The 57,671-nt window shown below is 34.3% G+C and carries 54 protein-coding genes (1 of these 54 running past the window's edge); 17 read left to right on the top strand and 37 right to left on the bottom strand.

The window, feature by feature from the left end:
- From murG to mraZ, 10 genes are all read right to left on the bottom strand, one after another.
- Nucleotides 1–446: the start of an undecaprenyldiphospho-muramoylpentapeptide beta-N-acetylglucosaminyltransferase gene (gene murG, locus ABD745_RS17395; protein WP_344833044.1), read on the bottom strand. Its footprint begins 661 nt before the window's first position; only the first 446 of its 1,107 coding nucleotides appear in the window; it begins with the start codon at nt 444–446; its stop codon lies beyond the left edge, outside the window.
- Nucleotides 447–456: 10 nt separating this feature from the next.
- A complete protein-coding gene (locus tag ABD745_RS17390) occupies nt 457–699 on the bottom strand; it encodes a hypothetical protein (RefSeq protein ID WP_344833042.1) in 243 nt (80 codons plus the stop codon).
- A 13-nt stretch (nt 700–712) separates the two neighbouring features.
- A complete protein-coding gene (locus ABD745_RS17385; protein WP_344833040.1) occupies nt 713–1,951 on the bottom strand; it encodes an FtsW/RodA/SpoVE family cell cycle protein in 1,239 nt (412 codons plus the stop codon).
- A 71-nt stretch (nt 1,952–2,022) separates the two neighbouring features.
- Nucleotides 2,023–3,354 (bottom strand): UDP-N-acetylmuramoyl-L-alanine--D-glutamate ligase, encoded by a 1,332-nt coding sequence (gene murD / locus ABD745_RS17380; RefSeq protein WP_344833038.1) that lies wholly within the window; start codon nt 3,352–3,354, stop codon nt 2,023–2,025.
- A gap of 63 nt (nt 3,355–3,417) precedes the next feature.
- A complete protein-coding gene (mraY, locus tag ABD745_RS17375; protein WP_047399020.1) occupies nt 3,418–4,659 on the bottom strand; it encodes a phospho-N-acetylmuramoyl-pentapeptide-transferase in 1,242 nt (413 codons plus the stop codon).
- 91 nt (nt 4,660–4,750) lie between these two features.
- A complete protein-coding gene (locus ABD745_RS17370) occupies nt 4,751–6,211 on the bottom strand; it encodes a UDP-N-acetylmuramoyl-L-alanyl-D-glutamate--2,6-diaminopimelate ligase (protein WP_344834047.1) in 1,461 nt (486 codons plus the stop codon).
- 87 nt (nt 6,212–6,298) lie between these two features.
- A complete protein-coding gene (locus ABD745_RS17365) occupies nt 6,299–8,290 on the bottom strand; it encodes a penicillin-binding transpeptidase domain-containing protein (RefSeq protein WP_344833031.1) in 1,992 nt (663 codons plus the stop codon).
- The gene (locus tag ABD745_RS17360; protein WP_344833029.1) at nt 8,274–8,642 is read right to left on the bottom strand and encodes an FtsL-like putative cell division protein; all 369 of its coding nucleotides are present in this window, start codon (nt 8,640–8,642) and stop codon (nt 8,274–8,276) included. The genes ABD745_RS17365 and ABD745_RS17360 overlap by 17 nt, the downstream gene beginning before the upstream one ends.
- A gap of 36 nt (nt 8,643–8,678) precedes the next feature.
- Nucleotides 8,679–9,575: a 16S rRNA (cytosine(1402)-N(4))-methyltransferase RsmH gene (gene rsmH / locus ABD745_RS17355; protein ID WP_344834045.1), complete on the bottom strand. Its 897-nt coding sequence runs from the start codon at nt 9,573–9,575 to the stop codon at nt 8,679–8,681.
- A 43-nt stretch (nt 9,576–9,618) separates the two neighbouring features.
- Nucleotides 9,619–10,077, bottom strand: a complete 459-nt coding sequence (gene mraZ, locus ABD745_RS17350) for a division/cell wall cluster transcriptional repressor MraZ (protein ID WP_344833026.1) — start codon at nt 10,075–10,077, stop codon at nt 9,619–9,621.
- Between the two features lie 272 nt (nt 10,078–10,349).
- Between mraZ and ABD745_RS17345 the strand changes: the two genes are divergently transcribed.
- From ABD745_RS17345 to ABD745_RS17335, 3 genes are all read left to right on the top strand, one after another.
- The gene (locus ABD745_RS17345) at nt 10,350–11,111 is read left to right on the top strand and encodes an alpha/beta fold hydrolase (protein ID WP_344833023.1); all 762 of its coding nucleotides are present in this window, start codon (nt 10,350–10,352) and stop codon (nt 11,109–11,111) included.
- Between the two features lie 67 nt (nt 11,112–11,178).
- Nucleotides 11,179–11,802, top strand: a complete 624-nt coding sequence (yihA, locus tag ABD745_RS17340) for a ribosome biogenesis GTP-binding protein YihA/YsxC (protein WP_344833020.1) — start codon at nt 11,179–11,181, stop codon at nt 11,800–11,802.
- The gene (locus tag ABD745_RS17335; protein WP_344833017.1) at nt 11,795–12,244 is read left to right on the top strand and encodes a GNAT family N-acetyltransferase; all 450 of its coding nucleotides are present in this window, start codon (nt 11,795–11,797) and stop codon (nt 12,242–12,244) included. Before yihA ends, ABD745_RS17335 begins: the two co-directional genes overlap by 8 nt.
- 53 nt (nt 12,245–12,297) lie before the next feature.
- Here ABD745_RS17335 and ABD745_RS17330 read toward each other — a convergent pair whose 3' ends face one another.
- The 12 genes from ABD745_RS17330 to ABD745_RS17275 all read right to left on the bottom strand — a co-directional run bounded on the left by ABD745_RS17330 (nt 12,298) and on the right by ABD745_RS17275 (nt 20,948).
- On the bottom strand, nt 12,298–13,188 hold the full coding sequence (locus ABD745_RS17330; RefSeq protein WP_344833014.1) for a hypothetical protein: 891 nt from the start codon (nt 13,186–13,188) through the stop codon (nt 12,298–12,300).
- Between the two features lie 10 nt (nt 13,189–13,198).
- Entirely contained in the window at nt 13,199–14,539 is a 1,341-nt protein-coding gene (locus tag ABD745_RS17325; RefSeq protein ID WP_344833011.1) for a beta-carotene 15,15'-monooxygenase, read from the bottom strand.
- Nucleotides 14,540–14,545: 6 nt separating this feature from the next.
- Nucleotides 14,546–14,953, bottom strand: a complete 408-nt coding sequence (locus ABD745_RS17320; RefSeq protein ID WP_344833008.1) for a hypothetical protein — start codon at nt 14,951–14,953, stop codon at nt 14,546–14,548.
- Nucleotides 14,954–14,962: 9 nt separating this feature from the next.
- Complete coding sequence (locus tag ABD745_RS17315) at nt 14,963–15,364, bottom strand: DUF6804 family protein (protein ID WP_344833005.1); 402 nt, start codon at nt 15,362–15,364, stop codon at nt 14,963–14,965.
- An 11-nt stretch (nt 15,365–15,375) separates the two neighbouring features.
- Nucleotides 15,376–15,591 (bottom strand): TM2 domain-containing protein, encoded by a 216-nt coding sequence (locus ABD745_RS17310; RefSeq protein ID WP_344833002.1) that lies wholly within the window; start codon nt 15,589–15,591, stop codon nt 15,376–15,378.
- Between the two features lie 4 nt (nt 15,592–15,595).
- Entirely contained in the window at nt 15,596–16,222 is a 627-nt protein-coding gene (locus ABD745_RS17305) for a PH domain-containing protein (RefSeq protein WP_344832999.1), read from the bottom strand.
- 16 nt (nt 16,223–16,238) lie between these two features.
- Nucleotides 16,239–16,766, bottom strand: coding sequence for an SH3 domain-containing protein (locus ABD745_RS17300; RefSeq protein ID WP_344832996.1), 528 nt, complete (start codon nt 16,764–16,766; stop codon nt 16,239–16,241).
- Nucleotide 16,767: 1 nt separating this feature from the next.
- The gene (locus ABD745_RS17295) at nt 16,768–17,838 is read right to left on the bottom strand and encodes a type I restriction endonuclease (RefSeq protein ID WP_344832992.1); all 1,071 of its coding nucleotides are present in this window, start codon (nt 17,836–17,838) and stop codon (nt 16,768–16,770) included.
- A gap of 4 nt (nt 17,839–17,842) precedes the next feature.
- Nucleotides 17,843–18,181: a YegP family protein gene (locus tag ABD745_RS17290; protein ID WP_344832989.1), complete on the bottom strand. Its 339-nt coding sequence runs from the start codon at nt 18,179–18,181 to the stop codon at nt 17,843–17,845.
- 138 nt (nt 18,182–18,319) lie between these two features.
- A complete protein-coding gene (locus ABD745_RS17285; RefSeq protein ID WP_344832986.1) occupies nt 18,320–18,982 on the bottom strand; it encodes a response regulator in 663 nt (220 codons plus the stop codon).
- A gap of 12 nt (nt 18,983–18,994) precedes the next feature.
- Nucleotides 18,995–20,653, bottom strand: a complete 1,659-nt coding sequence (locus ABD745_RS17280) for a tetratricopeptide repeat-containing sensor histidine kinase (protein WP_344832983.1) — start codon at nt 20,651–20,653, stop codon at nt 18,995–18,997.
- Nucleotides 20,654–20,726: 73 nt separating this feature from the next.
- Nucleotides 20,727–20,948, bottom strand: a complete 222-nt coding sequence (locus tag ABD745_RS17275; RefSeq protein ID WP_344832980.1) for a hypothetical protein — start codon at nt 20,946–20,948, stop codon at nt 20,727–20,729.
- Between the two features lie 377 nt (nt 20,949–21,325).
- Between ABD745_RS17275 and ABD745_RS17270 the strand changes: the two genes are divergently transcribed.
- Both ABD745_RS17270 and ABD745_RS17265 read left to right on the top strand, forming a co-directional pair.
- Nucleotides 21,326–22,123 carry a hypothetical protein gene (locus tag ABD745_RS17270; RefSeq protein ID WP_344832977.1) on the top strand — a complete coding sequence of 266 codons (798 nt, stop codon included), beginning with the start codon at nt 21,326–21,328 and terminating at the stop codon, nt 22,121–22,123.
- A gap of 72 nt (nt 22,124–22,195) precedes the next feature.
- Nucleotides 22,196–23,986, top strand: coding sequence for a metallophosphoesterase (locus ABD745_RS17265; RefSeq protein ID WP_344832973.1), 1,791 nt, complete (start codon nt 22,196–22,198; stop codon nt 23,984–23,986).
- A gap of 178 nt (nt 23,987–24,164) precedes the next feature.
- On the opposite strand, the gene ABD745_RS17260 is transcribed toward ABD745_RS17265, so the two are convergent.
- Nucleotides 24,165–25,232 (bottom strand): phosphatidylinositol-specific phospholipase C1-like protein, encoded by a 1,068-nt coding sequence (locus ABD745_RS17260; RefSeq protein WP_344832971.1) that lies wholly within the window; start codon nt 25,230–25,232, stop codon nt 24,165–24,167.
- Between the two features lie 328 nt (nt 25,233–25,560).
- On the opposite strand from ABD745_RS17260, the gene ABD745_RS17255 reads away from it, so the two are divergent.
- On the top strand, nt 25,561–28,602 hold the full coding sequence (locus ABD745_RS17255; protein WP_344832968.1) for a SusC/RagA family TonB-linked outer membrane protein: 3,042 nt from the start codon (nt 25,561–25,563) through the stop codon (nt 28,600–28,602).
- 18 nt (nt 28,603–28,620) lie between these two features.
- Nucleotides 28,621–30,387 (top strand): RagB/SusD family nutrient uptake outer membrane protein, encoded by a 1,767-nt coding sequence (locus ABD745_RS17250; RefSeq protein WP_344832965.1) that lies wholly within the window; start codon nt 28,621–28,623, stop codon nt 30,385–30,387.
- A gap of 245 nt (nt 30,388–30,632) precedes the next feature.
- Here ABD745_RS17250 and msrA read toward each other — a convergent pair whose 3' ends face one another.
- The 9 genes from msrA to ABD745_RS17205 all read right to left on the bottom strand — a co-directional run bounded on the left by msrA (nt 30,633) and on the right by ABD745_RS17205 (nt 44,144).
- On the bottom strand, nt 30,633–31,187 hold the full coding sequence (gene msrA, locus ABD745_RS17245) for a peptide-methionine (S)-S-oxide reductase MsrA (RefSeq protein ID WP_344832963.1): 555 nt from the start codon (nt 31,185–31,187) through the stop codon (nt 30,633–30,635).
- 338 nt (nt 31,188–31,525) lie between these two features.
- A complete protein-coding gene (locus ABD745_RS17240) occupies nt 31,526–32,494 on the bottom strand; it encodes an ROK family protein (RefSeq protein WP_344832961.1) in 969 nt (322 codons plus the stop codon).
- Between the two features lie 85 nt (nt 32,495–32,579).
- Nucleotides 32,580–33,788, bottom strand: coding sequence for a PepSY-associated TM helix domain-containing protein (locus ABD745_RS17235; RefSeq protein WP_344832957.1), 1,209 nt, complete (start codon nt 33,786–33,788; stop codon nt 32,580–32,582).
- 105 nt (nt 33,789–33,893) lie between these two features.
- Nucleotides 33,894–36,011 (bottom strand): TonB-dependent receptor, encoded by a 2,118-nt coding sequence (locus ABD745_RS17230; RefSeq protein WP_344832954.1) that lies wholly within the window; start codon nt 36,009–36,011, stop codon nt 33,894–33,896.
- Entirely contained in the window at nt 36,008–37,207 is a 1,200-nt protein-coding gene (locus ABD745_RS17225) for a PepSY-associated TM helix domain-containing protein (RefSeq protein ID WP_344832950.1), read from the bottom strand. Before ABD745_RS17225 ends, ABD745_RS17230 begins: the two co-directional genes overlap by 4 nt.
- Nucleotides 37,208–37,248: 41 nt before the next feature.
- Entirely contained in the window at nt 37,249–39,405 is a 2,157-nt protein-coding gene (locus ABD745_RS17220) for a TonB-dependent siderophore receptor (RefSeq protein ID WP_344832947.1), read from the bottom strand.
- Between the two features lie 152 nt (nt 39,406–39,557).
- On the bottom strand, nt 39,558–42,632 hold the full coding sequence (gene secA / locus ABD745_RS17215) for a preprotein translocase subunit SecA (RefSeq protein WP_344832942.1): 3,075 nt from the start codon (nt 42,630–42,632) through the stop codon (nt 39,558–39,560).
- A gap of 127 nt (nt 42,633–42,759) precedes the next feature.
- Nucleotides 42,760–42,981: a DUF2795 domain-containing protein gene (locus ABD745_RS17210; RefSeq protein ID WP_047399050.1), complete on the bottom strand. Its 222-nt coding sequence runs from the start codon at nt 42,979–42,981 to the stop codon at nt 42,760–42,762.
- Between the two features lie 140 nt (nt 42,982–43,121).
- Nucleotides 43,122–44,144, bottom strand: coding sequence for a GDP-mannose 4,6-dehydratase (locus tag ABD745_RS17205; protein ID WP_344832939.1), 1,023 nt, complete (start codon nt 44,142–44,144; stop codon nt 43,122–43,124).
- A gap of 91 nt (nt 44,145–44,235) precedes the next feature.
- On the opposite strand from ABD745_RS17205, the gene ABD745_RS17200 reads away from it, so the two are divergent.
- Together ABD745_RS17200 and ABD745_RS17195 are read left to right on the top strand one after the other, a co-directional pair.
- Nucleotides 44,236–45,033 (top strand): DUF2797 domain-containing protein, encoded by a 798-nt coding sequence (locus ABD745_RS17200; RefSeq protein WP_344832933.1) that lies wholly within the window; start codon nt 44,236–44,238, stop codon nt 45,031–45,033.
- A 38-nt stretch (nt 45,034–45,071) separates the two neighbouring features.
- Nucleotides 45,072–47,741: a hypothetical protein gene (locus tag ABD745_RS17195; RefSeq protein ID WP_344832931.1), complete on the top strand. Its 2,670-nt coding sequence runs from the start codon at nt 45,072–45,074 to the stop codon at nt 47,739–47,741.
- Between the two features lie 18 nt (nt 47,742–47,759).
- On the opposite strand, the gene ABD745_RS17190 is transcribed toward ABD745_RS17195, so the two are convergent.
- Nucleotides 47,760–48,101, bottom strand: coding sequence for a hypothetical protein (locus ABD745_RS17190; RefSeq protein WP_344832926.1), 342 nt, complete (start codon nt 48,099–48,101; stop codon nt 47,760–47,762).
- 173 nt (nt 48,102–48,274) lie between these two features.
- Between ABD745_RS17190 and ABD745_RS17185 the strand changes: the two genes are divergently transcribed.
- Together ABD745_RS17185 and ABD745_RS17180 are read left to right on the top strand one after the other, a co-directional pair.
- Nucleotides 48,275–48,469 carry a hypothetical protein gene (locus ABD745_RS17185; RefSeq protein ID WP_047399055.1) on the top strand — a complete coding sequence of 65 codons (195 nt, stop codon included), beginning with the start codon at nt 48,275–48,277 and terminating at the stop codon, nt 48,467–48,469.
- A 122-nt stretch (nt 48,470–48,591) separates the two neighbouring features.
- Nucleotides 48,592–49,638, top strand: a complete 1,047-nt coding sequence (locus tag ABD745_RS17180) for a PA0069 family radical SAM protein (RefSeq protein ID WP_344832918.1) — start codon at nt 48,592–48,594, stop codon at nt 49,636–49,638.
- Between the two features lie 71 nt (nt 49,639–49,709).
- On the opposite strand, the gene ABD745_RS17175 is transcribed toward ABD745_RS17180, so the two are convergent.
- A complete protein-coding gene (locus tag ABD745_RS17175; RefSeq protein ID WP_344832913.1) occupies nt 49,710–49,874 on the bottom strand; it encodes a bacteriocin-like protein in 165 nt (54 codons plus the stop codon).
- 233 nt (nt 49,875–50,107) lie between these two features.
- On the opposite strand from ABD745_RS17175, the gene ABD745_RS17170 reads away from it, so the two are divergent.
- The gene (locus ABD745_RS17170; RefSeq protein WP_344832910.1) at nt 50,108–50,374 is read left to right on the top strand and encodes a bacteriocin-like protein; all 267 of its coding nucleotides are present in this window, start codon (nt 50,108–50,110) and stop codon (nt 50,372–50,374) included.
- Between the two features lie 62 nt (nt 50,375–50,436).
- Here ABD745_RS17170 and ABD745_RS17165 read toward each other — a convergent pair whose 3' ends face one another.
- Entirely contained in the window at nt 50,437–51,387 is a 951-nt protein-coding gene (locus ABD745_RS17165; protein WP_344832905.1) for an isopenicillin N synthase family dioxygenase, read from the bottom strand.
- An 85-nt stretch (nt 51,388–51,472) separates the two neighbouring features.
- Here ABD745_RS17165 and menD point away from each other — a divergent pair, with 85 nt between their 5' ends.
- Nucleotides 51,473–53,149, top strand: a complete 1,677-nt coding sequence (gene menD, locus ABD745_RS17160) for a 2-succinyl-5-enolpyruvyl-6-hydroxy-3-cyclohexene-1-carboxylic-acid synthase (RefSeq protein ID WP_344832902.1) — start codon at nt 51,473–51,475, stop codon at nt 53,147–53,149.
- On the opposite strand, the gene ABD745_RS17155 is transcribed toward menD, so the two are convergent.
- A complete protein-coding gene (locus tag ABD745_RS17155; protein ID WP_344832900.1) occupies nt 53,146–53,772 on the bottom strand; it encodes an aminotransferase class IV in 627 nt (208 codons plus the stop codon). The genes menD and ABD745_RS17155 overlap by 4 nt on opposite strands.
- Nucleotides 53,756–54,733: an aminodeoxychorismate synthase component I gene (locus tag ABD745_RS17150; RefSeq protein WP_344832898.1), complete on the bottom strand. Its 978-nt coding sequence runs from the start codon at nt 54,731–54,733 to the stop codon at nt 53,756–53,758. Before ABD745_RS17150 ends, ABD745_RS17155 begins: the two co-directional genes overlap by 17 nt.
- Before the next feature lie 47 nt (nt 54,734–54,780).
- Here ABD745_RS17150 and ABD745_RS17145 point away from each other — a divergent pair, with 47 nt between their 5' ends.
- The 4 genes from ABD745_RS17145 to ABD745_RS17130 form a co-directional block, all read left to right on the top strand.
- The gene (locus ABD745_RS17145; RefSeq protein WP_344832895.1) at nt 54,781–55,503 is read left to right on the top strand and encodes a hypothetical protein; all 723 of its coding nucleotides are present in this window, start codon (nt 54,781–54,783) and stop codon (nt 55,501–55,503) included.
- 75 nt (nt 55,504–55,578) lie between these two features.
- On the top strand, nt 55,579–56,316 hold the full coding sequence (locus tag ABD745_RS17140) for a beta-carotene 15,15'-monooxygenase (RefSeq protein WP_344832893.1): 738 nt from the start codon (nt 55,579–55,581) through the stop codon (nt 56,314–56,316).
- Between the two features lie 2 nt (nt 56,317–56,318).
- Nucleotides 56,319–57,404 (top strand): AI-2E family transporter, encoded by a 1,086-nt coding sequence (locus ABD745_RS17135; RefSeq protein ID WP_344832891.1) that lies wholly within the window; start codon nt 56,319–56,321, stop codon nt 57,402–57,404.
- Nucleotides 57,405–57,417: 13 nt separating this feature from the next.
- The coding region (locus ABD745_RS17130; RefSeq protein ID WP_344834043.1) for a DUF3820 family protein at nt 57,418–57,671 on the top strand (254 nt) is incomplete at its 3' end.

Here is a 57,671-nt window from a genome sequence, read left to right as displayed (position 1 = left end):
TAGGCTGTAAATACGGCTTGTGCTTTTTTACTTAAAATTTTATTCGTTACTCCTGCATGTGCATTCTGTTCCTGGATAAAAATAGGAATTCCCAATTTGCTTGCTTCATACAAAGCCGGTCCGCTTGCAAAACCACCTGTTCCCACTGCAAAATCAGGAGAAAAAGCTCTAATAACTCTTTTAGATTTAGATAAACTTTTCAAAATTTTGAAAGGCAAACCCAAATTTGACAATATATTTCCTCTATCTATTCCGGCGATATCAATTCCTTCAATTTTATAACCAGCCTGCGGAACTTTTTCCATTTCCATTTTTCCGTTGGCTCCGATGAACAAAAACTCTGCATCAGGAAATCTTTTTCTGATTTCGTCTGCAATAGCGATGGCAGGAAAGATGTGACCTCCTGTACCGCCTCCTGATAATAATATTTTTAGTTTTTTGCTCATTTTATCAATATTATGCTGTGGGTAGATTCTCAATTAAGTCAATAAAATCAACAGATACCCAGATCTCAATTTTATCTTCAATTAGTTTTATCGAGATTTCTCCAACATTATAAATAGAATCATTAAGTTCAATAATTTCGGTAAATTCTAAATTATAAGATTTCAAAAAACTGATGATTTGTTCATCGGTATCATAAACCGATAAATCTTCTGTGTTTTTGTTATCAATAAATCTTATTAATCTTATTTCCATTTTTATTCTGTTTTTAAGCGATGTCGTTTATTTCTGCAACGCTTTGTTTTTTGCCCATTCCTTCTTCATCGTAAATCTGTATTCTGGAGCTGATATTTAAAATAATTCCCAACTGCAAATATGTTACCAACATTGAGGTTCCTCCATAACTTATCAACGGCAGCGGTTGCCCTGTAACAGGGATTAAATTCACAGCAACGGCAATATTTACAGAGAGTTGTATGAAAATCATCACGCCGAGACTGAGAACAAGCAAAGACCCGAAAAAAGCAGGCATCTTGCTGGCTATCATTACAATACGGATAATCATGATTAAATATAAACTTACCAAAAAAGCAGCGCCGATTACTCCGTATTCTTCAACTATTACTGCGAAAATAAAGTCGGATGCAGACTGTGGAAGCATTTGTTTCAAGGCACTTTTTCCAGGTCCCATTCCTGTAACTCCACCATGCACAATAGCAGCTTTTGCCATCATTACCTGATAATTTTTTGCCTTTACACTTTCATCGTCAACATCAGCTGTTTTTGCTTTACTTGATGTAAATGTTTCAATACGGCTCATCCAGGTATGAACACGGTTTCCGCCAATTAAATTAGTATTTAAAGCAATTACTAAAAACAGAACAATAGCAATAAATGATGAGGAAATGAATCCTGCAATGTATTTCCAATGTAACTGACCGATAACTAATACAATGACAGAAACCATTAAAATCATTAACGCCGTAGACCCGTTATCTTTTGCAACCAATACAAAAACTAATAAAATAGGTCCGAAGATGTACATAATGTTCTCAATCGGAAGCCTTTCTCGGGTGATTTTCTTGGTTAAATATCTGCACAGATAAATAATCAACATTAAAAAAGCAAATGAAGAAGGCTGAAATGAAATCGGCGTTCCCGGAATTTTTAACCATCGGGAAGCGCTCGCTCCATCAATGGTTTGTCCTGTAAACATGGTGACAATCAAAAGAATAACCATTAAACCGAGCATTATACTGCTTAGTTTTCCGATATACTCATATTTTACCATTCCGACAACCCGCATGATTCCCAAACCTAAAACCACAAAGAACATATGCTTAATAACGTGACCCGTTGTAGTCCCGTTATTTACAATATATTCCAGATTCGAACTTGCAGAATATACAGGGAAAATCGAGAAAATGGAGATCACAAGAATGACCATCCAAAGTACTTTATCGCCCTTTAGGAATTCAAATCTGTTTTCTGTGTCTTGTTCGTTCATAGCTTTAATGAATAATGAAAAACTAACAATGAAGAATATTACCTTCACTTTTAATTATTCATTTTTAATTCTTAATTATTCTTTAACACTTGCTCTTTAAACTGACGGCCTCTGTCTTCATAGCTTTTAAATAAATCAAAACTTGCACAACAAGGAGAAAGTAAAACCGTATCTCCTTTTTTAGCCAAAGATTTTGAGATCTCTACTGCTTTTTCCATGCTTGAAGTGTCATAAATAAACTCTTTTTTATCTTTAAAGAAGTTTATGATCTTTTCATTATCAATTCCTAAGCAAACAATTGCTTTTACTTTTCTTTTAACTAAATCCTCAATTTCAGTATAGTCATTTCCTTTATCTAAACCTCCAACAATCCAAACAGTCGGGGTTTTCATGCTTTCTAAGGCGTAATACGTTGCATTGACATTGGTTGCCTTACTGTCGTTGATGTATTTTACACCTTCGATTTCGGTTACAAATTCTAATCTGTGTTCAACTGCCTGAAAAGTCATTAATGAATTTCTGATGCTTTCATTGTTGATTTCCAATATTTTACCTGCAATTGAAGCGGCTAAGCTGTTCGCAACGTTATGATTTCCAATCAATGACAATTCTTCAACTTTCATTGAGAATTCATCCTGCAGTTTTACTACAATTTTATCTTCGTCGATAAAACCTCCTTCAGACAACTTTTCTTTTGTTGAAAAAGGAATCATTTTCGCTTTTATCTCTAATTTTTCAAGGAGATTTTTACTCATTTCATCATCTTTATTGTAGATGAAAAAATTATCATTCTCCTGATTTTCAGTGATTCTGAATTTTGCTAATGCATATTCTTCATAGTTGTAATTGTACTGATCCAAATGGTCCTGAGACAAATTCAACAATAAAGAAATATATGGCCTAAAATTCTGAATATCATCTAATTGGAAAGAACTTACCTCCAAAACATAATATTCATGATTTTCATCGGCAACCTGTTTTGCAAAACTATAACCGATGTTTCCGCCTAAACCTACATTCAATCCGTCATTTTTCAGAATGTAATAGATCAAAGATGTTGTAGTTGTTTTTCCGTTGCTTCCTGTAATGGCAATGATTTTGGCATTGGTAAACTCCGAAGCAAATTCAATTTCAGAGGAAAGTCTGATTCCTTTCTCATGAATATGTTGAATGATTCCTGCTTTTTTCGGGATTCCCGGACTTTTTACGATCCAGTCAGCACTTAAAATTCTTTCTTCATCATGGCTGCCTTCTTCAAATTCAATTTCATTTTCGGTAAGAAACTGCTTATAGTTATCCTTAATGGCTCCTTTGTCTGAAAGAAAAACTTCCATACCCTGTTTTTTTGCCAAATATGCAGCTCCACAACCGCTTTCTCCTCCTCCTAAAACAACTATTTTCATATTTTTTGATTTAATGATTGAAGAATTTTAATCTGTATAAATTCTTCAATTTTTAAATTATTCTTATCTCATTTTTAATGTAATAAGACATACAATTGCCAACATAACACCTATGATTATCATTCTGTTAACGATCTTACTTTCGTGAAATCCTCCTTTCTGATAATGGTGATGCAAAGGTGACATCCTAAATAATCTATTGTTTTGGGCATATTCCAGCCCGAATTTTCTTTTTCTGTATTTGAAAACTACTACCTGAAGCATGACAGATATATTTTCAATTAAGAAGATTCCGCACAATACAGGAATCATTAATTCTTTTCTTAAAATAATCGCTAAAACAGCAATTACACCACCCAACATCAAACTTCCGGTATCGCCCATAAAAACCTGGGCAGGATAGGTGTTGTACCAGAAAAATCCGATTACTGCCCCTACCATGGCAACCACAAAAATGGTGGTTTCCCCCATATTCGGGAGGAACATAATATTGAGATAATCGGCGAAAATGATATTCCCGGAAACATAGGTGAAGAATGCTAAAGCAAGCAGTATCACTGTACTTGTTCCGGCGGCGAGACCATCAATTCCGTCGGTAATATTGGCTCCGTTTGAAACAGCCGTTACAATGAAAATAACAATCGGGATGAAAACAATCCATGCCCATTCGTGAGCATCTTTATCATTCATCCAGAATAACATTCCGCTGTAGTCGAACTCATTATTTTTAGCAAAAGGAACGGTGGAAACGGCGATTTTTTCTGTAGGCATAAAATTCTGCTCTACATTGTTTCTGTTGACAACTTTTGCATCTGCATACTTTCTTTTAACCGTAATATCCGGGTGAAAATACATTGTAACTCCGACAATTAGCCCTAAACCAACTTGTCCTACAATTTTGAATTTCCCACTTAAACCGTCTTTATTTTTCTTAACCTTTTTTAAATAATCATCTACGAAACCAATGGTACCCATCCAAATAACTGATACAATTAGCAGCACGATATAGACATTCGTGATTCTTGTAAACAGCAAAACAGGGATAAGTGTAGCCAGAATGATGATAAGTCCACCCATTGTAGGTGTTCCTTCTTTTTGTTTCTGACCATCCAGTCCAAGATCACGCACCAATTCTCCCATCTGTTTTGCTCTCAGATAATTAATGATTCTTTTTCCATAAACAAGAGCTATAGTTAAAGACAGCAAAACCGCCATTCCTGCACGGAAAGAAATGTATTTTAACAATCCTAATCCGGGAACGTGGATTCCGTGGTTGGTAAGATATTCGTATAGATAGTATAACATGTTTCTATTTAATTTAAAGATTAAGAGATTAGGATATTTAGAAATTCACGTTGTCTTAATCTCTGAATTTCTAAATCTTTTAATTTAAATTTTATTTACTCATTAACTTCCAAAGCTCAGTAATTACTTCTTTGTCATCAAAATGATGTTTTACACCATTAATCTCCTGATAGTTTTCGTGACCTTTTCCGGCTACGAGAACAATATCTTTTGGTTCTGCAAACTTTATCGCCATTTTTATGGCTTCTCTTCTGTCCGGAATTGAAGTGTATTTGCTGAAATATTGAGGTTCAACGCCTGCTTCAATTTCTTTTATAATTGCTGTTGGGTCTTCTGTTCTCGGATTATCTGAAGTGATGATCGCCAATGTTGATTTTTTCGTGGCAATATTTCCCATTTCAGGTCTTTTTGAATGGTCTCTGTCGCCTCCGCAGCCGAAAACAGTAATCAGTCTTTCGTTTTTTGTTCTGATATCATTAATGCTGTCCAGAATGTTTTCCAGGGCATCCGGAGTGTGTGCATAATCTACGATGAAGAAAATCCCACCATCTGATTTGAAAGTTTCAAATCTTCCGGAAACTCTTTTTAACTTGCTGATTGCCTGTAAAATTTCGTCTTGTTCAAAACCAAGTTCAGAAGCTATTCCGAAAACCAATAATAAATTATAGACATTGAATTTTCCTGTCAAGGTTGTCCAGAATTCTTTTCCATTGAAATTCAACAACATTCCGTTGAAATCAACTTCCAGTAATTTTCCGTGAAAGTCTGCCATTGTCTTTAAGGCATAAGACTTTTTCGTTGCCTTTGTATTTTGAAGCATGACATTTCCGTTTTTGTCATCAACATTTGTGATGGCGATGGCTGTGTCTTCTAATTGATCAAAAAATCTTTTTTTTGTTTTTAAATATTCGTCAAACGTTTTATGATAATCTAAATGATCATGGGTAAGATTGGTAAAACCTGCAATTTTAAAATGAAGTCCTTCAATTCTGTTTTGAGAAATTCCGTGAGAACTTACTTCCATGAAAGCGAAATCACAGCCTTCTTCAACCGCCTGAGCTAAAATTTTATTGATTGTAATAACATCCGGAGTCGTGTGCGTTGCCGGAATTATTTTATCTCCAATTCTGATCTCAACGGTAGAAAGTAATGCTGATTCGTAACCTAAATTTTTAAAAACATCAAAAAGAAGAGTAGAAACAGACGTTTTTCCGTTTGTTCCTGTAACACCAATTAATTTTAATTTTTCAGAAGGATTTCCGTAGAAATTAGAAGCTAATTGTCCCAAAGTTTTAGAAGAATCTTTTACTTTAACATAAGTAATATTTTCGTCTAAGTTTTCAGGAAATTCTTCGCAAACAATTGCTTTTGCTCCTTTTTCAAGTGAAGATGCAATAAATGAATGTCCGTCTACAACCGTTCCTCTCATTGCGATGTACAAAGAGTTTTCCGTAATCTTTCTGCTGTCGAAAACCAATTCGGAAACCTCACGGGTATCGTCACCGTGAATTTCTAATACTGGAATTCTTTTTAATAATTCAATTAATTGCATTTCTTTGATGCTTTTGTTTTCAAATATTTTCATTTAATAGGACTTCATCCTATTCTATTTTAAATCGTCCCTTCAGGATTCTTTATTTTAATTCTGCAGAGACAAATAAATTCTCTGATTTTTACTGATCGTCGTGCCTTCTAGCGGGAATTGTTCTGTAATTCTTCCAACTCCTTTGAAATCGACTCTATATCCTAAATTTTCCAATTGCGGGATTACGTTTTTACCGATTAATCCGACTACGCTTGGCATTTGTTTATTATTAACTGCTACTTTCACATTAGGCTCAACCATTTTATTTAGGTTTACCTTTTTGTCTACAAGCATTTCTTTTTCAATATTTTGTGGCGTTTTCAGGAATGTTTTTCCTGCAATTTCTTTAAATACCGGTGCTGAAACTGTCCCTCCGTAAAACCCTTTTGCGGTATTCGGCTCACTGATCATCACGTAACAGGTATATTTCGGATTATCAGCTGGATAGAAACCTGCAAAAGATGCACGATATTTCATCGGACCAGGCAACCAATATTCAAATCTTGCGGTTCCCGTTTTCCCTGCCATCTTTAAATTTGGTGTGAAAATACTTTTCCCTGTTCCTTTTTCAACGGCTTTTGTTAAAGCACTGGTCATCATTTTAATTGCTTTTTCAGAAGCCATTTTATCAACCATTACTTCCGGTTTGGCACTATACATTACCTTTCCGTCTTTCATGATTTTATCAATGAATAGAGGTTTTAGCATTTTGCCACCATTAGCAACTCCGTTATAGAAAGTTGCTAACTGTAATAAATTGATGTTCGATGAATATCCGTATGCAATTGACGCTAATGTTGCGGCATTCCATCTTTTGCTTTCCGGAGTTACAATTCTTGGTTTTGTAATTCCCGGAAGCTCAATATTCATTTTGTCGAATAATTTCCAGCGTCTTAAATGATCAAGGAAAATTTGTGGTTTCTCGGCGTAATATTTTGTAATTAATTTCGCTGAACCTACGTTACTCGATTTTGCCAAAACATCACTGATATCGTATGTTCCGCCACCGTGACCGTCTGAAATTCTCTGTTTTGCATATACCCAAACTCCATTTCCTACGTCTACCGTTGTATTTTCATCGATGAAACCATCGTCCATTGCCGCTAACAAAGAAATGGTTTTGAAAGTAGAACCGGGTTCGATATTGTCTTTTAAAGCGTAATTGTAAGAATCGACATAATTTCCGTCATCATCTCTTCTTAAATTAACCAGAGCGCGAACTTTTCCGGTTGCAACTTCCATAACAACTACGGTTCCGTGTTTTGCTTCGAAATTGATGAGCTGTTTCTGAAGTGCAGAATGTGCAATATCCTGAATCCTAAGGTCTAAAGTTGTATAAACATCTTCACCATCAATTGGTTCCTGAACTTTCCAGAAGTCGATTGGTTTCCATTGGGATGAATTAATTCTTTGCTCTAATCTCTTTCCGTCAGTTCCTTTTAAATATTTTGAAAAAGCTCCTTCCAATCCTGCTTTATGTTCGCCATCGTCCATTCCGATAGTTCCTGCCCCGATTTCTGAAGTTGCCAATTCTCTTTTGTAGTTTCTGTCAACAATGAAACCTCCTTTATTTTTGCCTCTTTTGAAGATCGGGAATTGTCTGATTCTGTCGTATTGATCAAAATCTAATCCTCTCGCCAAAGTATAGTATTGGTTTTTTTTCCTTCTTTGTTCGTCGAATTTTTTTCTGAACTCGGCTCTTGGTTTTCCGAACATTTTGCTTAAAGAATCTGTCAAAGCACCGATATTGTTGGTGTAGACGGAGTCTTTCATTGTTTTAAAATCAAGAAAAATGTCATAACGCATCACCGTTGTTGCTAAAATTGACCCGTCTGAAGCGAATAAATTTCCACGGGCTGCCTTTAAAGTGGCTGTACGGTAATTTTTATTAATGTAATCATCTTTAATCTCCTGAACATTGGTGTTTTGAAGAATTACAATTCTCGCCAGGAACATTACAAACACGCACAAAGCCACCACTGCGAAGAGGTAGCCCCATCTTAACGTATTCTTACGTTTGTTATCATATTCACTTGGCTTTTGCATCTGTACTGTCCAGTTTTATTAGCAATTTATGAGGATGATTTTCCAAAGTCATTAAAGAGTCCTTTGCAACTTCTTTCCCCAATTCTGATTCCATTTTTACTTTGATCAGCTTACTTTGGGCGTAAGCATTTCTTGATTTGTATTCTTCTGTTTCTTCTTTTAAAGCGTTGACAATTTTAATTTTCTTGTTGACGAGATGATTACTGTAAATCATTGCCATCATTAATATAAACAACAGTAAAAAATACTTGTAATGTACTTTTATCTCATCACGGTTCAGGAAATTTCCTTTTATAATATCTATAAAAGTTAATCTCTTCTGAGGACGATTTGTTGTTGCTCTTTTTGCCACAGACTTTGTCTGATTTATTATTTATTTAATTTGTAGTTATCCTACCTTAATTCCTGTTCTCATTTTTGCACTTCTGGCTCTTGAGTTTTCTTCGATTTCCTTGTTATCCGGGATGATCGCTTTGCTCTTTACCAATTCAAATGCCTTTTGATAATTTCCGTAAATGTCTCTTTGGGGTTCTCCCTCAAACATTCCGTTCTTCAAAAATCTTTTTACCAATCTGTCTTCCAGAGAATGATAAGAGATGACAACTAATCTTCCTTCCGGCTTTAAAATATTGTATGCCTGAACAAGCATTTCTTTTAAAACTTCCAGTTCCTGGTTTACTTCAATTCTTATCGCCTGAAATAATTGGGCGTAAAACTTATTAACCTTATGCGGAGGAAGATAACTGAATAATTTCTTCAGATCTTCTGTCGTATTGATGGCTTTAACTTTTCTGTGATGAACAATATCTCTTGCTAATTTTCTTGCTTCTCTCAGTTCACCGTAATAATAAAAAATATCTGCAAGCTGCTCTTCTTCATAATCATTGATGACTCTTTTGGCATCAAGACCCTGCATTACATTCATTCTCATATCCAGAGGAGCATTGCTTCTGGTAGAAAAACCTCTGTCTGCTTCGTCAAACTGATGAGAAGAAACTCCCAAATCTGCCAAAACTCCGTCAACCTTTGGAACTCCGTACATTAATAAAGAGTTTTCCAGAAATCTGAAATTCTGATTGATTAATGTAAATCTTGAGTCATCAATCGTATTTTTAAGAGCATCTAAGTCCTGATCAAAACTGAACAGTTTTCCTTTATCCGAAAGTCTGTTCAATATCTCTCTTGAATGACCTCCGCCACCAAAAGTACAGTCTACATATATTCCGTCTGGATTCGTCACCAAATCATCAACACTCTGCTTCAGTAAAACGGGGTTATGATACATGTCTAAGTTGTGTTTTTTTACGCCTTTTTTATAATCAGCGTGGTTATTCTTCATCGAAAGCTCCCATTACATCTTCGGCAAGGCTTGCAAAATCAACTTCATTGGTAGAAATTACTTTCTCATAAGCTTCTTTGTCCCAGATTTCAAATAATTCTCCTGCACTTGTGATCACAATATCCTTCTGAAGGGTTGCGAAATGCGTCAGATCTTTCGAAATCTGTAATCTTCCTGCATTGTCCAATTCTACAGTTTTTACACCTGCCGTAAACATTCTAATGAAATCAGCATTCTTTTTAATGAATCTGTTCAGTTTATTAATCTTGCCCATCACTTTATCCCACGCATTCATAGGGTAAACTTCCAGACAAGGTTGGAACACAGATCTTTTGACTACAAATGCCTTGTCTTCGAAGTCTTCCATCTGTTTGATAAGAGATGAAGGAACTTTTAAACGGCCTTTGTCGTCAATTTTACACTCATATGTTCCAATGAAACTTTTCATTTGGAGCAAATTTATATAATAATTTCCAAAATTGCCCACTTTTTCCCACTTTTTGACTTAATGTTAATAAGTTTTATTAAAGATTGAGATTTTGCCATGTAAGTATTTGATATTTTGGTGTTTGAAAAAGGTATTATTTACGCTATAATAAAGAGATTTTCAAAAAAAAAGTTAAAAAACGGGTTATTATATTATTTTTATTTTAAATTAGGGTAATCAAAATATTTTTGAGGTTTAATTTGTATTTTTGCAAGGCTTTATTAAGGCATTTTATGATATTTAGTACAAAAAAAGAAAAGAAATATACTTTTGTTGAGGCGGGAGAAGGACATCCATTGGTGCTGTTGCACGGTTTAATGGGTGGTTTGAGTAATTTCGATAAGATGGTGGATTTTTTTTCAGACAGAGGTTTCAAAGTATATGTTCCTCAGTTGCCGATCTACGATTTGCCGGTACTCAATACGAATCTTACCACAATTGCAAAATATATTGTCAAGTTTATAGAAAGTAACATTTCCGAACCAGTAACTATTGTTGGAAACTCAATGGGAGGTCATATCGGATTGATTTTAACGCTGGCAAGACCGGATTTGGTTAAAAATCTTGTCCTTACAGGAAGTTCAGGTTTATACGAAAGAACTTTCGGGGATAGTTTTCCGAGAAAGAATGACCGTTCTTATATAAGAAAGAAAACGGAAGAGGTTTTTTATGATCCGTCTGTTGCAACCGAAGATTTGGTAGATGAAGTTTTTGGTGTTGTGAACGACAGGATGAAAGGAATCAAAACCGTGATGTTGGCAAGAAGCGCAATTAAACACAATATGCTGAACGACCTTCCTAAAATTTTGACACCAACTTGTCTTATTTGGGGAAAGCAGGATAATGTAACACCTCCTGAAGTTGCGGAAGACATGCACAAATTTATCCCGAATTCAGAGCTTTTCTGGATCGACAAATGCGGTCATGCAGCGATGATGGAAAAACCAGATGAATTCAATGAAATTCTCTACAGCTGGATAAAAGATAAAGTTTAAAAATAAATATAAATGACCATTAAGAGCTTTTCTTAATGGTTTATTTTTCTAAAAAAGATTCTAAAAAATGGTTATTAAAACAGCAACATTTGTAAAAAGCAGTGGAAAATGGCAGGATTGTCCGGAACCTAATATGGCGGAATATGCTTTTATCGGAAGATCTAATGTTGGAAAATCATCGTTGATTAATGCAATGATGAATCATAAAGATTTGGCTAAAACTTCCGGAACTCCAGGAAAGACACAGCTTATTAATCATTTTTTAGTTAATGACAGTTGGTATCTGACGGATTTACCGGGTTACGGATATGCGAAGGTTTCCAAATCGATCAGAAAAGATTTTGAAAAGCTGATCACAAATTATATTTTAAACAGAAAGAATTTAGTTAATCTTTTTGTATTAGTGGATTCCAGACATACTCCGCAGCAAATTGATTTGGAATTTATACAGTGGTGTGGAGAAAGTGGAGTGCCGTTTTCAATTGTTTTTACAAAAGTTGACAAGCTGAAACCGAATATCGCCATTAAAAATGTAGAAAATTATAAAGCTGAACTTCACAAAACATGGGAAGACCTACCGGAAATCTATGTGACCTCGGCAGAAAAGAAAACAGGAGGCGACGAAATTCTGAATTTCATCCAAAAGACCAACGAATTTTTAACAAATAATCATGTAAGTTTCGATGAGTAATGTTATCTGGAAAATCAAAACTTTTGATGAGTTTACGGTTCCCGAATTGTATGCGGTTTTAAAAGCGAGAATCGATGTTTTTGTGATCGAGCAGAACTGCCCTTATCCTGATCTGGATAATTATGACCAGAAAGCCATTCATATTTGGGCGGAAGAAGATGGCGAAGTTTTAGCCAATTGCAGGATTTTTGATAAAGGAATAAAATATGAAGAAACATCGATCGGAAGGGTTTTAACGACGGAAAAGGCAAGAGGAAAAAACCTTGGAAGACAGTTGATAAAATATGCTGTTGAAATTATTGAAAACCGTTTTCATACTTCTGAGATCAGGATTTCTGCGCAGGATTATTTATTGAAATTTTATTCCGATTTTGGATTTGCAGATACAGGAAAAAAATACATGGAAGACGATATTCCGCATACGGAAATGTTGAGAAAATAAAAAAGCGAGGATAGTAATCTTCGCTTTTTTTGATAATTAAATATAGAGTGTTTTTAGTTTTTATTTGAAATTGCTTTTAAAATGATCGGTTCAAGATTAGATGGAAGATCAGCCGATTTTATATGATAATTTTTGATTTTCATTTCTTTGAACCATTTTTCCCAGTATTCTTTGATAACTGCTTCTTCAAACGGATTTCCTTTTTCCGGGTTGACTCCTAAAACGATTACTTCAAGATTACTAAGATTATCGCTGGCTTTCACAAAACCGAATTTGTTTTTCTCAATCGTATTTTTAAAATCAGAAGTGGTAAGATTGTTGGCTTTTATCAACTTGGTTGTCAGATAAGATGTTTTATTTTCTTCTGCAAATTTTGTGTTTTCATGATACATATATCCGTCTGTCAATATGAACAAAATATTTCTTTTATCACTTTTTATACAATAATCATTGACCTTATTTTTAAAAAACTCCCAAATATCAGAACCTACATAATTTCCATCATGAATGGCTGATTGATAAATATTTAAAGGCAGTTCGGAATATTTTTTTTCAACAGCAGTAAAATAATCTTTACTTGTATTTTTATTGAAAGCTACTTTAAGTTCTTTTGTAAATTCATTCATTTTCGGATCCAGAGGTTCAGGATTAAAGAAAACCTGCATCTGATCGTCGTAAGTAATAATCTTTTTTGATTTAATATGATCTAAAAATCCTTTTTCAATGGCTTTGATATATTCGGTATCTCTTTGGAAATACTGCATTGTGGGATTTGGATTGGTTTGAGGATCGATCCTGTCTGATAAGTCAATTAAAATGCTGACATTGATATTGTTTGGATCAGCTACAATTGAATATTTACCGTTTTCTACTTCCGTTATCGGAGGTTTTTTACAACACGAAACCAAAGAAATTATCATTAATACATAAAATATTTTTTTCATAATCTGTGATTTATAAAGATGATAAATAAACTAAGTTTTGATTGTCGGAGTTCGCTCCTACAGTTTCCAGACTTGTGGTGTAGGATGAAATACAATCATCAATCATCGTTTGTTTTTCTGTTTTTGAGACGGCTATTTTCTCACCAATAAAAGTTATCCAACCCTGAACGTATTCCGAAGCATACAGTTTGTAATCTTTAGTTGGAATAATGACGCCATCGATGATATTTTGTAATTCTTCAATTCTTCCTCGTGTTTTGATTATTAATTCTTTTGTGTTGCCGATGTTGGCAAGAATTTCCTCGATTTCATTTTTCAGAATATTGATCTTTTCTGTAAGTGAAAGCACGGCTTTCTGTCTGATTTCCTGCTCACTTTTGATCTTATCTTTTTCTCTGTGTTCTTTCATTACAAAATCGAAAACAACACCCCAAATAATGTAAACAATGAATCCGGCAAAAATAATTCCCCAAAACTGAATCTTGGTAAAAGCTATTTTAAGATCAAATGGAGGGGAATCAAAAGTTTTATTTAATTCATATAATTTTGATTCAATTTCATACGCTAAAATGGAATCGAAGACAAAGGTTACAATAAATAATAAACCTAATTTAACATAATTGGCTTTGGTTTTATTTTCTCCAAACATGTGAATCAAAAAGCCCAACCCAAGAAATACAAACGGGATTAAAGTAACAAATGCAACTTCAATAAAGCCATCATTCCAAGCTTTTTCCCAAGCATTTGCATCTAAAACACTTTGTATTATGGTGCTTTTTGCATCAAAAGTTTTAAAAAAAGCAGAATAAGAAGTTGAAATGTAAAACGTAGCTAAATATAAAGTTATCGGTACCAAAAGAATTACGCCAATCAAGAATTTTGCCGAAGCTCCTCTTGTTGCTTTTACATTATATTTCTCTGGATTTCTGGGTAAATCTAAGATTTCAGATTTTAAGGTTTCAATCGTATTTTGATGATTTTCAATCTCCTTATTTTTTGTTTTTAGAAGTTCTTCTTTGGTTTCCTGTGAAACGGTTAATGCTTTTATCTCTGTATCCCGATTTTTTTGTTCGTTAACATAAGATTCTTTGAGTTTTTGCTGTTTTTCAACCATTTCTTTTTCTTCATTTTGAAATTTTGAGTAAACGGCATCAAGACAAATTGATAGAGTAGAGTGGTTTCCGCTTGTTCTGGAACTGTCTCTGTATCCCGATTCATGATAGGTTCTTTTTCTGCTTTCTTCGGGAGATTCTTCGGTGGGATCAATTTCTGGTTTGATAGGTTCTTCTTTCGGAGTTTCAATCGGAATTGATTTTAATTTAAATAAATTTTTTATACTGGTAGTATCCATGGTGTATTAGTTTTTTAATTCATATAAAATTTCACTTTTATTCTTTCCGATTTTCACGGCTTCAATCAGATAATCAACGATTGCGGTGACGTTTTCTTCCAAAAAACCGAACATCAGAACGTATTTTTCCATTGCAGAATATTCGTTTGGGGAAACAATTCCGTCTGCCCATATCATTACGGTAAGATCATACAGATAATCTACTTTTTCTTCGATAGTCTGCGGAACAAGAGATTTCAGATTAATCGGATTTAAAAGAATTTCATCTAAATTTTTCGACGAAATACCTCTTTCTTCGGCACATTTATAAAGCATTTTCAGCTCTAAGGCACTGAAATCATCATCGCAAATTGCCATTTGGTAAAGTCTTAAAAAGTGAGCTTTAAGATTTTCAGTAATTTGATTGTTTTCCATGTCGTTTTTTTAGTCTTTTTTTGGTTTTTTAGGATTGATGATTCTGTCTCTTGAAACGGTTCTTTGATGTATTGGTGTCGAATGTTCAGAAGTTTCTTCGGTAATTTCTTCTTCCTTTTTCTGCTCTAATTTTTCTATAAAATTGATCAATAGAAATAAAATTCCTGTTATGGTATCAATCGGAATCCAAACACTTTTCCGATACAGATAAATCGGGAAAACGGGGTTGAAAAGAATTAAAATAACAAGAAAAATTATACTGAAATAATGTTGTTTAAAGCTTAGCGTATTGTATAAAACTAATAGAGCTCCTATGGAAACAAGAATTCTGAGAAAAGTATAATATTCTATGGGAAGCCTGAAAATACCGATGAAACAACACAGCGCACAGAAAGTGAGAAATGGTTTCATTTTTTAAGTTTTTAAAATCCTGTTTTGAGATTGTATTTGTAATTGAAATTATCTTCAGACATAAAAATGAAAATGAAGAAATCAATCAGAGAGATCAATGCAGGAATGAATGTCCAACAAAACAAAAGGTATAATAATCCCAATTTATTTTGACCTAAATAAAATCTGTGAATGCCTAGTCCTCCGAGGAAAAAAGCAAGTAACGCGGTAGTAAATTTTGATCTCATAATTTTAAACTCTTGATAAAATTTGGTTCTTTTTTTCTTCAAATTCTTCCGGAGAAATAATCCCGTTTTCCATTAAGCCTTTTAGTTTTTGCAAAAGGGCAAAAGGATCTTCATTTTCTATTAGTAAAGGTTTTTGGTGTTGCTGAAATTGTTGAGGATGTGTAATAATAGGAGTTGCATTATTTACTGTAACACCACCAGCTGAAGCTCTTCTTGTTTCCAAATCCTTCTCTCTTCTAACGCTTCTCATTTGTTCTTCAATTTCCTGGGCATATTGATAAAGTTTCCTGGCTTGGTTTTTTGGAAGATAATCCATTATATTGGTGAAATTTCTTGTGGTTTTCATCATGAAAGTTGAGCCGACGATTCCTTCCTTAATATGACAGTCTGCAACATCTACCCAGCTATAATCCTGAAAATCCATAGAAAATCCGAAATTTTTAGGTCTGCAGAAAATAATTCTTCTGTTGGTAAGTGCAATGCAATCCGGGGATAAATTGAGAACAGGCTTTTTCTGAACCGCAATATATTCTACAGACTCCTGGGAAGTGAGAAGGCTGTTGATTCTCCCCAAAAGCTTTTCTACGGCTTTTGGATCTTGTTCTTCATTTAAAAATTTCTTTAAGTTCATGTTATTTTGTTTTTAGTTATTTTACATCTTTATAAAAAACGTATCCTGTTTTGTTGGTTGATTTTACTTTCACTTTGTACCAAGAATCTTTTTTTGAAAGCCGAATCAGCTTTTCATTTTTGGAAACCTTAGCTATTACTTTAGATTTAACAGAAGGCTTTTCGTAAATATTTGTCGTTGCAATTCCGGCAATATATCTGTTGTTGGAATTGACGTTCACATTCACCTCATCAATAAAAACTTTTGGAGGTTTGTTGGATTTTATCTTTGAAGATTTGTGGGATTCTGAAGCTTTGTGCTTTTTAGATTTACTTCTTTTTGAAGAGCTTTCCGAAGAAGAACTTCTTCCTGAAGATCCTCCGCTGCAAACTCCACAAGTTCCGCCACTGTTGCAATGTCCGCATCCTGAGCAATTTTTACACGCAGAGCAATAGGCGGAACCTGTGCATCTTCCGTCGTGTCCGATGTTGTCGTTGGCTTTTACACAAGAATTTAAAAGAAATAAAGTAAAGGTAATTATGATGAATGGTATTAGTTTTTTCATGCTAATTGTAATTTTCTAATGTCTGATGAAGCTGGTTTCTGAAATTGTAGATTTCATCCAGACTGTTTAACAAAACTTTTTCTCCCGCTTCTTTTCCGTTGTGAAAAGTCTCCAGATATTTATTAGCGGTATTAAAATGCAGTCTACAAAGCGGTTTTCTGTTGTTATCATCCAATAAAATCCCGAAATAGGACAAAGTATCTCTGTAGGCAATTCTTGCAGACGGAATTTTTTCTCTCAGAATGGCTTTTACAATCTGGAATCCTTCCAATTCTTCTTCCGTGGTTACGATTTTAGAATCATTGTTTTCATCAATTGGCTGAGCGGGTTTTACGTCATCTTCCTGTTTTTCAATTCGTTCGTTGATGCTCAATGCAGATTTAAGCCTGAAACTGATGGATTCATTGATAGAAGTTGTTAATGCTTTCTTCGCATATTCTTTAAAAGAAACCATTCTGTTGGCTGTTAATGGTTTTTCAAAAAAGCGGTTGACCAAAAGTTTGACCAGTTCATCAGATGGATTTTCGATTTCTTTTTCAAATTCTTTTCTGATGGCTTTGATGTATTTTAAGGCTTCCGCAGAATCCAGAATACTTTCCAGATTGTAATCTTTCTTAGTAAAACTTTCCAGAATTTTAATCGAACTGTCTTTTAAATCTTCAATATTGATCGTGAAAAATGGCTTTTCATCCATAATATTTGGTTTCTCAAGATCTGTATAGAAATTATAAACGATTCCGTTGGTAAGAACGCCGAACCTCGTTTTAGAAACATGATAATATCTGTGAAGCTGAGAATTATGTGCATCTGCACTTTCCTTCCAGTGTTTACATTCTATGATGAAAATAGGCTCGTCATTGTTTTTGATGACATAATCTACCTTTTCTCCTTTCTTTGTTCCGATATCGCAAACATGTTCCGGAACAACTTCTGTCGGATTGAAAATATCATATCCTAAAATTTGAATAAAAGGCATGACGAAGGCATTTTTTGTAGCTTCTTCTGTTCCGATCTGTTCTTTTAAGCCAATAACTTTTTGATGCAGTTGCTCAAGTTTTATTTTAAGATCCATTGTTTTAGTTTTTAAGAGTTTCATCAACGATTTCTGCGGTTGGAGCATTGGATTTTACAGAATGAATTCCGTTTTCCATCGCTGTTTTCGAAGCGTAAAATTGGCTTTTCCCAATAATTTCTCCATTTCTGGCTTTTAAGACAAAGTAATCTTTGCCATTTACCGCGACTCTTTTGTCATATCGAGAGTCTTCCTGAGAATTGATTTTCACAGATTCTATTCCTTTTTGACAAGATGCTTTCTGAACATAACCTTCGCTGGTTAAAATAATTTCTCCGTTTCCGGCTTTTAGATTAAATTGATACTCGTTGTTGATTCTTTGAGTGATTACAAATTTTCCCATGATTGTTTTTATTTAACACTCCAAAAGTATAACCCTTTAAATTCCAATCCTTACGGGAATCCGTAAAACCAGCAAAAAACAAAAAAAACCTTCCAAAAAAATGAAAGGTTTCTGTTAAATATGCTTAGAAAATTTGTTTTAAATAATCCCGATATCCTTACAAAAAGCAACCAATTGTTCATTGCTGGTCACTTCAAGATCTTCTTTTAAACTATTTAATTTTTTCTCAACACTGCTTAAGCTGTATTTTATACCTTTTTCCAGAAGATGAACGGGAATGTTTTTCTGTAAAACTCCTTTTGAAAGAAGAGTAACTACTGTAATATCATAAGCTGAAAACTCATAACTGTTGAATTTTTTTACGTCCTGCTTCATGTCAAGAGATAAATAATTTTCGTTGATATAGACAGATGCGATGGATTTTTTCAGTTCTTTAGAATCGTTTCTGGCTTTTCGGACATAACCGTTGATTTCATATTCCTTAAAAAGCGAATTAATAACTCCCGATTTATGTTCGGCAGAAAAAACGATGATCTTCAAAGAAGGCTGAATTTCTCTTATTTTCTGAATTAATTCTTTTCCGTCTTTAATTTCCTGCTCCCGATGGTCTTCTTCGTAATATAAATCGGTGATCAGAAGGTCATAAGGTTCATTTTCGCGAATTGATTTCTGGATTTTTGCCAATGCATCATCACAATAATATACATAATCAACATTCGGAATGTTGAGATCTTCCAATGTTTTCTGTACAGACAAATTGATGCTTTCGTGGTCTTCGGCGATTAAAATTTTTTTGAACATTGTTTTTAGTTTTTAATGAGCGGGAAATGAAATGTTGATTTTCAGTCCCTTTTCTATTTTGGTGTCAAAAATAATTTCTCCGGCGATATTTTCTATACGGGAAACCGTAGAAGATAAGCCATTCTTGTAAATGACATCTTCGGAAATCCCGATTCCGTTGTCTGTATAAAAGATTTTGATGAGGTTATTTTCTCTTTCGAATCTGAAAACTACGCGATCCGCTTCGCTGTGTTTTTTCATGTTGACAAGCAATTCACGAACGATTTGATAAACTTCTTCCTGTGTAGATTCCTTTACGTTTTCCCAAATCTCTTTTTCGTTTCCGGCGGTATAAGTATTCACCGTTTCATTTTTAAAAGAGCCAACTAATTCTGATATTTTTTCGCTAAAATCTTTCTCATCATTTTTCGAATCTATTTTCTCGTAAGAAATATCTCTCGATTTTTCGTAGACAAATTCCAGTTCGTCAAGCGCTTCATCTTTATCAAAATGTTCCTGATTTTCAATCTTCGTCATTACCTGATAAATTCCGTTAGCAACGACATCATGAACTTTTTTCGACATTTTGAGTTGTGTGTTTTTGACTTCGAGCTCTTTTTCTTGTTTTAATTTTAATTGCCTTCTTCTGTACCAAATTGTAATAAAAATAATGGCAATGATTAGACTTGCAACAAGAAGATATTGTCTGAAAATTTGAACTTCATTTTTGGCGTCTTGAAGTTTTAAATTTTGATTTTCCTCATTTTTTTTGTCCACATCATATCTTACAACAGCAAATTGATTTTTTGTTTTTGTTCGTAATATCTGCAGGCTGTCATTTAATACTTGAAATCTTCTAAAATAACTTAAATAATTTCTAGTATCTAAGTTGACTATTTTTTGTAAAGCTTGTAGCTGATCTTCCTTACTGTTATTTTGGATTGATATTTCTAACATTCTTTTTGCGTAATCAAGAGATTTTGCTTTGTCTTTATCAAAAAAATAATCAGATAATGTGGCATAACTTGAATTCTGAGAGAAAGGATCATTTTGTTCTTTCCTAATTTTTAAAGCTTCAAAAAATTCAGGAAGAGGATTATAGTTTTTATTTTCAAAATATTTAGCTTTTGCTAAATTATTCAACGTCCTTGCATAATTAATTTTAAATTTTGTCTTAAGGGCTATTTTAAAATTTTCTTGTGCTTGTTTATATTTTCCTAAAGTTGTTAAAACATCACCAAAATTATTATGATAAAGATATTTACTTTCAGGATCATTTACATATTTCAATGCTTCAGTGTAAAACTTTACAGAATTATCGAATTCGTATAAATAAGATGAACAAATCCCCATGTTATTATAACTGGATGCTAGTATCCAGCTTGTCATACTATCTTTGACATTTTTGAGAAATTTATTTGCTTCAAGAGAAGTTTCAATACTCCCATAATAATCACCGCGATCATGTTGAATAATTGCCATATTTACTAATGAACGACCAACTCCGGAAGAATCTTTAATATCTAAATATGAATTTTTAGCAAGATTAAAATAATAAAAAGCAGAATCATTGTTAATTTTTTTTGCCTTTTTATAATAAAAATTGGCGATACTTTTGTCTTGATTATCGGTTGTTCTCTTGCCACAAGAGAAGAGGAATACTAAAAAAAGAAGTAAAAAATAATTTTTCATAGTTGTTAAATAGTTTTATGCTACAAAGTAATAAAAAAGAGCAGATTAAAACAATCTGCTCTGTTATAATTAATTATGGATTAGTAAATGGAGGAGGATTTTGTCCTGTATTACCTCCTGTACTTCCTCCACTACCTGGTCCGTCTGGATCTACTCCGTTTCCCGGATCAGTTCCGCCACCTGGGTTTGTCAATTGAGTGGTTGGTTGTCCGTTATTATCGTGATTACATGATGATGTATTTGCATTATTATTCCCGAATGCTAATGAGATTAGCATCAATATTAGATTTAGCATTTTAAAAAAATTTTAAGATTTTGAAATTTTTTCTTCCTCTCACGAAGTATTTATCGCGAGCTGTACACATTTAAATTTCGAAGCGCTTCTAAAATTTTTTGGGAAGTTGGAACCTTCAAAAACGGAAGAGAAACATCTGCTTCCCAACCCGGAGTTTTCTTCCGTTTTATCTGGTGATTTTTGAAATCAGTTTTGTAAATTTGTTATTGTAATGTTTTGTTTCTCACTGATTTCTATGGCAAAGATGCAAAGGAAAAGAAGGCAAGGGTTAGAAAGTTTTTGGAAAGTTTTTGGAAAGTTTTTTCAGTGAGAAGTACGGAAAACCGTAATGCTGTTGATTTAAAACTTCATAATTTTCGCACTAATAACCGTTGAATATGTCAAAATTTTTACCCCAGAAAAGAAGACTGTTGGAAGAAGTCTTTAAGAAAGCATCAGATAATACCACAGAGAAGTCATTTAGTGGAATTTTAAAATCATTAGAGAGGGATTTGCTAGATGATTTTAAAATAAGTTTAAGTTATAGGAGTTTTGAAACTTATTATAGGACAATAGTGGAGAATGACGGCGATTATAATATAAAGCCAGCAATTTTAGATGATCTTAGTATTTATTTAGAATATGATGATTTCAGAAGCTTTTGTTTAGATTGGAAAACAATCGAATATACAGTCAGCCAAACTTTATCTAAAATCGTTATTAATATTACTAACAAGCCAATTTTTAATTTACCTGATATTTTCAAGAAAAATGGATTAGGTATTATGGAAATGATTTTCGTGCTATTATTAGTTACAGGAGGTGTTGTCTTTTCTAATAATAAAACTTCCCAGCCCTTAAGTTGGATGTCCGGTTGGGCTTCTCCCGCTACAGACAAACCTTATATGTATTGGGATAAAGACAGATATATGGCAACAGATAGCAGTTCTCTCGGTTCTCAGGTTGAGATAGTTCCGATGAATGAATATTCGTTTAAGAACCTCAAAAAAATTACTAGACCAGATACACTTACTACGGCAAATGCTATTGGGAAAGTTTGGTATGATAAAAGCAACAATCATATAGAATTCTTTACAAGTTTTGGTAAACATCCTGAAAATGAAAAAGCATTAAAAGATGTTACAGAACGCATACTTGAAACTTACGCAGGAGCAAACGCAGAATTAGAAGAATAATTTCCTTCACAATTATTTAAAATTCAATTAAAACGATTTGCCGGATATTCCTTTAATTTTGTCTCTTTTAAGATGAATAAAGGAATATTCTCATTTTTACTGTTGGCTTTCTCCTTATTTTCTGCTCAACAGAAACCTGTGCAGATTGCTTTTCTTTCAGATGTACATTTTCAGGATTTGTATGGAAGTTTTTCGGACAACGATTTTAAAGGAATTGTCAATCCTAAAACCGGAAAACCAACCATTCTGCGGACAATGGACGCTCAATTGCATTCAACAAGAATCTTCAATGAAAATTATTTTGCCTTCTTAAAGGCATTGGATAATATTGCGCAAAAAGGAATTAAAATTGTCGCCATGCCCGGAGATTTTTCGGATGACGGACAAGCGTACAACATTCGTGGATTGCACAAAATTTTAGATCAGTATCACAAAAAATACGGGATTGATTTTTATATCACGACAGGAAATCACGATCCGGTCGGTCCTTTTCGACAGAATGCTGGAAAAGATGATTTTCTTGGACAGGACGGAAATCCGTTGGGAATTTATAGCAAAGAAAATATCGGAAAGGTCAAAAATAAGATCATTACAAAAGACATCGCAGAATCCGGATATCTGGAAATTTCAGAGGAATTAAAAGACTTTGGTTTTTATCCCAAAAAAGAAGATTTGTTTTGGAGTACACCTTTCGATTCCGATACTTTTACACATTATTCTTACGAAAAAGCTCTTCAAAATGCCGATTATTCCAAAAGAATGTATGAGGTTGCAAAAGGTTTTCCTGTTCCGGATTTAAGTTATGTCGTCGAACCTGTGAAAGGAGTTTGGATGATTGCCATCGACGGAAATACCTATATTCCGAAAAATCTCAATGAAAATCCGAATAATCCTTCAAATTATAAAGGAGCAAGCATTGGTTACAATAACGTCTTGACGAATAAAAAACATCTGATCGAATGGGTAAGAAAAATAACTCAAGAAGCAAAAGCTAACGGAAAAACAATCATTGCATTTACACATTATCCTATGATCGATTTCAATGACGGAGCAACGGATGAAATCAAAAATCTGTTAGGTGAAAAAAAATGGCAGTTAGAACGGGTTCCGGATGAAGAAGTGGCAAAAGCGTTTGCTGAAGCCGGTTTGCAGATTCATTTTGCGGGACATATGCACATCAATGACACAGGAATCCGAAAATTTGAAGATAAAATGTTGGTGAATATTCAGGTTCCTTCATTGGCGGCTTATCTTCCTGCGTACAAAATTCTGACGATTCATTCTCCAGAAAAAATGGAAGTGCAAACAGAAGTTTTAAATGATGTTCCCAATTTTGACGAGTTATTTCCACTGTACGAAAAAGAATATGAAGCATTAAAAAAAGACAACAGCAAAATCCTTTGGAATAAAGATATTTTGCAGACAAAAACATATCATGATTTTATGTTGTTTCATTTAAAAGAACTGGTTCGTTTGAGAATGATTCCGGATGATTGGGACAAAGATTTCATTGAAAAAACAAAAACGTTAAATGGACAGGATTGGTTATTATTAATTTTAAATAAAAATCAATTAAAAGAAAAAGGAATCATTCCGGAAGCCTTTCAAATATGGAATTTTGAAAGCCTTTTATTGGATTTATATAAATTCCAATCTGCTGATGAGTTGGCAAAAAAAGATATTCCAAAGGAAAGGTTGCAGCAGTATTATATCTTAGAAAAACTGCTTCACGAAAATCAATCGCAGGATCCGTTTATAGTAAAGCTAAAATCTGTCTTTAAAACTCTCTCATTGCTTTCCAGTGGAGATCCTGCAGATCATTTTGAAATAGATTTGAAAAAGCAGGAGATAAAAAGATTGTAGTTTTTTTCTCCCACAGATCTCACAGATTTGCACAGATGTTTACACCTTGATAATTGTGTTTATTTGTGAGAATATTAGTGTTATTCGTGTTTAAAAAAAATCTGTAGAAAAATAAAACAGAAAAGACCATCAAAAATCTGACAGTCTTTTCATTATAAATCTAATCGTAAAAAATGTTCTATTTTCCGTTCACAGGATTTTTCCTTTCGTAAGTATTGTTATCAAAACTAATTTTATAGTTTGACTTAAATAATTTACTCGGCTGATAATAATCTGTTGTAATTACCTGTGCTCCGCTTTCTTTTGCTTTTTCAAATCTTGAATAATCCTCTTTTCTGGCTTCCATCGTGTCTGCATCGGCTCTGGTTCTGATGATGTATCCTTGTTTTACCAATTCGGCAATTTTCGGACTTGGATCATTCATTAACATAACCGCAGATTCAGGCGTTCCCGGATTTGAATTCGTGAAAACCATTCTTCCTTTCAGAGATGGGTGTCCTTCCATATATAGGTCTCTGTTTTCGCTGTTATTATCTAAAACAAAAAGGAATTTTCCTTTCGCGTCTTTCACTTTTGGCCAGTTTTTATTTAAAACCGCTTCGTTCAAGGTTTTATAAGATCCGCGAATATCATCGGGAGTGATGATTTTATTTTTACCTAAATATTTTTTAAGCTCATTATCCAGATCATCAAAAAGTTTTGAAGTATAATGTTCAGGCTCAGTTCCAAATTGATTTGCTTTTCCGTCTTTCGGTTCAAGGGTAATAAAAACAGGATCGTGATCGGGATGTGCATCAGACCATTTTTTCAGATCTTTTAAGCAATCTTCCAGCGTGTAATATTGGGTTTGATAATCAATATCTGTAATATGGATCATTTTATAACCCGGTTTTTTCATTTTTCCTTCCGGATCGAATGGCTGCGTTGTTTTTACCAGATCTAAAATTTTCGGATGAGCATATTTTCCGCCTTTGCTGTCTGCATACACATCAATTTCAAGATTTCTTAATCCCAGATCCAATTGCTGAGGAATCGGGATGTGTTCATACTGAATTCTTGGAAGGAAATTTAAAGTGTCTTTTTTTAATAAATAATTGTAAACTTCCGGAAGAATCGCCTTTTTATATGAGTTGTGTGAACCTATTACCTGAACTTCATTGATCTTTAAATCATTTAAATTTTGAGATTGTGCCCAGAATAGATTTAATGAGGATAAATACAAACCTAGGAAAACTGCCTTTTTCATTACTTCAATTTTTGTAATGGCGAAATTAGCGAGTCTTCATATTTGAGAGTTTATATATTATGTTAAGTGTTTTTTAAGATTGTGTGAATGAATAAAAAACCACATTTTTAACTTGTTGATAATTAGTGGTATTGTATTTTATCATTGTGGGATATTTATATTTTATTGACTTTAAGATAATATTATGTTAAAATGATTTCAGGTTAAACGTTTTTACTTTGTATGCCGAAATAAAACTAACGACGGGCAGAAATGAAAACCACTGTTGCGGGAACAACAGCGGCTTTTTACTAAGCAATGTAACGTTGTAATTACTTTACTTAATGATATGTACCACAAAATTAATTTTTTTAAGTTTAAAAAACTAATTCCGATCGCATTGATTTTTCTGGTAGCAAACCAGGCTCATGCGGAAGAATTCACAGCAAATTATTCTGTTTTCTCTCAGGTGAAAGAAACGATCACCGGAAATGTAACAGATCAGGATGGTTCTACAGTTGAAGGGGCGAAAGTCACTGTTGTAGAAACCGGAGCCACAACGACTACTGATGCTTTGGGAAATTTCAGTATTTCTGCAAATATCGGACAGACATTATCCATTTCTTACGATGGATATGAAATTCAAAAGACAAAAATTACGGGAACTTCGGTTTCTGTTCAGTTACAATCAAAAAAAGCGGCAACTTCTATTGAAGAGGTTACTCTGGTTGGTTACGGATCCCAGAAAAAATCTGATTTAACGGGAGCTGTAAGTCAATTGAAGGCAGAAAATTTCAAAGAAGGAATGAACATTTCCGTTGATAATTTGATGCAGGGGAAAATTGCAGGTGTTCGTATTGTTCAGTCGAGTGGTGAACCCGGAGCGGGAGTGAATGTATCGATCAGAGGTATCGGATCCATCAGAAGCGGAAGTACACCTTTATTCGTTGTAGATGGTGTTCCTTTGAGTAATGATGCGGTAAGCGCACAATCTCCGAATGTCGGTTTAGGAAATACATCAGCGAAAAATCCATTAAACTTTTTAAATACAAATGACATCGAATCCATTACTGTTTTGAAAGATGCTTCTGCGGCAGCGATCTATGGAGCGCGAGGTTCAAACGGTGTTGTTTTGGTAACGACTAAAAGAGGGAAGAAGGGTGAACCAATGTTTACGTATGATACGTATTTAGGTTTTTCTTCTGTTATTAAAAAACTAGACTTAATGACTGCCGATGAATACAGATCAGCAGGAATTAATAAAGCATATGATCATGGCGGAAATACAGATTGGCAGGATGAGATTTACAGAAATGCAGTTTCATCCAATCATTCGGTTTCTTTCTCAAAAGCTACGGATACAGGTAGTTATTTTGCATCACTTTCTCACATGGATCAGGATGGTATCGTTCTGAACAGTGGTTTCAAAAGAACAACAGCTCGTTTGAATGCAGAAGAGTCTTTTTTCGATAATAAAAGATTAAAAGTTAAAGTAAATCTTACGGCGAGCGATATTAAAGAAACGGGAGTTCCGAACGGAGGAAATGCAGGATCAGACGGACAGTTGATTATCCATGCTTTGATGGCAAATCCTACACGCTCCGTATATGATGCAGCTGGAAATTATACCAATTTCAACATGAATGCTCACTACAATCCGTTGTATTTGCTAAGTATTTATAATGATAAAACAAATACATTCAGAGTATTAGGAAATACGGAAGCTACGTTGAGAATTTTGCCAGGATTAAATTATAAATTCAATTTAGGGATTGATAAAACAATGTCGGAAAGAAATACAACGATCTATCCGAACGTTACAGACAGAACACCTAAAGGAATGTATGTTCAGGCAAATTTAGATTCTTATAACGTGCTTTTGGAACATTATTTAACGTATGATTTTAATTTAAATAAACATAATTTCAGCGTTTTAGGAGGTTTCTCTTATCAGAAATTCAAATCTACGGGAACTTATTTTGGCTTAAAAGATATTGCTGCTCAAGGTGCAGTTGCTCCGGAACTTAATCCTGGATATTCGGGAACAGCATTTGTTCCGGGAGCGGGTTATGCGCAGGAAAACGAATTGCAGTCCTATTTCGGAAGGGTAAATTACAATTTTGATAAAAAATATTTATTAACGGCTTCATTAAGAGCAGATGGTTCTACCCGTTTCGGAAAGAACAACAAATACGGATATTTCCCTTCTGTTGCAGTAGGTTGGACAGTTTCTAACGAAAACTTCCTGAAAGACTCTCAATTTATTAATGAATTAAAACTAAGGGGAAGTTGGGGACAAACCGGAAATCAGGAAGTTCCGAACAAAATTACACAGGCAAGTTCTTCATTGACGCAGGCTGCGGGATATTACTTGTATGATAATTTAAATTTAATCAATGGAGTTTCTATCAACAGAACCGTAAATCCAGACCTGAAATGGGAGGTTGTAGAGCAAACCAATATTGGTGCGGATTTTAGTTTATTGAAAAACAAATTGTACGGATCGTTGGAATATTACCACAAAACAACAAAAGATCCGATTCTTAATATTCCTTCAAGACCATTAAGCCCGACAAGTACAGTCTGGAAAAATGTTGATGCACAAATCGTTAATAAAGGTTTTGAATTCTCGTTAGGCTCAGAAATTATTAAAAATGAAAATTTCACATGGAATTTTGATGTAAATGGAGCAACAGTGAATAATGTTGTGAAAGATCTTCCGGTTTCAGCGATATATTCGGGTGAAGTTTCAGGACCAGGACTTTCGGGAGTTACAGCAAATATCTATAAAAATGGATATGAGGCAGGATCTTTTTATATGTACAATTATTTGGGAGTTGACGCCAACGGAAAATATATTTATGAAGATATAAACGGAGACGGAAGAATCGATCAGAACGACAGAAAAATCTTCGAGGGAGCAATTCCTAATTTTACTTTCGGTATCAATTCTTACATGAAATATAAGAAGTTTGATTTTTCATTCTCCTTTATCGGACAGACGGGAGGTTATTTGGTAAATAATACAGCATTGGATTTAAATATCAACAATTTAGCATCAGACAGAAACGTTCTGAAAAATTTCTACGATTCGGGAGCAAGCTTTACCAATCAGCCGCAATTATCTTCTTTATATCTTGAGAAATCAGACTTTATTCGTTTGAACAATGTAAGGTTAGGATATACTTTCGATATGAATCAGTTGAAATTCCTGAGAAGTATTAATCTATATGTAAGCGCACAGAATTTATTTACAATTACAAGCTATACAGGTTATGATCCTCTTGTTGATACAAACAAACAAGTTGGAGGAAACCAGTCTTTGGGAATTGATTACACGACATATCCGTCTGCGAAAACTTTCATTTTGGGAGCAACTATTAAATTTTAATTGAAGTTAAAAGAAATCATGAAATCTAAATTTTTAAATATTAATAAAATCGTTTTATCCATTGCCGTATTATCTTTAGTAGGATGTACAAATCTGGATGAAAAAGTGATCGATGAGGTTTTGGGTTCTGAAATTGCAGATCCTGAAGCGGCTTTGGCTGCAGCTTACAGTCAGCTTGGTGAAGGAACTTTTGTAGACCATGGAAGTGTTTTTGCCTTGCAGGAATATTCTACTGATGAGGCAATCTTACCGACAAGAGGAAGCGATTGGGGAGACGGTGGAAAATGGAGAGCAATGCACGAATTCTCTTGGGACGCCAATAGTGACGTTGTGAAAACAACATGGAATCAGTTGAACTTTGGGATCACAAAATCTTTAACGGCAATATCAAGCGCCAGTAAAAGTACAGGAGCAAACAAGACGTTGTTTTTGGCAGAAGCAAAAGGATTATTAGCATTTTATACCTATACAACAATCGATTTGTTTGGGCAGGCTCCTTACAGAGATCCGGATAATATTAATGCACCTATTGAGATCAGAAAAGCGGAAACGACAATTGATGCTTTAATTACTGAAGTGGAAGGACTTATTCCAAATTTAGCGGATATTAAAACTCAGAATACTCATGCGGGAAGATTTACAAAACAGGCAGCGTATGCACTATTGGCAGATATGTATCTGAACAGAGCTGTTTTGAAAAATAAAACAGCAAGCAATTACAATTTTCTGGAGCAGGCTGTTAATGGAGGAGGAACAGATATGGATAAAGTGATTATGTATTCTGATTTGTTAATTAATAATGCGAATTTCAGTTTAGAGTCTAATTATTTCCACAATTTTGATATCAATAATGATACGAGTAAAGAAATGATCTTTACCATTGTTCAAAAGAAAATTTCAGGTTCAGACAAAGGTTCGGATAATGACTTAGCTTATATGTCTATGGAAAGAATCCAGAAGCCTTCCCCTGATAACAGAGGGACAAACGCAAATTGCATCACTCCGGAATTTTATTATTCCTGGGATGGAAATCATAATGATCCTCGTTTCCAGAGAACTTATCAATACTCAGACGGAACTTGGTTCAGAAATGACGGAACAGACGTAAGCGTGCCATCAACAAGCAAAGTAGAAGGAACGGGAAAACCGTGGTTTCATTTCAACAGGGGATTGCAGGTTGGTCAGCAGTATGGTCCTAAGATTCTTGCAGATGGAACATTTGATATGACAGCCGATGGGAGAATTAAGGTTTATAAATTATTCACAGAAAAAAACACTACGCTTGCTGCAGATTTCACACCTGAATTAAACTTTGACAATCCTTCAGAAGCTGTATTTACACAAGCTCAGATCAATAGAGGAGTAAGAAACTTCAAGTTTGAGTTTGATCCGGGTTACGGGAACAATAGTACAAGCGGAATGGATGTTCCTTTATACAGATTGGGAACAATTTATATGATGAGAGCGGAAGCATATTTCAGAAATGGAAATGTAACTGCTGCTTTGGCTGATGTTAATAAATTAAGAACAAGCAGAACGAATGATGCCTTAAAAGGCAGTGCTCCAGGTGTTGCAATCACGTCTTTAGATGCTAATACATTGATTAAAGAATCAGGGTATGAGCTATATTGGGAAATGTACAGAAGAAAAGCTTTAATCAGATTCGGAAAATTTGATTTGGCAGGAACGGCGAAACCGGCTTCTCAACCTTACAGAAGAATTTTCCCGATTCCTCAGGCAACGATCGACGCATCAACAGATTTTAAACAAAATCCGGGATATTAATTTTTTTCCTCTTTATAAAACGATTATTTTTTACAACAAAAGCGAAGAGATTTTTCTCTTCGCTTTTTATTTTTTAGGTTAAATTTTGTCCACTATGTTTGTCATTCCGCAGAAATCCTGGCAAATATTTTAGAAGTATAATTCAATCTATGTACGAAATTTCATCAATGGGAACGGGCTTTAGCCCGTTTTATAAAAATTATCAATCCAATTTGGCTTTAGCCAAATCTAAAGAGATTTGAATACTATTCCTTATTCAACATTCCGAGTTCTCCGAAATGTTTTTTAAACTTCTGAATTTTAGGACCAACAACAGCACTGCAATAAGGCTGTGTCGGATTTTCATTGTAATATCCTTGATGATATTGTTCGGCTGCCCAGAATTTGTCGAATTTTGTTACTTCTGTCACATAGGTTCCTGCCCATCTTCCTGATTCCTGAGATGTTTTGATCGCTTCTTCTGCTTTTGCTTTTTCAGCATCGTCTTTATAGTAAATAACAGAACGGTATTGCGTTCCGATATCATTTCCCTGTCTGTTTAACTGAGTAGGATCGTGAAGGAAAAAGAAAACATCCATCAATTGCTCATAAGAAATAATTGCAGGATCATAAGTGATCTGTACAACTTCCGCATGACCTGTTTCTCCCGTGCAAACCTCTTCATATGTCGGATTATCTTTATGACCTCCCGAATATCCTGAAATTGCTGATTTCACACCTTTCAGCATATTGAAACAGCTTTCCACGCACCAGAAACATCCGCCTCCAAAAGTGATCTGTTCTAAATTATTGTTATCCATTCTAAGTTGATTGTTATATTTAATATGTTTTCTCTTTTTAAAGAATAAAAAACTAATCAAAAATATGGAAAAGTTTTTCAAATATTGTCCTATAAACTCCTCTAAACGCAAATTATGATGATAGATGAGACAAATTGTTTTAAAGAATTAATCTTTAATTGAAACATATTATTGAAAGATGCTTCGACAGGCTCAGCATGACATCTCTAATACTGACTGTTTTATTTTACGGTTAATTTGTGGCGTTGTCATGCTGAGCCTGTCGAAGCATCTCAATTAAAATAAAAACAAAAGCACCCCAAAAGGATGCTCAATATCATTTAAAAAACAGTTTTTAATTACTTTTCCCAAACCAAAGCACTTGCGCCTAAAATAGCAGCATCCGCTTCGTCCAGTTCACTGAAAACCAGTTTCACTTTATTTCTGAATATCGGAAGAAGGTTTCTTTCCATATGAAGTTTTGCAGGCTTTAAAATAAAATCTCCCGCTTTGATAACTCCACCAAACAAAAGAATAGCTTCCGGTGAAGAAAACATAACAAAATTCGCCAATGCTTCCCCTAATTTCTGTCCTGTATATCTGAATACTTCAATAGCAATAAGATCGCCTTTTAAGGCACATTCATGTACTGTTTTAGAATTAATTTCTTCTTCAGGAAACTGATTCAGCATAGATTCCGGAAATTCTGCTCTCATTTTTTTTGCTGTGATTGCGATTCCTGTTGCAGATGCGTAAGCTTCAAGACTTCCTTCAGAACCTGTGCTCCAGTGTTTTCTTCCGCCTGGTTTTACGATCGTATGACCTAATTCTCCTGCGAATCCATCATGTCCGTAGATTAACTTTCCGCTGGATACGATTCCGCTTCCTACACCGGTTCCCAAAGTAATCATGATGAAATCCTTCATTCCTCTTGCTGCTCCGAAAAGCATTTCACCAAAAGCCGCTGCATTAGCATCATTGGTCATTGTTGCAGGAAGACCGAATTTTTCAGTCATTAATTTCCCAAAAGGAATTACACCTTTCCAGGGTAAGTTCGGAGCCTGTTCGATGGTTCCTGTATAATAATTGCCATTAGGAGCACCGATCCCGATTCCGTCGAAGGTCCTTTCTTTGCTGTGTCTTTCAATCAGTGGATTGATGTTTTCGTACAAAGCATCAATATACTCTTCCACAGTTTCGTAGGCATCAGTACGCAGATGTCCTTTTTCAAGAACTTCGCCTCGGTGGTTTACAACTCCAAATTTCGTATTCGTTCCGCCTATATCAATACCAAGGGCAACGTTTTTTGATAAATCGATTAATGACATTTCTATTCTTAAATTCTAAAAGGTTAAAATTATAAAAAAGATTGTATTCTGAGACGATTAACCAAATATTTATTTGAAAAAAATATTATGTTGCTTTTACGGTTTTCTTTTTTCTTCTTCCCCACCAAATCATGAAGCCGGTGACTGGTAATGAGGCACATATCAAACTTACAATGAAAGCAATAATCTTTGTGGGAAGTCCCAAAATAGATCCGACATGGATATCATAATTGGCTCCAACTGTTTTTTCGCCGAAATTTTTGTCTTTCATGTCGTGAGTATGAAGCAATTCACCCGAGTTTTCATCAAAAATCAAGCTGCTGCTTTTGTGGTAAGAATATGATAAGTGTTTTACATAAACTTCAAAATTCGGATGTTCATGATCGTCCATATGTTCGTGTCCCAAATCAATCGAAAAACCATAAGAATTTGGATATTTTGCTTTAACTGTATTACTGATTTTATCTAAAGTTCCTTCTGTTCTTAATTCAATCGGAGCTTTTGTTTTAATGGATGAAAAATCGGGGTAGGCTGTTTTCCCGCCGGAGAAAATAAAGTAAAATGCCGCCTGAACTACGAAAAACGCATAGAAAAGTCCTGTCAATGAGAAGATTAATGCAAAAATAGAAGCATAAAATCCTAAAATATTGTGAAGGTCATAATTCTTTCTTTTCCAGCTTTTTACATTTTGCCACTTGAAAGAAAAACGCTGTTTTCTGGCTGCTTTATTCTTAGGCCACCAAAGAACGATCCCTGAAATAAGCATAATAACAAAAATAATTACCGGAATTCCCACAACATAAGTTCCCCATTCCTGTTTTAGAAGATAACTCCAATGGATCATTTTTACAATCTGGAAGAAGCCGTTTTTCTCGTCATATGTTCTTAAAACTTTACCGTTGTAAGGATTTACATAAGCTGCTTTATAAATCGGAAATTCATCAAAATAATTCCAGCCTTTCGGGTTGTGTTCGTACCAGTAAAAAAGATAAGACATCTTTTTATCGATAGGAATATTCACCCAATGAACGGGGTATTTTTCCTTCACTTGCTCCACAACAGCTTTCTCCAACACACGGATCGGAAGAACCTCTTTCTGATCAATATTTTGCTCGTGGTGGTAGATAACATCTTTACGGGTAATGTTTTCAATTTCATCTTTAAAGACATATAAAGCTCCTGTAATGGAGATAATGAAGATTAAAAATCCGATACCCAGACCCAACCACAAATGCAGTTTTCCTGTCCATTTTTTGAATGTGCTTGGCTTTTTCTTGTGATGCTTCTTCTTCATAATTTCTTTAAGTTCGGCAAAGATAAGATTTTAATTTTTATTTAGAATGTTTATAAATTACCCGATAAGGCAATTTATTTAACCTTGTAATAAATTGTTGATTAATTAAAATTTATATTCAAGCATGAACGTTCCTCTCATTCCCAAAGAGTTGGTGAAATCGGCATCTCTTGCTCCCCACCAAGCAATTGCGGGTTGATACATTTTGTTGAAAACGTTTTCGACACCTAAAGAAACCCTCCAGTTTTTATTAACGTCATAGCTAGATTTAAAATTGAAAACCGTGTATTCCGGAACTCTTCCTTCGCCGTAAACGTATAAACCGGTTTTTGCGTTTGGCTCAAATCTGTCCTGCCCGAAAGCATGAAGCATATCAAGTCCGACAGATAATTTCTGTGTTGGTCTTACCTGAACATATGCCAAAACTTTTGGAGCAGAAATTCTGCTGTTGTTGATTTTTGTTGAATAATCCCCGTCGTCTTTCGGAGAAGTGATTCCTTCCATCCAGCTATAACTTCCACCGAAATTGATCCATCTTGTCGGATTGAAATGTAAAAATCCTTCAACACCATACACAACTTCCGGTGCTCTTTGAATCGTTAAAGCTCTGTCTGGACTTTGAATGAAGGTCGCACCCAATTTTGACGTACTTACATAAGACGTTACTTCATAATTCAGCCATTTTGTGATGTTTCCTGTTGCTCCCAATTCATAATTATTAACGATAATTGGTTTTGTTTCAAGATTATTGATTGTGTCGGAAGTTGAGGTTCTCAAAATTCTTCCCAGTTCATTGATCGAGTAGGCCTGAGAAAAGCTTCCGAAAATATTGATCATCGGATTGATGTTGTAGCGAAGTCCGAGGTTGGCAACTAAAGCGTTATATTCAAGATTTCCGCCTGTTACGAAAATACTTTTTGTAAATGTTCCGTCTGATTTTACAGTAGAAAGGGTGTTAAAATCTCCAACTTCTACTTTCATATTTTCATATCGAAGACCTCCTTTGATGGTTATTTTCTTTAATAAATCAATTTTAACCAAAGCAAAAGGAGCGATGTTGGTCATGTTCATATCGGGAGTCCAGTAACGACCGTCTTCCAGTTTCTGAACGGTTTGATCATTTAAAATATCAACTCCGTAAATAACTTCCGCCTGAGAATTCTGTGCTGTCCAAAGCTGAGTATCGAAATTGGCTCTTGCTCCGTATTTTTTGGAAATTACATTCGACTGACCACCATTTAAGAAAGTATCACTGTATCCGTAAACTGTTCTGAAATCCTGCATGTAGAGATTTACATTTAATGAAGTTCCTTTCCAGATGTTTTTATTGTCGTAGCTTACTTTTACATTATGGTTTCTCGGCGTTCCTTGTGGAGTGGTTTCAAGATTTTTTCCTTCTCCTTCTCCGATGGTTGGAATTAGGCCGTATTTCCCTGTTTTTAAATCTAAATTAAGATCAGATTTTGAAGCATAGCCAATATAAGAAGCTTCAATTCTTTGATTATCATTAATATTGTAGCCTAACTTCAGCATTCCGTTGTAGTTATCCATTTTTGCAGGACTGTACGTCGGACTTAAATTCACGCCATCTGCATCCTTCATATAACCTGTTCTTTCGTAAGCGAATGATGCAACGTAATCAAACTTTTTGGCAAAACTACCAGAAAGTAGCTGGCTCGCTCTGAATCCTAATGTTCCTCCATAAGGTTGCCCAGTAATACCAACCTGAGAAATTCCTGAAATCTTCTTATCGGAATTATTTTTTCTCGTAATATAATTAATGATTCCTCCGTCTGCACCGTTTCCGTAGATTGATGAAGCACCTTTAATAACCTCAATCCTTTCAATAACAGATGGATCGATGGATCTCAAATCTCTCGCTCCGTTTCGAAGTGGGGTAGATTGCGGAACACCATCAATTAAGACCAAAACCTGACGTCCTCTCAACGTTTGTCCGGTATTGGAAGTTTGCCCTGAACTTGTCGCCAAACTCGGAACAGTATATTGTAAAATGCTCGTAATATCTGAATTCACTGTCAATTGTGACTGAATCAGTTTTTGACCGACAATCGTCACAGAACTTGGAATTTCCTTGATGTTTTCTCTTTTTCTGGATGCCGTTAATACAACTTCGTCTACATCTTTCACCTGTAAAGAATCTTTTTGTTGTGCAAATGTGGTGATGGTAGCTAATGTGGCTACAGATAGTATTATTTTCTTCATTTTTTAATTCCTTTTTTCTTCTTTCCTAACCATACTAAAAATCCTGTTACGGGCAATGATGTACAGATTAAACCTGTGATAAACCAGATGATTTTTCCAACGATACCGAAATATGATCCTGTATGAATGTCATAATTCGCATTGGCATATTTTTCTGCGTTATTGAGTTTCTGATGAGGTTTATTTGAGAGTAATTTTCCTGAGTATTTATCAAAAACAAGCTGATTTCTTATAGCAAATTTTCCGTCTTCGCCATAAACAGTGACAGGAATATTTTTCAATTCTTTTCCTTTTTTATTTTTTCCGTTTAATGGAATTCTGAAACTTGAAGATTCTGCGTATAATTTTCTCGTTTCCTGAGCTGTGATGTCAAAAACTGAATTGTTTTTTGTTAATAATGAATCCGGTGATTTTATTTCTTTTTCTTTAGGAAGTTCAAGTGAACCGGATAATGTAATATTGAAAGCACTTTTCACCCAAGGATAAGCAAAGTAAATTCCGGATAAGCTTAATAGTAAAGCAATAAACGAAGCGTAAAATCCCAGAATATTATGAAGATCATAGTTTTTACGTTTCCATGTTTTCACATTTTTCCAGTCGAATGAGAAGCGTCCTTTTCTCATTCTTTTATTCTGTGGCCACCAGAGAATAATTCCTGTGATCAGCATGATGATAAATAGAACCACCGGAATTCCCACCACGTATTTCCCCCAATCAGAATTCAATAGTAAGCTCCAGTGAATGGCTTTTAAGATAGGGAAGAGGTCATATTTCTCATTATAAATTCCTAGAATTTGTCCGGTGTATTGATTAACGTAAATGAGTTTGTTGATTTTCACTTCATCAAAATAATTCCAAGCCTTTTTATCTTTTTCGTAATATAAAAATTCGTAAGACCTACTTTTATCTAAAGGAATTTCAACCGAACTGACAGGATATTTCTCGTTAACTTCCATAGAAACTTTTTCCTTCAAAACTTCAATAGAAAGTGGGTTTTGTGTAATCGTTTCAACTTTTACATAAACAGCATCTTTCCGTAAAATGCCTTGAATTTCATCCTTGAAAACATACATTGTTCCCGTCAAAGAGACAATAAAAACAATGATACCAACAGACAAACCAAACCACAAATGCAGTTTGGCAGACCATTTTTTGGTAAAAGAAGGTTTCTTTTTATGGTGATGCTTCTTTTTCATAGTAAAAAGCTAACCTTTTTGAGAGGCTAGCTTTTGTTTGTTTAAAATTTATATCCTATTGAAAGTCTCCAGTTTCTCGGAGCATTGTAGATCCAAGCGTATGAACCGTCATCTGATCTGTATCCGCTGTATAATTTTCTGTTTAAAGTATTGTTTAAAAGTAAATTAACATCTATTTTTTTAGAAGCATATGAGAACCCAAAGTTTGTGTCGAAATAATCTTCCAAACGTTGATCGTATTTTGCAGTTGTTCCAAACCAAGATTGTCTTCCTCCTTGATATTGATATCCTGCTGAAAGACCGAACCCTTTTAACATTCCGTTTTCAAATCTGTAGCTTAACCAAGTGTTTTGTACATTCTTAGCGTTTCCGGGAGATTGAACACCAATTCTTGTAACATCAGTATCTTCTACTGTTTTAGCATCTGTATATGCGTAATTGATTACAACATTTAAGCCCTTAACAATTTCACCTTTAATATCTGTTTCAAAACCTCTGGCTCTCTGTTCTCCGGTTGGTATCTGGAAAGGAATACCATTGTTTTCATTAGTGTTTCCCCCAACCAGAATGTTTTTTCTTCTGATTTCGTAAAATGCAATTGTTGTATTCCATTTCCCATTGAACCAATCTTTTTTCATCCCAAATTCAATGTTTTGACCTTTGAAAGGATCTGTAATTGAGGTATTACTTTTACCTACCCCAGATTGAGGCGCAAAAGTTTTATCAAAAACTCCGTATACTGAAAAATCATCTTTAATAGAGTAGCTTAAACCAACTCTCGGAGTAAATTCATCAGCTTTATCTTTCGGAACAATATTGTTTTCAGAATAAAAAGGATAGCCTGCGTATGTAGTTCCGCTCGTATATCTTCCTCCTAAAGTTAAACGTAATTTATTATTAAGCATTTCTATCTGATCCTGAGCATAATATGAGGTATATTTTACTCCCTGGTCGTTATAGAAAGGTGCAGCTGGATTTAATGTATAAAAATCATTAGATGGTAATGTTGAAGAATCTACACCATATTGAGGATTGTAAATATTTATAGGATAAACACCATTAGCATAACCTGAAAAATCTGCATTGTATTTTCTGTCTCCATAATCAAATCCTGCAATAATTTTGTGAGTAATATTTCCTGTTTTCAAGCTTCCTCTAATATATGTCTGGAAAATATGGTTTTTTCCGACAGCTTGCCAGTTACTTAATGTTCTGTTAAAGATATTGCTGTTCTGAGTGTCGAAACTTCCCCACCAAGAGCCACCATCATACTTCATATCCATATAAGCATATTGAGTACTCCACAACCAGTCTTTGGATAATTTTTGATCCAATGTTAAAAATAAACTTTGATCTTTTACTTCAGTTTCTTTAAAATTTTTATCGTTGAAGTTTGTATGTACATTTAATGAAGCATATCCATCATTTGACATTAAATAAGCTCCAGGCTGAGAGAATTTTAAAAACTGATAATTATATTGTGCTGTTAAAGTTGTTGTTTTTGTTGGTCTGAAAGTAATAGATGGAGCAACAATGATTTTTTTCGTCTTATCATTTTCTACCCAAGATTCATTGGTGCTACCCATTAAATTTAAACGGTAATCTAAAACTCCATTTTTAACGATAATTCCGTCTAAATCGGCTTCACCTCTAAAAAGATTATAACTTCCTGTTGTAAATCTTACAGAATTTTGAAATTTTCCGGTTGGTTTTTTAGTTACAACATTGTAGAAACCTGCAGGATCTCCCATAGAACCCATGAATCCAGCTGGTCCTTTCACGAATTCTATTCTGTCAATAATTGAAGCATCCGGGTTGATCGGTCCCCAAGTTGAAGTAACGTTCATTCCGTTCATATAGGTTGCAATACTTGCTCCCCGCATGAATACATTTGAATACACGTTGTCCCAGTGTTCCACTTTTCTGGCGCCACTTACATTTCGTACAATTCCTTCAGACATATTTAATGTAATCTGATCCGCCAAAATTCCAGCGCTTATTGATTGTACATTTTGAGGAAGTTCAATGATTGGAGTTTGTAATCTTAAAGATCCTGAAACTTCATTTAATTTGTATTTTTGATAATATTTTCCATTTACAACAACCTCTTCAATATCATTCGATTTGATAGAATCTTTTTCCTGGGCAAAAGTTAGCATAGAACCTAACAACGAAGCACAGATCAGTACATTTTTCATGAAAGTCTAATTTTGTGCAAATATATTGTTTTTAATTATTCTAAATAAATTACAGGATTGATATTTATCATATAATTGTTATACAATAAATAACAAAACCCCGCAACAATCTGTATTGATGCGGGGTTTATATTATGAGATAATTATTTTTCTTATGCAGGAATTTCTCCTTTGTACAAGAATGAAATAATTTCTTTGTTTAATTTGTCGATCATTTCACTGAATAAGTGGAAAGATTCTTGTTTGTAAATTACAAGTGGATCTTTTTGCTCATAAACAGCTCCTTGTGAAGATCTTCTTAGATCATCCATCTCACGAAGGTGAAGCTTCCAGTTCTCATCGATAATTGATAAAGTGATATTCTTTTCAAAATCATTGATTAAACTTTCACACTGAGTATCGTAAGCTTCCTTAAGATCTGCAACAATAGTCATTGTTTTGTGTCCGTCTGTGAAAGGAACCTGAATCATTTTAAACATCGAACCTTGATTTTGATATACATTCTCAATAATCGGGAATGATTTTTCTTTCAGTAAGTTCAGTTTCATCTGATAATCCTCCTGAGCTGCTTTGAATAAGATATTCGTTAGTTCCGGAACTTGTTTATTGCTAAAATCGCTTTCGGAAACAGGGGAACCCATTGTGAAATGTTTGATGATCTCAAATTCAAAATCTTTATAACTTCCGTTAGCTTTTCCTTTCGTAACGATAGAATTAGCCACATCAAAAATCATATTTGTAATATCATATTTCAAGTGGTCTCCGAATAGAGCGTTCTTTCTTCTCTTATAGATTACGTCACGTTGTTTATTCATTACGTCATCGTACTCAAGAAGTCTTTTTCTTGTTCCGAAGTTGTTTTCTTCTACCTTTTTCTGTGCTCTTTCGATAGACTTACTGATCATAGAATGCTGAATAACTTCACCTTCTTTATGACCCATTCTGTCCATCATTTTAGCAATTCTTTCAGAACCGAATAGACGCATCAGGTTGTCTTCCAGAGAAACATAGAACTGAGAACTTCCCGGATCTCCCTGACGTCCCGCTCTACCTCTCAACTGTCTGTCAACACGTCTTGAATCATGTCTTTCTGTACCGATAATAGCTAAACCTCCCGCTTCTTTTACTTCTTTTGTAAGCTTAATGTCCGTACCACGACCCGCCATGTTTGTTGCAATTGTTACAACTCCCGGCTGCCCTGCTCCGGCAACGATTTCTGCTTCTTTTTTGTGAAGTTTGGCGTTCAATACCTGATGCTGGATTTTTCTTAACTGTAATGCTTTTGAAAGCAACTGAGAAATTTCAACAGAAGTTGTACCTACCAGAACAGGTCTTTTTGCTGCTGTTAATTTTTCGATTTCTTCAATTACTGCGTTATATTTTTCTCTGTTAGTTTTGAAAACTAAATCTTGTTTGTCGTTTCTTAAAATCGGGCGGTTGGTAGGAATTACAACAACGTCTAGTTTGTAGATCTCCCAAAGCTCACCTGCTTCAGTTTCTGCAGTACCCGTCATCCCCGCAAGTTTGTTGTACATACGGAAATAGTTCTGAAGTGTTACGGTTGCAAATGTCTGAGTTGCTGCCTCAATTTTTACGTTTTCCTTAGCTTCAATCGCTTGGTGAAGACCGTCTGAATAACGTCTTCCTTCCATGATACGACCTGTCTGCTCGTCAACAATTTTTACTTCCCCGTCAATGACTACATATTCATCATCTTTTTCGAATAATGTATATGCTTTCAACAATTGACTCATGGTGTGAACTCTTTCAGATTTTTCAACAAATTCTGCGAAAAGTCTTTCTTTAGCTTCGAATTCTTCTTCTTTAGATAAGTTTTTCGCCTCAACTTCAGCGATTTCTGTTCCGATATCAGGAAGAACGAAGAAATTGTTGTCAGAATTTCCTTGAGACATGTATTCAACACCTTTGTCTGTCAAATCAACCTGATTGTTCTTTTCTTCAATAACGAAATAAAGATCTTTATCTACAATCGGCATATCACGGTTATTATCCTGCATGTATTGAGCTTCAACTTTCTGAAGCAATGCACGGTTTCCGCTTTCCGATAAGAATTTAATTAATTGTCTGTTTTTAGGAAGACCTCTGTAAGCCTGAAGCAACTTGAATCCTCCTTCTTTTGTATTTCCTGCAGCGATTAATTTTTTGGCTTCATTAAAAATTGCAGAAACAGTTTTCTTTTGAACTTCAACAATTCTGTCGATAGAAGGTTTTAGAACATCAAATTCCTGTCTGTCTCCTTGAGGAACTGGGCCGGAAATAATTAATGGTGTTCTTGCATCATCTACCAAAACAGAGTCTACCTCATCGACAATAGCAAAGTTTAATTCTCTTTGTACCAGTTCTGAAGGCGAAGTCACCATGTTATCTCTCAAATAATCGAACCCGAATTCGTTATTGGTTCCGTAAGTAATATCTGAATTGTATGCTTTTCTTCTTCCGTCCGAGTTAGGCTGGTGATTATCGATACAGTCGATAGACATTCCGTGGAATTGATACAATGGTCCCATCCACGCCGAGTCTCTTTTTGCAAGATAGTCATTTACTGTTACAACGTGAACCCCTCTTCCCGGAAGTGCATTTAAGAAAATTGGAAGCGTACCTACCAAAGTTTTACCTTCACCGGTTGCCATTTCGGCAATTTTACCGCTGTGAAGAATAACCCCTCCGATAAACTGAACATCATAATGTACCATATCCCAGTTAACAGGTGTTCCGGCAGCATCCCATGAGTTTTTCCAAACAGCCTGATCTCCCTGAATTTCTACGAAATCTTTACCGGCAGCAGCCAATTGTCTGTCCCAGTCTGATGCTTTAATACGGATTTCTCCGTTCTCTGCCCATCTTCTTGCTGTTTCTTTTACCAATGCAAAAACTTCAGGAAGAATTTGAAGAAGAACTTTTTCTTCAATTTCGTATGATTCTTTTTTTAGAGTCTCAATCTTTGAAAAAAGAGCTTCTTTTTCGTCAACATTTGTCGAACTTTTTATTTGCTCTTGTATCTGTTCTATTTGAGCTGTGATCTTGCTGGTCGCAGATTTAATATTTTCTTTAAACTCAGCAGTTTTTTCTCTTAAACCATCATCAGACAATTGCTGAATCGTTGGTTCAACAGCTTTGATTTTTGTTACAACTTTTTTTACTTCTTTTAGGTCCTGCGCTTTTTTGTCTCCCAAAAACCCTTTTAGAACTTTGTTTAAAAAACTCATAAATTTTTTGCTTTATGCCTAAAGTGATATACTTTAAGCGTTTTTAATAACACTTAACGTGTAAAAATTGATATTTAAAAAAGGGGCAAAAAAGCTCTAAGCAAGGCCTAAAGCTTAATGCTTTTAATTAATATTCGTCTTCGTTCCAAAGATAATCTTCGTCCGTAGGATAATCACTCCAGATCTCGTCTATTGCATCATAGATCTCTCCTTCATCTTCGATTGCCTGAAGATTTTCTACTACTTCCATAGGTGCACCAGTTCTGATTGCATAGTCGATAAGTTCAGACTTAGTCATTGGCCAAGGTGCGTCGCTTAAATATGAAGCTAATTCTAATGTCCAGTACATAATTTTCTAATTTTTTGCAAAAGTATAAAAATAGCTTATATTATAAGCTTTTTTACACCTGATTTTCAATTCTTTTTATTAAATTTTGTTCATTATACGTCACAGACCGCATTACAGCTTGTGTCGTTAATTGCTTGATGTCATTTTCTCAAAAACCATTCCACAAATTTTTTTATGCCATTTTGGAAGTTTGTGTCAGGTTTGTAGCCAATTAATGTCTTGGCTTTTGTAATATCTGCATTGGTTTTCTGTACATCTCCCGGCTGCATTGGCAGATTTTTTCGGATGGCAGATTTTCCTAAGGTTTTCTCTATCGTGGAAACCATTTCATTTAAATCGATAACCTGGCTTTCTCCAAGATTAATAATTTCATAAATGTCAGAATTGTTTTCCAGGTAATTTATAGATTTTGTAATTCCATCAATAATATCATCCACATAAGTGTAATCTCTGGCTGTTGTTCCGTCTCCGTAAAAAGGGATTTCCTGATCTTCGGAAATTAATTTTGTGAATTTATGAATGGCAAGATCCGGTCTCTGTCTTGGTCCGTAAACCGTAAAAAACCTCAATTGGATCATATCAATATTATATAATTGATGGTAAACATGTCCTAAAATTTCGCCGCACTTTTTCGTTGCAGCATAAGGTGAAATAGGATTGTCGACGTTATCGGTTTCCGCAAAAGGAATTTTTTCGTTGTTTCCGTAAACGCTTGAAGACGATGCACAAACGAACTTTTTAATATTGAAATCGTTACATAATTCCCAAAGGTTCATCGTTCCTCGGATGTTGACTTCTTCGTATTCCAAAGGTCTTTCTATGGAAGGACGAACTCCGGCAAGCGCAGCAAGATGAATAATTAAATCAAGATGATGATTTTTAAATATTTCTTCAAGTCCTTTTTTGTCTCTTATGTCTTGGTAATAAAGTGTGTAGTTTTCTGATTTTGAAATAGAAACTAAATTTTTAATATCATTCTCTTTGTTGTCAAACTCAAAAGCAGAATTTTTATCAATTGACTCTAAAGTGTTTTTAATCTTTATCTGATAATTGTAGAAATCATCAAAATTGTCAACGTTTATGACAGAATGTCCTTTTTTCAATAATTGCTCGACTAAGTGGGAACCAATAAAACCGCTTCCTCCGGTTACAAGATAATTCATCCGTATTTTTTTCTTACCACAAAAATATAAATTTACTTTGTGAAAAATATAATTGTTAAATTTACTTAAAAAAGTAACATAAAATTAATATATGCAGTTTCAAGGGCAAATTTTAAAGATGACGAGCTTCAATGATGAGCCGATTCAATATTATCTTAATCTTTCAGGGGATCTTATTCATATGAATGAGTTGTTCGGAAAAGAATTAACAATTAAACATACAGGTTTCCAATGTGTAAATTGTCAACTAAACAAACCTATTTACAGAATGGGTTTCTGCAAAAGCTGTTTCTTTGAAAGTCCTTATGCAAGTGATACAATCATCCGTCCGGAGCTTTCAACGGCTCATCTTGGTATTGCCGAACGTGATTTGGAAGTGGAACAACAAATCCAATTGCAGCCACACACCGTATATTTAGCTTATACAGGTGATGTGAAGGTGGGAGTGACGAGAAATAACCAAATTCCTACAAGATGGATTGATCAGGGCGCGACTTTTGCTCTACCGATTGCAAGAACGGAAAACCGGTATGAAGCGGGAATGATAGAAGTTGCTTTAAAAGAACATCTTCCGGATAAAACGAACTGGAGAAAAATGCTTCAGGATGATTTTGAAGGTGAAATTGATTTGGCAGATTTTCAGCAAAAAATTAAAGAATATTTTCCTGAAGATTTTCAGAAATTCTACAGTGAAGGTGAAAATCTTTGGAAATTTGATTATCCTTTTGGTAAACCTGAGAAGGTAACGTCTTTTACGTTAGATAAAAAACCTGAATTCACAGGGAAATTAACAGGAATTAAAGGACAGTATCTTGGTTTTGACGGCGGAAATTTTATTAATGTAAGAGGACATGAAGGATATGTAATAGAGTTGAGTGTAAAAAATTAGCAATATTTTTTTAAATGAATTAAACCAAATCATAAAATATGAAAAAATGGGTTAAAAAGTTAATGATTGGTCTTGGAGTTTTGTTGTTGGTCATTTTACTGGCAAACTTCGGACTTAATATTTGGCTTAAAACCCAACTTCCAAAATACATCAAAAACAATACGGATTATAAGGTTTCCTACAAATTATTGGAAGTAGATTTGATGTCAGGGAATATTCTTGCGACAGGAATCACCGTGAACAGTAAAAATCCGCAAAATATTAATGTGATTGGTTTACAAGGAACAATTGATACATTAAAAATTACCCGTTTCGGGATTTATGATGCGATTTTTAATAAGCAAATCAGCTCTTCTGATCTTTTGCTCTCAAAACCGAATTTAAATATCACTCTTGCTAAGCCTGTCGATACAAAAACAGGTAAAAAGAAAAATCCTGTCCGATTTGAAAACATCAGAATTCATGAAGGGAACATTAGTGTTTTCAGATATACAAAACAAAAATTTCTTTCGGTTCAGGATCTTAATTTGTATGTGGAAAATCTTCAGATGACGGAAGAATCTGTAGAAGATAAATTACCGGTTGTTTTTGATAAGTATGATATCAGAGGAAAGAATTTTTTTGTTCGTCCGGATAATGTTTATGCTTTGAAAATCAGTTCAATAAAAACAACAAACGGACAGATGTCTATTGATGATTTTCAGCTCATTCCTTTATTAAGTTTTGAACAGTTTAAAAAATATTATCCTAAAAAAACAAAGCTTTTTCGATTCAATATCCAGAAAATGGAATTTACTGACGTTATTTTGAAAAAGAATAAAGTTTCTCTTGCTAATGCTAGGTTTTACAACCCTAATCTCCTGATTTATACAACAAACGCAGTTCCTGTAAAAGTAAAAAAGCCTGTCAATTTTGAGCTTAATCTGGAAGATGTAAAATTGAATAATGCAACTGTTCAGGTCATGAAACCCGACGGAAATAAGCTTTTATATGCAAAAAATCTCAATTTAGATGTAAATAAGCTAAGATTTGATAAGGAAACACGAGAAGAATTAATTCCTGTAGGATATAAAGATTTCCAGTTTTCAGGAAATGATATTTTATACTCTAATCATCAGAATTTTAATGTTGGAAGCCTGACCTTAAATCCTAAAAAGGGGGAAATAAAAAATATTTCAATTGTCCCGAATGGTTCTTCGAATGGGAAAGCCTCAATGAATCTTGTTGCCAATTATATTGGTATCACTATTAACAAATGGGAACTTATTGATAAAAAACTCAATCTTGATGTAAAAGATGTTCTTGTAAATAATATTAATGGAACAATTAAGGCAGGTGAAATTAAAAATAATAAAAAAGCGAATATTGACGGAATCCAATTTCCAATAATTGTAAGAAAAGTGACGTTGAAAAACTCCAATATTACTTATGATAAAGGAAATCAACCACTTATTTTTAATGATCTTAATGCAACAATCAATGATATTCAGCTTACTTCAAAACCAAATAATGAAGGACTGGCTATGAATGTTAAAGATTATTTTGTTACCACTAAAAATTTTGCCTATAAAACGAAGTTCTATTATATAACTGTCGGATTTTTGAAGCTTAATAAAAATAATGTACAGATCAATAATTTCGCGATGAAACCTCTCATTTCGAGAGCTCAGTTTATCAAAATGATTCCGGTTGAAAGGGATTTGTATGATATTAATGCCAATCAGATTACAGCAGACGGAACGTGGGATCTATTCTCAGATAACAAATCTATCAATGCTTCGAATGTGACCATTCAATCTGCAGATGCCAATATTTTCAGAAGTAAAATCCCGGCAGATGATCCGAAAGAAAAACCTTTGTATTCCAGAATGCTACGATCCATTAAAATTCCTATGATCGTTAATAATCTTAATCTTAAAAATTCAAAATTAGTATACGAAGAAGATACGCCGGAAAGTGCAGGTCCCGGAAAACTGACATTCAGTAATTTTAATATGAATGTTAAAAATTTAAACTCTGCAAAGTTTAAAGGAAAACCGACAAAAGTTGATATCAAAATAAATTGCTCTTTCATGAATTTGGCGCCGCTTTCCGTCAACTGGAATTTTGATGTTGCGGATCAACGCGATATATTTTATATTTCCGGGAAGGCGGTTAATCTTCCTGCGCAGGGAATCAATCCTTTTATCCGTCCGTATTTGCATGTAACTGCGACAGGAACAATTCAGGAAATGCTTTTCAATTTTAAAGGAAATCCGAAAGGTCTGGGTGGAAGTTTTAATCTTAGACATAAAGATTTAAAGGTTGCCATTTTAGACAAAAACAATCAGGAAAAGAAGGGTTTTTTAACGGCTGTGGCGAATTTACTTGTAAAATCAGATTCTGGTAAACTTCCTGAAGATGTGAGTGTTGAAGACGTGGAAAGAGACCCTACAAAGTCGTTTTTTAATCTATTCTGGAAAGGAATTGAACAAGGTTTAAAGAAAACTTTAATCGGAATTAATATCGACAAAGCAAAGAAAACAGTCGACAATGCAAAAACTACGGTAAAAGAGGTCAAGAAAGATGTGAAAGGAATGAAGCAGTCTGTAAAAGAAATTAAACAGGAGATTAAGAAGAATTCGAATGGAAAACCTAAAGAAGAAAAAAAGGAAAAGGGCTTTCTGAAAGGAATTTTCAATAAAAAAGAAAAGTCCGGAACTGAATAATTCCGGACTTTTTATATTTTAATAGTTGTAATCTTCTGTTTCGTCAACCGGAATATCTCTTAAGAACTTGTCAAATTCCTGTCCGGGATAATTGCTGTCTGCTCCGTAAGAATCGATAATCATTCCCATATTTCCGGAAGTATCTTTTACCAGATAAAGAACGGCGCTGTCATCCGGATTACTGTCACCCTCGAAACGATAAGTTTTCATTATAGTTAAGTCAGAAGGCTGATAATTTTTATCTGAATTTTCGAATTTCATCTCACAATTTTCATTCATTCTGAACTCTCTGTGAACTCCTCTTTCTTTTAATCTTTCCATGACCTGACTCAGGGTTGTCATGTTTTCTGAATTTTCCATAATAATATTTTTCTTCTAAAATACAATAATTAAACCATTGATATTTAAATTATGGTATTTTAATTGATTATATATTTCGCAAAAATCAAATTGAATGTTAACAAAATTTATAATACCAAAATTTTGGTTGGGTACACTTTTTGCAATACCAAAATAAATAAATCAGACAAAATATGAAAAAAGAAGTCGGCGTTTTACTGGCGGGAGGAGTTGGACTTTTGGCGGTATTAAGTATCATAGGAATTAAAAAAATATTACACAGAAAAGATAAAAAATATAGTGATACCTATTCGGATTATCACAGACATTTTGATGGAAAAAACCATGACGATGAATATCATGGCGTGGAATTTTATGCACTGAAGTAGTTAAAAAATATATTCAATTATGTTTAAATCCAGCACTGTCACGGTGTTGGATTTTTTTGTGGAAAACTTTAGTGTTAAAACTCATTATTTTTGAAAAATTCTGATCTAATTTTACACTTGAAATGCAGAACGAAAATATCATAAAAGGTCAGGGAGCTCAGCGAAATGTAATTAACCGTTTCGACCGATATACCTATGAACCTGAAGATGAAGATTTCGAAAATGTAAAGACCTCTTTCTTAGAAGTGTTTCCGAAAACGATTGTAAATCAGGTGAAAAGCGAAGATTTACCAATGGAATATTCTATGAATCCTTATCAAGGCTGCGAACACGGATGTTCTTATTGTTTCGCAAGACCGACTCATGAATACTGGGGATACAGTGCCGGAATTGATTTCGAAAGAAAGATTATGGTGAAGAAAAATGCCCCAGAATTATTAGAGAAATTTTTCCAGAAAAGAGGGTACAAACCTGCTTCGATTCTGCTGTCCGGAAACACCGACTGTTATCAGCCTGCGGAACGGAGATTCGAGATCACAAGAAAAATATTGCAGGTTTGTCTTGAATACAGACATCCTGTCAATGTTCTGACAAAAAATGCTTTGGTTTTGAGGGATCTGGATATTTTGAAACCGATGGCTGAACAGAATCTGGTTTCTGTTTCATTAAGTATTCCGACAATTAATGAAGAATTACGAAGAAAAATGGAACCGAGAACAAGCTCTGCAAAAAATAAATTAAAAGCCGTAGAAATCCTTTCTGAAAATAAAATTCCTGTAAATGTGATGGTTGCACCGATAATTCCAGGATTGAACAGTGATGAGCCTCTAACAATTCTAAAAGCAATTTCAGAAGCCGGAGCGCAAAGTTTTGGATACACTATGGTAAGATTAAATGATACGGTTGAACCCGTTTTTGTAAAATGGATTGAAGATGCTTTTCCGGATCGTGCTCAAAAAGTTTTGAATTTAATTCGTTCCATGCGTGGAGGAAAATTAGGTGAAAAAAGATATTTTGACCGACAGAAAGGAGAAGGAAATATTGCCGAAATGATTCACAATACTTTTAAAATCGGAAGAAAGAAGTTTTTTGATGGTAAAGAGTTTCCGAAACTTTCGACCAAAAACTTTACAGGATCTAAAGATCAGCAATTGAGATTGTTTGATTAACAAAAAGAATATTAAATTAATAAATAAGAAAACCGCTCTAAAAGGAACGGTTTTCTTATAACTTGTAGATCTTACATTGTATTGTCATCCGGACATTTGAAATCTTTGCTGCAAGTTGCGCAGACTACTACATCTCCACAAACGTACATACAAAATTCAGGTTCAGGTAATTTTATTCCTCCTGCTCCTGTAATACTTTTTAATTGACCTTTGCTTAGTTTTTTTAAATTTTTCATATTGTTTTAGTTAAAAATTTGATACTAACGTAAAGATAATCAAAAAACTAATAACTCAATCAACTGTGGAATATTTTTGAAATTATTTTTCAGTAATTATAAAAATACAATTATAAATTTCATATATTGGTGAATAAAATTAAATAAGATGTTGATTATTAATGTTTAAAATAGATATTAAAAAAGCGGTATCCGAAAAGCTGAGAGAGTAGGAAACATCAAAACCAAAAACTATGAAAAACTTTAGAAAACTTTCAAGAGAAGAAAAAAAGAAAATTTCTGCGGGTGATTCTCCGTCTTCATGTTTTGAAGGTGGTGGTCCGGGAACCGGAGGTTGCGCAGTGGGGCAGATTTGTTCTGGCGGAACCTGTATTCGTTATGTACCCCCGGGAACAGGCGGCGGAACTCCCGGAGGAGGCAATACCTATATTTGTATTTGTCCATGGGGAACCGTTATTCAGTCTACACCCTGTCCGGAATTTACTTGTATAACTGGATAAGTTTAAAATAACAAACCTTATAGGTCTTGAAGCCTATAAGGTTTAGTTAATAATTTATTTAATTATTTTTTGATTAATCCTAATTCAATCAGTCTTTCATGTAAAAATTCTCCTGCTGTTGTGTCTTCATACAATTTTGGATTGTTTTCGTCGACACAGTTTTCAAGAGCATTTAATGACATTGAACTTACCGGATGCATAAAGAAAGGAATTGAATATCTTGAAGTTCCCCACAATTCTCTCGGCGGATTTACCACTCTGTGAATCGTAGATTTCAACTTGTTGTTGGTATGTCTCGAAAGCATATCTCCAACGTTAATCATCAATTCGTCCGGTTCTGCAATCGCATCGATCCACTCTCCTTTGTGGTTCTGAACCTGAAGACCTTTTCCTTGAGAACCCATTAAAAGAGTAATCAGATTAATGTCTCCGTGTGCTGCAGCTCTCACCGCATCGTCCGGTTCTTGCGTTATTGGCGGATAGTGAATCGGTCTTAAAATAGAATTTCCTTCTGCGATTTTGTCGTCAAAATAAAATTCATCCAAACCAAGATAAATCGCCAAAGCTCTTAAAACATACTGTCCTGTTTTTTCAAGCATTTGATAGGCTTCTTTGCCTACCTCGTTGAACTTTGGAAGTTCTTCAACGATAACGTTGTCAGGATACTCGCTTTTGTATTTTGAATCATCAGACACATATTGTCCGAAGTGCCAAAATTCTTTCAAGTCTCCTTTTTTGAAGCCTTTTGCAGTCTCTTTACCGAATCCTACATAGCCTCTCTGTCCACCAATTCCCGGAATTTCGTACTTCTGTTTCGTTTCCGTTGGTAATTCAAAAAAGTTTTTTACCTCTCCATACAATTCACTCACTAGCTTGTCATCCAAAAAGTGCCCTTTTAAGGCCACAAATCCGATTTCTTCATAAGCTTTTCCGATTTCATTTACAAATTTCTGTTTGCGTTCCGGGTCACCCGAAAGGAAATCACGCAGGTCTACACTAGGTATTTTATCCATTTTTAGAAATTTACGAATTGCTAAATTACAGATTTTTGAATTAAAAATTATTTCATGTTACGCATTTATAAATTAAATTTGTATTATGAAAAAATATTCTTCCAAAAGAAGTATTCAGATACTTGCACATCTTCTTCAGCAATACGGAATTTCAGATATTATTATTTCTCCCGGATCAAGAAATGCTCCTTTGGCGATTCATTTTTCGGAAATCGACAGCTTCAACTGTTTCAGTATTGTGGATGAAAGAAGTGCCGCTTTTGTAGGAATGGGAATGGCAATGAGTGAGAAAAAACCTGTTGCAATTACCTGTACAAGTGGTTCCGCATCAGTTAATTACTATCCTGCAATCACAGAAGCCTTTTATTCCAATATTCCTCTTTTGGTGTTAACAGCCGACAGGCCAACAGATTATGTGGATATTTTTGACGGACAAACCATCAGACAGAATAATCTTTTTCATCAGCATTCTTATGGTGATTTTGAGCTTTTAGAGGACAGTAAAGAACATGCTGAAGACATTAATTTTGATATTATTAAAAAGGCAATCGAACTTTGTATTGAAAAGCAAGGTCCGGTTCATATCAATATTCCTTTGGAAGAACCTTTGTATGATTTGATTTCTGAGCTGCCGACTTTTCCGACGGTTGAAAAAACTCTTAAACATAAAGAATACGAAATTCCGTCAAATCTGGTTGCAGACTGGAATGTCTCCCAAAGAATCATGATTCTTGTCGGGACGAAAGATTACAGCCCGGAATTGGAAAATCAATTAACGCAATTGGTTAAAAATCATTCTGTTGTAGTTTTGAGTGAAGCAAACTCAAATTTGTATCACGAAAAATTCTTCAGACATATTGATCGATATGTTTTCAACTTTACAGAAGAAGATTATAAGACTTATGCCCCTGATTTACTGATTACTGTGGGGCAGAATGTTGTTTCTAAAAAAGTAAAACAGTATTTAAGAAAAGCGCGACCAAAACAACATTGGCATTTGGATCCCGTTTGGCAGCCCGACACTTATTTTGCATTAACGGAAAAAATCGAGATCAAACCGGAAATTTTCTTTTCTAAATTATTGAAGTTCATTAATCTGGAGCCAAAACCCTATTTCAATCTTTGGGATGTTTTAAGGGATAAAAAAGATGCGAAACATGAAAAATTTTTAAATACTGTTGAATTCTCTGATTTTTATTTCTTCAATAAAACTTCGCAGACCATTCCTGAAAACTATAATATTCACTTTAGTAACAGCTCGGCGATCAGATATGCGCAGCTTTTTGATTATGGCAAAAGAAAAATCTACTGCAACAGGGGAACAAGCGGAATTGATGGCTCAACTTCCACAGCGATGGGATTTGCGATTAAAAATGCCAATCCGACTTTGTTGATTACAGGAGATTTAAGCTTTTTCTATGATATTAATGGTCTTTGGAATCAATATATTCCACCGTTTGTAAGAATTATGATCTTTAATAATGGTGAAGGAAATATTTTCAAAATTATTCCGGGACCGGGAAATGCCAATCCAAATACGCTGGACGAATTTATCGCAACAAAGCATCATAAAACAGCAGAACATTTAGCAAAACACTTCGGATTTTCTTACACCAAAGTTGATGAAGAAGTCACATTAGACAGAGTTCTGGAAAATTTCTTCAAACCGGATGTACAGCCTAAAATATTGGAAATCAATACGCACGGACAAAGTAATGCAGAAGTGCAGAAAGCTTATTTTAACTTTTTGAAAGAAAACTAAAGGTCTAAGTATTCTTCGTTACCCGGCAAATTTATAATTCTGTCAAGAGGATAAATGAAATTTTCATCAAAATCATTCAAAGCGTTAATCAGTTGAAAATGAGTAAACTGCTTAATGTTTTGTAAGGTGATTTCTGTTTCTTTAATTTTCTTATGCTTTAAAAGACTTTGTCTTTGTACACCATTCAAGAGATAAGATGAAGGTGTAAACCAATCTTTGCCTTTCAAAAAAAGTAGATTTGTAAATGAAGTATCGGTAATATGATTGTTTTTAACGATAATGATTTCCTCTGCTTTGGATTTCATTTTCATTTTTTCCAGCTCTTTCCGGTCTTCAAATTTAAAAGAATAATCATAGCTGTTGTTTTCAACCAATTGAAAATCGTCTATTTCTGGAATTGCGTAAGGAATCATTTGTGTACGGACTTTTTTATCCAGATCGTAAACAATTCTTAATTTGTAAAGACCGTCTTCATCATGTTCCAGATGTTTGTAAATTTTAGCAATATCTATAGAACCTTCTTTCCCGAAATGGGCAAAAGTCTGATCCACACGCTTTTGATGAAATTCCAATAAAAAAATTTCCTGATCTTCTATCTTAATACTTTCAATGAATTGGGACATAGATTTTGTTTTTCATTTCCTGATATTCGTCTTCTAACTTACTCATGTGAGTGATTCCGCCGCCGCTTTTGAAATAAAGTTCATCGCCTTCTTTTTCAATAAAACGGATCATAACACAGCTGTCAACATTTTCACCATCGAACCAACCGCAAACTCCTGTATAATAACCTCTTTTATAGCCTTCTGCATTTAGGATTATTTCCAGTGTTTTTGGCTTTGGAGCGCCTAAAATAGAACCTGCAGGAAGTAATTTTTTCATAATACTTCCCAGTTTTCCATCAAATTCAGGTTTTAAATTTCCTGAAATTTCTGAACTCATGGCATACAAATCTTTTTGCTTTGTTTTGATGAAATCGATGTATTGAAATTTGTCAACTTTCACATTGTCTGCCACCATGCTGAGATCATTTCGGAGCAAATCTACTACTGTATAATGTTCGGCTTTTTCCTTTTTATCGTTCTTAAGGATTTCTGCCGCATTATCCAAAGATGCATCAATAGTGCCTTTCATCGGATAAGTGAGTATTTTTCCGTTAATAATCTTTACAAAAGTTTCAGGAGAAAAAAGTACGAAAAAATCTTTATAAAAAACTTTATATTTTGCACTTGAATGATAAAAAATTTCTTCAAGCGTTAAATTCGTTTCAATTTTGGTCTTTCTTGTATAATTTACCAGATAAGAATTTCCAAAGCGAATATTTTTCTGAACTTCATCAAAACCTGTTTTAAAATTTTCCAACGTCTCCGGAAAAGATTTCCATTCGATTTTTTTATGTAATTCGTCTTGCGTTTTTGTGTTTTTATAATGTTGAAAATCAATTAATAAGCCTGATTCTTCAATTTCATTTTCTTTGAAGATTTCCACATTTTCTGTAAGGAAGTCGATGATGAAAAAATAGGGAACCTTCTGGAGTGAAAGTTCGTCCATTTCCATAAATTTTTGATGATTCACTGAAAACATTCTGCAAAAGTACTTATTGATGATTACTTTTGCACAAAATTTTTTTGATGCAGAACAAATATCCTCAGAAACCGGGACTAGATTTTATATTAAAGCAGGCATTTTTCTATTGGAATAAAACGCTGGTTTTTCAACTGATCTTTTCGATTATGTATTTTGGAATTCTTATGACAGTTTTCTTTTTCTGTGACTCGAAATATGGAATAATGGATCAGTATATAGAAACGTCAAAATATGCAAAAGACGGACTTCAGGTGTATACAGCAGAGATTCAGAAAATGCTTGCAACAGATTCATTACAGAATTTCTCTTTATGGATGATGGGGACAACGATATTCTTATATCCTCTTAATCTTGGATTTTATCAGATTTACAGAAAAATTGATCTTGGCGAAAAGCTTGAGCTGGGTGATTTATTGGTCGGTTATAACGGCTTGAATTTTTTTAAATATATTGGATATTATATTTTCTGGTATTTTATTTTTGCGTACACCATTCAGACGATTATTCTTGGAGTTCTTTGGGTTTGTATTACCATTTTCGTTGCTCCGATGATGTTTTTTATGAATAAAACAATCTTCGAATCAATTTCTTTAAATCTTAAAGCTTTGAGAATGTATTTTCTCGAAATATTTGTCTGTGTGATCGTTGCAATTTTATTTAAGTATATTGGCTTCGCATTATTCTTTATTGGCGGATTGTTTACTTTCCCATTTTGGAATGCAATGATTTATTCACTTTATAAAACTGTTTTTTCAGAGAAAAATTAAATTTTAACTGGGTTTGATGTTTTTTCTGTCGAAATAAAAGTTAAATTTGGTAGAAACAACATAAAAAAATACACCATGTCAGAATTTAACGAATTTGATCAGCAGGGTTCTGTTCCGGAAAGAGATACGGGATCCATTATTTCTCATGCTTTCGAGATGTATAAAGGGATTTTCCTTTATGCGGTTGTCGCAATGATTATATATTTAATTGGAGATTTTGTAATACAGTCAATTACGGGTTTTAATTCCTGGAGCGGATTTTCTGATTTCAAGGATTTAGATGGGGATTATTCGCAGTACGAATATTGGCGAAAACCAGGATTTTCTCTGTATTATTCTTTTTCAAGTATTTTGGGAATTTTACTTTCTCCTATTTATGTTGGCTTAATTTATATTGCTAATAAGTTTAATACCAAGATTCCGATAGAGTTTTCTGATTTGTTTATCGGATATCGTCAAAATTTCGGGAATATTCTTTTATATAGCTTAATTACAACGATTATTTTTGGAATTGCTGCGGCAATGTGCGGGATTCCTTTCTTTTTTGTTTATCCTCTTTTTCTTTTGGGTTATCCTGTACTGTTGTTTGAAAATTCCAATGCAATGGATGCAATCAGCAAGACTTTTACTATTGCAAAAGAAAATTACGGTACGTTTTTAGGTGCAGGTTTATTAGGCGGACTTATCAGTATAAGTGGGCTTGTTCTTTGTTGTATAGGAATTATAGTTACCTTTCCATTTATCATGATAGTAATGTATTCTACTTACTGTGCCTATTTAGGAAAACCAAGACAAATAATGTTTAATAAATAAGAATGAATAAAGATCAACAAATAAGCAGTGTTAAAATAAAACAGGTTGCATTACTTGTCATTATTTTGGTGTTGGCGGGTTTAATCTGTTTTAATCTTGCACTTTTTATTCCTTCCGTTTTGGGAGCAATTACAATCTATGTAGTTTGCCGGAAGTATAATTTTTACCTGCAGGAAGAAAAGAAATGGAAACCTTGGGCTTCATCATTGGTTTTGATGCTTGCGAGTCTGATTGTTCTTATTCTTCCGATTTATTTTATAGGAGATCTTTTAATTGAAAAATTAGGAAATGCACAGGCTTACATGGATAAGTTCAATGTATTTCTTGAAAAAATTCATACTTATATTTATTCAAAAATAGGGTTTGATATCTTAAGTAAAGAAAATATGGATAAGCTGAAGAGCAATGTCGGACAGTTTTCGACCAAAGCTCTCAGCGGAACATTCAATACACTTACGGTTGTAATGTCAATGTATTTTATTCTTTATTTTATGCTAGAAAGACCTCGTTTTTTTGAAAGAATTTTGTCGTCTTCTGCGCCTTTAAAAAGAGCTAATGTCTCTTTGATCGGAGAAAAGATGAGAAAACTGATCATGGCAAATGCTATCGGAATTCCCGTTGTAGCTCTTGGTCAGGGGATTGTTGCTTTAGTAGGATATTTTATCTTTGGAGCGCCAAGTGCTGTTTTGCTTTTTGCCTTAACGGCGGCGGCTTCAATGGTTCCTGTTGTAGGAGCTGCGATCGTTTATATTCCGGTCTGTGTGTATATGATTGCGGAAGGAAACACGGGAACAGGATTGGGATTAGCGGCTTACTGTTTAATTGTTGTAGGTTTAACGGATAATATCCTACGTTTTACTCTTCTGAAAAAACTGGAAGATATTCATCCTTTGAATACAGTATTTGGAATTATTATGGGAATGAATTTATTTGGCTTTATGGGGCTGATTTTCGGACCTATTTTGATTTCTCTTACCCTTTTGCTTATTCAGGTGTATAGAAACGAATTTTCAGATGATGATACTCCCGATCTGCAATTGCCGGGTAAAGGTGATGATTTAGAACAAAAAATTGATTTAATAGTATAAAATGGAAGACGGAATAAACCCGGAAATATTAAAAGAAATTTGTGTCATGAAAATGCCTTTCGGAAAATACGAAGGTACAATTCTGGCAGACTTACCGATAAGTTATCTTGAATGGTTTTACCGTAAAGGCATGCCTAAAGGAAAGCTGGGAATGCAGTTATCGACAATTTATGAAATAAAATTAAACGGGTTAACGGATTTGCTGGTTCCTATTCGTGGAGGGACGGTGAATTATGAAAGACCTAAAACAAAGATTTACAAATTTTA

Origin of the sequence: Chryseobacterium ginsenosidimutans, from assembly GCF_039536845.1 — a bacterium.
Taxonomy (GTDB): Bacteria; Bacteroidota; Bacteroidia; order Flavobacteriales; family Weeksellaceae; genus Chryseobacterium; species Chryseobacterium ginsenosidimutans_B.
The sequence above is the reverse complement of the archived record's forward strand: the minus strand, read 5'-3'. Positions and strand labels throughout refer to the sequence as shown.

Coding starts and splice junctions, on each gene's coding strand:
- ABD745_RS17390 (WP_344833042.1), bottom strand. CDS start 699: ATGGAAATAAGATTAATAAGATTTATTGATAACAAAAACACAGAAGAT.
- ABD745_RS17385 (WP_344833040.1), bottom strand. CDS start 1,951: ATGAACGAACAAGACACAGAAAACAGATTTGAATTCCTAAAGGGCGAT.
- murD (WP_344833038.1), bottom strand. CDS start 3,354: ATGAAAATAGTTGTTTTAGGAGGAGGAGAAAGCGGTTGTGGAGCTGCA.
- mraY (WP_047399020.1), bottom strand. CDS start 4,659: ATGTTATACTATCTATACGAATATCTTACCAACCACGGAATCCACGTT.
- ABD745_RS17370 (WP_344834047.1), bottom strand. CDS start 6,211: ATGCAATTAATTGAATTATTAAAAAGAATTCCAGTATTAGAAATTCAC.
- ABD745_RS17365 (WP_344833031.1), bottom strand. CDS start 8,290: ATGCAAAAGCCAAGTGAATATGATAACAAACGTAAGAATACGTTAAGA.
- rsmH (WP_344834045.1), bottom strand. CDS start 9,575: ATGTATCATAACCCCGTTTTACTGAAGCAGAGTGTTGATGATTTGGTG.
- mraZ (WP_344833026.1), bottom strand. CDS start 10,077: ATGAAAAGTTTCATTGGAACATATGAGTGTAAAATTGACGACAAAGGC.
- ABD745_RS17345 (WP_344833023.1), top strand. CDS start 10,350: ATGATATTTAGTACAAAAAAAGAAAAGAAATATACTTTTGTTGAGGCG.
- yihA (WP_344833020.1), top strand. CDS start 11,179: ATGGTTATTAAAACAGCAACATTTGTAAAAAGCAGTGGAAAATGGCAG.
- ABD745_RS17335 (WP_344833017.1), top strand. CDS start 11,795: ATGAGTAATGTTATCTGGAAAATCAAAACTTTTGATGAGTTTACGGTT.
- ABD745_RS17330 (WP_344833014.1), bottom strand. CDS start 13,188: ATGAAAAAAATATTTTATGTATTAATGATAATTTCTTTGGTTTCGTGT.
- ABD745_RS17325 (WP_344833011.1), bottom strand. CDS start 14,539: ATGGATACTACCAGTATAAAAAATTTATTTAAATTAAAATCAATTCCG.
- ABD745_RS17320 (WP_344833008.1), bottom strand. CDS start 14,953: ATGGAAAACAATCAAATTACTGAAAATCTTAAAGCTCACTTTTTAAGA.
- ABD745_RS17315 (WP_344833005.1), bottom strand. CDS start 15,364: ATGAAACCATTTCTCACTTTCTGTGCGCTGTGTTGTTTCATCGGTATT.
- ABD745_RS17310 (WP_344833002.1), bottom strand. CDS start 15,591: ATGAGATCAAAATTTACTACCGCGTTACTTGCTTTTTTCCTCGGAGGA.
- ABD745_RS17305 (WP_344832999.1), bottom strand. CDS start 16,222: ATGAACTTAAAGAAATTTTTAAATGAAGAACAAGATCCAAAAGCCGTA.
- ABD745_RS17300 (WP_344832996.1), bottom strand. CDS start 16,766: ATGAAAAAACTAATACCATTCATCATAATTACCTTTACTTTATTTCTT.
- ABD745_RS17295 (WP_344832992.1), bottom strand. CDS start 17,838: ATGGATCTTAAAATAAAACTTGAGCAACTGCATCAAAAAGTTATTGGC.
- ABD745_RS17290 (WP_344832989.1), bottom strand. CDS start 18,181: ATGGGAAAATTTGTAATCACTCAAAGAATCAACAACGAGTATCAATTT.
- ABD745_RS17285 (WP_344832986.1), bottom strand. CDS start 18,982: ATGTTCAAAAAAATTTTAATCGCCGAAGACCACGAAAGCATCAATTTG.
- ABD745_RS17280 (WP_344832983.1), bottom strand. CDS start 20,653: ATGAAAAATTATTTTTTACTTCTTTTTTTAGTATTCCTCTTCTCTTGT.
- ABD745_RS17275 (WP_344832980.1), bottom strand. CDS start 20,948: ATGCTAAATCTAATATTGATGCTAATCTCATTAGCATTCGGGAATAAT.
- ABD745_RS17270 (WP_344832977.1), top strand. CDS start 21,326: ATGTCAAAATTTTTACCCCAGAAAAGAAGACTGTTGGAAGAAGTCTTT.
- ABD745_RS17265 (WP_344832973.1), top strand. CDS start 22,196: ATGAATAAAGGAATATTCTCATTTTTACTGTTGGCTTTCTCCTTATTT.
- ABD745_RS17260 (WP_344832971.1), bottom strand. CDS start 25,232: ATGAAAAAGGCAGTTTTCCTAGGTTTGTATTTATCCTCATTAAATCTA.
- ABD745_RS17255 (WP_344832968.1), top strand. CDS start 25,561: ATGTACCACAAAATTAATTTTTTTAAGTTTAAAAAACTAATTCCGATC.
- ABD745_RS17250 (WP_344832965.1), top strand. CDS start 28,621: ATGAAATCTAAATTTTTAAATATTAATAAAATCGTTTTATCCATTGCC.
- msrA (WP_344832963.1), bottom strand. CDS start 31,187: ATGGATAACAATAATTTAGAACAGATCACTTTTGGAGGCGGATGTTTC.
- ABD745_RS17240 (WP_344832961.1), bottom strand. CDS start 32,494: ATGTCATTAATCGATTTATCAAAAAACGTTGCCCTTGGTATTGATATA.
- ABD745_RS17235 (WP_344832957.1), bottom strand. CDS start 33,788: ATGAAGAAGAAGCATCACAAGAAAAAGCCAAGCACATTCAAAAAATGG.
- ABD745_RS17230 (WP_344832954.1), bottom strand. CDS start 36,011: ATGAAGAAAATAATACTATCTGTAGCCACATTAGCTACCATCACCACA.
- ABD745_RS17225 (WP_344832950.1), bottom strand. CDS start 37,207: ATGAAAAAGAAGCATCACCATAAAAAGAAACCTTCTTTTACCAAAAAA.
- ABD745_RS17220 (WP_344832947.1), bottom strand. CDS start 39,405: ATGAAAAATGTACTGATCTGTGCTTCGTTGTTAGGTTCTATGCTAACT.
- secA (WP_344832942.1), bottom strand. CDS start 42,632: ATGAGTTTTTTAAACAAAGTTCTAAAAGGGTTTTTGGGAGACAAAAAA.
- ABD745_RS17210 (WP_047399050.1), bottom strand. CDS start 42,981: ATGTACTGGACATTAGAATTAGCTTCATATTTAAGCGACGCACCTTGG.
- ABD745_RS17205 (WP_344832939.1), bottom strand. CDS start 44,144: ATGAATTATCTTGTAACCGGAGGAAGCGGTTTTATTGGTTCCCACTTA.
- ABD745_RS17200 (WP_344832933.1), top strand. CDS start 44,236: ATGCAGTTTCAAGGGCAAATTTTAAAGATGACGAGCTTCAATGATGAG.
- ABD745_RS17195 (WP_344832931.1), top strand. CDS start 45,072: ATGAAAAAATGGGTTAAAAAGTTAATGATTGGTCTTGGAGTTTTGTTG.
- ABD745_RS17190 (WP_344832926.1), bottom strand. CDS start 48,101: ATGGAAAATTCAGAAAACATGACAACCCTGAGTCAGGTCATGGAAAGA.
- ABD745_RS17185 (WP_047399055.1), top strand. CDS start 48,275: ATGAAAAAAGAAGTCGGCGTTTTACTGGCGGGAGGAGTTGGACTTTTG.
- ABD745_RS17180 (WP_344832918.1), top strand. CDS start 48,592: ATGCAGAACGAAAATATCATAAAAGGTCAGGGAGCTCAGCGAAATGTA.
- ABD745_RS17175 (WP_344832913.1), bottom strand. CDS start 49,874: ATGAAAAATTTAAAAAAACTAAGCAAAGGTCAATTAAAAAGTATTACA.
- ABD745_RS17170 (WP_344832910.1), top strand. CDS start 50,108: ATGAAAAACTTTAGAAAACTTTCAAGAGAAGAAAAAAAGAAAATTTCT.
- ABD745_RS17165 (WP_344832905.1), bottom strand. CDS start 51,387: ATGGATAAAATACCTAGTGTAGACCTGCGTGATTTCCTTTCGGGTGAC.
- menD (WP_344832902.1), top strand. CDS start 51,473: ATGAAAAAATATTCTTCCAAAAGAAGTATTCAGATACTTGCACATCTT.
- ABD745_RS17155 (WP_344832900.1), bottom strand. CDS start 53,772: ATGTCCCAATTCATTGAAAGTATTAAGATAGAAGATCAGGAAATTTTT.
- ABD745_RS17150 (WP_344832898.1), bottom strand. CDS start 54,733: ATGTTTTCAGTGAATCATCAAAAATTTATGGAAATGGACGAACTTTCA.
- ABD745_RS17145 (WP_344832895.1), top strand. CDS start 54,781: ATGCAGAACAAATATCCTCAGAAACCGGGACTAGATTTTATATTAAAG.
- ABD745_RS17140 (WP_344832893.1), top strand. CDS start 55,579: ATGTCAGAATTTAACGAATTTGATCAGCAGGGTTCTGTTCCGGAAAGA.
- ABD745_RS17135 (WP_344832891.1), top strand. CDS start 56,319: ATGAATAAAGATCAACAAATAAGCAGTGTTAAAATAAAACAGGTTGCA.